Source organism: Clostridium sp. (assembly GCF_051656525.1).
GTDB lineage: Bacteria > Bacillota > Clostridia > Clostridiales > Clostridiaceae > Clostridium.
This window is the reverse complement of record NZ_JBOGCC010000047.1, coordinates 1-56,020: the sequence shown is the minus strand read 5'-3', so window position 1 is coordinate 56,020 and position 56,020 is coordinate 1. Positions and strand designations below refer to the sequence as shown.

The window sequence follows — 56,020 nt, the reverse complement described above, 5'->3', positions numbered from 1 at the left end:
CTATATCATCATATATAGGCATACTTGTATCTATATGAATCTTAGTAAATCCTGCCAAAACATAATCTTTTAATAATACCTTTGCTTTTTCCATTGCATCTTCTTGCTTTAAATTTACCCATGTAAGTGGCCCTAAATGGTCTCCTCCAAGTATTAATTTTCCCTTATTAAAGTTTACTCCCTCTGCTATTTTATATACATAATCAACAAAATCTTTTGGAATCATTCCTGTATATCCACCATCTTGATTTACTTGATTTGCTGTAGATTCTATAAGTAAACTCATTTCTGTATCTTTTATTTTTTCCATTGCACTTTCTATAACATATTTATTTGATGTGCATACAGAAAATATTCCTACATTTCTTCCGTTTTTATATTCTTTTACTAACTCCTTAATTGGATGCTCCTTTATCTTTAATAACATATTCCTCTTCCCCCCATTATCTCGCTTTTCTTTTATTTACTTTAAATTATATTAGAGAAATTTCTTAATTCAATGGAACTATTAAAATATACAAGCACTAGATTAAAAAGTATAAAAAAAAGCTTTAGAAAGTTAAATTTATCTTTCTAAAGCTTATATTTTTAATTCATTGTATTTGTTTTATGACCACATGTTGGACATTTATAATATTTTTTCCCATATTGATTATTATCATATGCATACTCATATTCTTTTAATGTATCTCCACATATAGGACATTTCTTTTCTTTATCCATACTTTTTTCTCCTAAGTTTTTATTTAATTATATAATTTTAATTTTTTATTGTAAACTTAGGCTTTTTTTATTTTATCTTTTCAAATTTATTTACTAAAATAAATTTACTATCTCCAACTGGAATATACTCTATTTTTACTTTATCCCCTTCTGTACTTAAGGCAACTTCTCTAGCTGTTTCTGTTGATACTGAGAATATTTCATTTTTCCCTTTTAATTTTATATCGTAGATACTTGTCCCTTCTTTAACAACTAATCCTATTCTCTCTATTTCTCCTTCTACAGTTTTTCCTGTATTACTTCCTTCTAAAGATATATTTGTATTTGTTAATGCTTCTAAATATCTATTTAATGTTGATTGAAGTGAGTCTCCAACTGCTACTGTATTATAGTTTTTAACATTTACCATAGCGTACTGTTTTACCAATCCATTTGCATCTTTTAGTGTTGTAAAGTAAGTTGGTTCATTTTGTATATTTATAAGATAAGGGAATGTTGCTATATAACTGAATTGTTGAACTTTTCCTTCTGCTGACTTCATTGCTGCTTCTTCAGTTGCACCTGCTGTTTTATACATAGTAGTTTTTCCTGTCTTTGTATTAGTTAACATAAATCCTACAAGCCCTTCATCATTACCAACTGATGTTATTCCTGTATAGTAGAAACATTCATCATTATTAAATATTAAATTCATTCCTGTAGTTGTTTTAAGTTTATCTTTATCACTAAAGTTTAAAACACCATGAACTAATTCTCCCCACTTATCATTATGCCTTTGTACAAATTTTGCTGGCTGAATTCTATCTACCCACTTTGGCATATCTTCTACTGTATATATTTCACTTTCACCAGTTTGTACATCTATAATCAATGCACCAATAGCTTTTTGCTCTGTAATTCCCACACCATTATCATATCTAGTTATTACATAGTATGGCTTTCCTTCATCATCTAACTCAAAAGTAAAATCTGTATGACCTGCTTTCATATCTCTTAAAAATGCAGCTCTATTTAAATCACTTAAAAGATATGATGATTCTAAATATTTTAACTTTAATGGCTTACCATTTAATTCTGTAACTAATTTAACATCATTTTGATTTGTAGCACTAACCATTACATATCCAGGTGTTCCTTCTCTGTTTGCAATCCACTTAAATAGTGATGAATGCTCAAGTGGTCCAACATAATAAAGTTTTCCACCAACACTTTGAAGAGTTAGATTTCCTATTTCTACTTGGCTTCCAAGACTAGGTATTTCTCCAAGTTTTTTATCTGCAAGCTTCATAGCTAACTCTTCATCTATAGTTGGTAATTGATTTAAATCAATATGCTTTATTTCACTTGTAAATTCAATATTATCAATTTCTCCTGCTAAGCGTCTATGTTTTTCATAGCTTACTAATGGACTAAAGAAAATATTTACTCCTATAAATATTGCTCCACTTATAACACCTATTGTTATAAACTTTTTTGACATATGGATTATACCATACATAAGACTTATAAATGCAAAAGGTATCATAATTTCTTCAAAGCTTAAAGATAGATCTAGTATTAATGAACTTTTAAGCAGTAAAGAAATAGCTACTATTAAATACCCAATAAATAGCCACTTTAAATATCCGTTTACTGTTCCTCCCTTTTTAATTTTATTTGTTTTTTGCTTCATTTTACTAGCAAAATCAAATATATTAGAAAAATCATTCTCTCCCATTTTATACACCTCTTAATAAATTATTCTTTTTTATTTAATAAATTGTTCATATTGTACCATAATGTGATATTAATTACTATATCTATTTTTTATTTTTTTTATAATTTAAAAGGAGTCTTGCAAACTTGCAAAAACTCCTCTCAAATTTAACTAAAATCTTCAATTCTTATAATATTATCTATCTTTTTAACTGATGACAATTCATATATTTCATCTATTGCTTCAATAATTTGAGATTCTTTAGTATAGTGAGTTACAAGAACTAATGTTACTGCTCCATCTTTATCTACATCTCTTTGTATAACTGATCTTAAACTTACACTACTATCTCCAAATATTGTAGTTATCTTTCCTAAGACTCCCGGTTCATCATATACTCTAGTTCTAATATAATATTTACTTTGAACCCCTCTCATATCTCTAAATTTTTTATCCCAAAGATTATTTTTAACTACCGGATTTATATTATCTAAATCAATATTATTTTTAAGGATTGTTATCATATCACTAACTACAGCACTACCTGTTGGTAAATCTCCTGCACCTCTTCCATAAAACATTAAATCTCCAACTGCATTTCCTTTAACTAATACTGCATTAAATGAATCATATACATTTGCAAGTGGATGATTTTTAGGAATCATTGTAGGATGAACTCTCATTTCTAGTTTTCCTTTTTTATCTTTTACTATTGCCAAAAGCTTTATAACCATACCAAATTCTTTAGCATATTGCATATCTATTGGTCTTATATTAGTTATTCCTTCTCTATAAACATTTTCTACATCAATCTTAGTTCCAAATGCAAGTGATGATAATATTGATAGTTTATATTGTGCATCATATCCTTCAATATCTGATGTTGGATCTTGTTCTGCATATCCCATATCCTGTGCTTCTTTTAGTGCAACATCAAAACTTAATCCTTCTACTTCCATCTTCGTTAAAATATAATTTGTTGTTCCATTTATAATTCCATACATTTCTTCAACTTTATTTGCTGTAAGACTCTCATTAATTCCTTGTATAATAGGAATTCCTCCTGCAACTGATGCTTCATATTGAAACATTGTTCCCATTTCATCTGCTTTTTCAAATATTTCATCGCCATTATTTGCAATAAGCATTTTATTAGCCGTTACTATATGTTTCTTTTTTTCAATACATTTAATTAAGTAATCTTTAGCAGGATCTATTCCACCCATTACCTCTATAACTATTTTTATAGAATCATCATTTAATATCTCATTAAAATCTGTAGTAAGAAGATTTCCCTCTATCTCTACACCTCTATTTTTACTCTTATCTCTTACAAGAACTTTAGCTACTTCAATTTCATATCCCGAACGCTTGACTATTTCATCTCTATTTGAATTTAAAATCATCCAAACACCACGTCCTACATTTCCAAGGCCTAATAATGCAATTTTAACTTTCTTCATTAATTCTCTCCCCCTTTTTTTTGCCCCTCTAATTTATAATCACATTATAAACCTTTAAAACCTCTTTTACCATATTATTCCTTAAATATTTTTTTAAACATACACTTTTATTTTTTTGTTTCCTTATAATCCTTATCCTCAAATTTTATACTCTTTACTAGTCTATCTTCTCCTATTATAGTATTTTCAAATTCAGTATTCTCTTTATATAAACTAGGTTCTCGCATTGATGGACTAAAGTGAGTTAATAAAAGTTCATGAACTTTTCCCTCTTTAGCTAATAAGCCTGCCTCCCTAAAAGTCATATGTTTATTTTTTATGGCTTTCTCTATATCTTCATCATCTCCATAAGTTCCTTCACAAATAAATAAATCACTTTCTTTTATAAAATCTATCATTGAAGGAAGTGGCCTTGTATCAGTTATTAATGATAATTTTATTCCTTTTCTATTGTCACCTAAAACCATACTACTTTCATACACCTTACCTTCATACTCTACATTTTCATTTTTCTGAAGCCTATTCCATAAAATCTTAGGCACATTATTTTCAGCTGCTTTTAAAACATTAAACATTCTTTCTCTCTTTATATAAAATGAATATCCTATACATTCTGCTGAATGGTCACATTCCATTGTATTTATTTTAATTTCTCTTTCCTCTTCTGAATATACAAGTCCCTTATCTTTATTATATTCAAAGTTTATTTCCTTTTCATTTTCAATAATATTTATTTCATACGGTAAATATTTAGCTATTACAAGTAAACTTTCTACTATATGTTTTATTCCTTTAGGTCCTATAATAGTTACTGGTTCTTCTCTTCCGCTATTACCCATAGTCCCTAAAAGTCCTGGTAACCCTACTATATGATCTCCATGAACATGAGTAATACAAATAATATCTAAAGTTTTAAATCCCCAAGAAATCATTCTCATTGATACCTGTGTACCTTCACCACAATCTATCAATATTTTTCTTCCTTTATAACTTAAAAGTGTTGCTGAAAGAAATCTATTTGGCATAGGCATTCCTCCACCACATCCAAGTAAACATAAATCTAACATAGCTTTTCTCCTTTAATATATATTTTTTATATAATATCATAGCCTTTTTAAAAAATTAAATTCATTTTTAATAAAGGAAAAACTAAGACTAGTTATATAATCTTAGTTTTATAATATTTATCATTTTTTAAGGTAATACTCTTCTTGCACATGCAATTTTATTCCATGGTACATTTTCAATTCTAACATAAGCGTGGGATTCTGGTGCTACAATCCATTTTCCATTACCTATATATAGCCCTACATGAACCGGTCCCTTAAAAAATAATAAATCTCCTGGTCTTACATTTTTTAATGATACTGCTCTTCCTGCATTTACTTGCTGATAAGTTGTTCTTCCTATATTGATTCCCATTTGACTAAATGCCCAATCTAAAAGCCCTGAACAATCAAATCCTCTATATCCATGATTTATATATTTAGCTGGAATATTATATCTTCCCTCCCTAGCTACTTCAGGGAATTCTTGTTTTAGTCTATTTAAACTTGCTGTTGTAATATACTGCCCCTCTGCTCCCCAAAGATATGGTGAACCTATTTGATTTTTTAATATAGAATATAATCTCTCAAAGCTTGCTCCTGACTGGGTAGAATTATTTTCTAAATGATCTACTAATTTAATATATGCTGAACTAACATAACCAGCTTGTCCATTAAAACTTATCTTATACCAATTTCCCGTCTTACCAAGAACTTTTACACCTTGTCCATTCAATAAATATCCTATAACTGATGAATCTAAAGATGCACTTCCTCTAACTCTTAATGATGAATCTATATTTATTACTTCACCAAACTTATTAGTATAATTAACTTGATTTCCACTTGGAGTATTATCATGAACATCATTAACAGTTCCATTTAAGGATATATATGCTGTATTCACATATCCTGTTTGCCCACCTATATTTATTCTATACCAATTTCCATCTTTTCCAGTTACTTTTACATTTTGCCCATTTAATAAATATCCAACTACTGATGAATTTAAACTTGGTGCCGTTCTAACTCTTAAGTTTGATGATATATTTATTACAGTTCCATTTGCACTTGTACTTTGAGTATTATTTGAAGTGTTATTGTTATTTAAACTATCTACTTTTTTCACATAGTTTGACGATACATAAGCACTTTGCCCATTATAATCTATTTTATACCAGTTACCACTTTGTCCTGTAATTTTAAACGTTTGTCCACTCTGTAATGATCCAATAACTCCACTACTTAATGATGGACTAGTTCTTACCCTTAATGTAGATGGAATATTTATAACTTCTCCATATCCATTTGTTTTACTTATATTGTTATTCTCATTATTATTTACTATATTGTTATTACCACTACCTAATATTTCAATATAATCAGCGCACACAAAGCCTGTCCCATTAGAAGTTTTTATTTTATACCAGTCTCCGTCTTTTCCAACTATATTTACTTTATCACCTTCATATAGTCTACCTATTATTGTACTATCTGTTGTTGCACCAGTTCTAATTCTTAAATTTGTTTCTACATGAACTACTCCACCTGTTGCACTCATGCTAACAGTATTGTTGTTCGCTTCATTAACTACTGCATTTTGATTTGAATTATTTTTTAAACCTACATAACTACTATCTACATATCCTACTTGACCTTCATAGCTAACTTTAGTCCATCCATTAGCTTGTCCGATTATCTTAACTTCTTGTCCATTAGTAAAATACCCTAAAACTGTTGAATCAGTTGTAGGTTCACTTCTAAATCTTAAATTACTTCTAACATTTACAATTGTACCTAGTGTACTATTATTCTCTTTTACGTTACTTCCATTTAATTTTTCTATATATTCATTATAAACATATCCTGTAACACCATTTATATTTATTTTATAAAATCCATTGTCTTCTCCTAGTATATTAACTACATCTCCATTTTGAAGATATCCAACTACAGGTGTATTACTCGAACTGCCTTGTCTTATTCTTAAATTTGAATTTATATTTATTACTTTACCTTTATTTTCACTTATATTTTCATTCTTTATGTTATTCTTTGAACCATTTAAAGTATCGGCATGTGCAATTATTGCATTTTTTGCAAGTACTACTGTAGCACTTGTAGAAGCTGCTAATACTAATGCAACTGCTTTCTTTTTTTTCATTCGTTTACATCTCCTAAAAACCTTTTTCTTATATTTTAGCGTATTTTAGCGAAATTTTAAAGATTTTTTTAACTTTTTTGTAATCTTTTCAAATAAAATAATAATTTCTTAATACTTTTCAGTGACAAATTGATTACATTTTAGTTACATTATTTTTTTAAACTCTTTATAAAATTTCTTTTATTTCACTTACTTCCCTGAAAATTTCTCCAATTACACCATGATGTCCCTTTCTTTCATTTATCCTATGAAAATCACTTCCTGCTGAATATTTAATTTTTTTCTCTCGTGCAAGCTTTTTAAACCACTCTATATCTTCTATACTATGCCTTGGATGGACAGCTTCTATACCATGTATTTTAAATTTTAATATTTCTATTAAATCTTCTTTTTTTATTTTTCCTGGATGTGCTACAAATACTACTGCACCAAACATTCTTAAAAATTTTACTCCACTTTGTACATCTAATCTTTTTTTTCCTTTAGGAATATTTAATTTTCCTTTAAATAAACTTTTTAACTTTCCTAAATTCTTTTTTCTTATTAGTTCTAATCCTTCTAAAAATAATTTATCCTCATAACCTTTTCCTCTGAAATATCCTAAAAGATGTACTTGTTTTCCTTTATATCTTGTTGAAAGTTCAATGCCCGGTATTACTTTTACACCTATCTTTTCACCTTCTCTTATCCCCTCCTTTAATCCTTTTACTGAATTATGATCTGTTATACTTATATATGATAATCCTTTTACTTTAGCCATTGATACTATTTGAGTTGGTGTAAATTTTCCATCTGAACCTGTTGAATGAATATGCAAATCAACTTTTTTCATCTTTTGCCTCCAAAATAATAATTTTATTGTATTTTATTCTGTTTATCTCCTATTTGACATATAAAATTAAAAAAGAGGCCTTATAAGACCTCTTTTTTATTGCATTTCTGCTTTTTCTTCAATTTTTTCATCAGCTTTTGGTGCTTCTACTTTTTTCTCTTCTTTTTTTGAATCTTTTTCATCTACTTTTGCAGAATTTTTATCTTCTACTTTTTCTTCTATCTTTTCTTCTCTTTTACATTTACCTTCTGATTTGCTTACATATATTTTTTTTGCTGTTGCTTGTGGTGGAATAGATTTAGTCATTTTACTATCTAATTCAATACAAACTGTATCTCCTTCTTTAATTTCTAAATCTTTGCCTTTTTTGTTGCAAGAATCTTTTACTTCAGTATCCTTATTACAAATAACCACCATTTGTGTTTTAGTTATTTCACATCCTTTTAAATAACCACATACTAATAATTTCATTTCCTTAGTATTTTCACACTTTTGAACCTTTACAACTTCTCCCATAAATCCAGCATGTTTTAATGGATTAGCAAAAGCTGTTACACCAAATACTCCTAAAAATAATAGTAGTGCAATAAAACTTTTTTTGATTTTTTTGTTCATTTCTTATTCCTCCTTAAGTATCATACAAAAGTTATTTTCTCTTAAACACTGTATTTTTATTCATTTATTCTAGGTGTAATTTATTCCAATTCTAACTTCTACTTAATTTATTTCATAATTATTAATTTTTTACAGAAAAAAAAGCACTCTAAATTTAGAGTGCTTTAATCTTAATTTTCTTCTTCTTTTTGAACTTTTATAGCTATTCCAAGCTCTTCTAATTGCTTTTCATCTGCAATATTTGGAGCTTCACTTAAATAACAATATGCATTTTGATTTTTAGGGAATGCAATTACGTCTTTAATATTGTCTGTTCCAGCTAAGAACATTATCATTCTATCAAGACCAAATGCTAATCCTCCATGTGGTGGTGGACCAAATTTAAATGCATCTATTAAGAATCCAAATCTTTCTTGTGCTGATTCTTCTGTGAATCCAAGTGCTTTAAACATTCTCTCTTGAAGTTTTGCATCATGTATTCTTATAGAACCTCCACCAAGCTCTTCTCCATTTAAAACTAAATCATATGCCTTAGATCTAACTTTACCTGGCTCTGTTTCTATCATATCTAAATCCTCATCCATTGGTGCTGTAAATGGATGGTGACATGCTGTATATCTTTCTTCTTCTTCTGAGTATTCAAATAATGGAAACTCTGTAATCCATGTAAAGTTAAACTCATTTTTGTCTTTTATTAAATCTAACTTTTTAGAAAGTTCTAATCTTAATGCTCCTAAACTTTGGAATACTACTGAGTCTTTATCTGCAACGATTAAAACTAAGTCTCCTTTTTTAGCATTACAAGAATTTAAAAGTCTTTCCATTTCTTCTTCTTTGAAGAATTTAGCTATTGGTGATTGAATTCCATCTTCTTTGTTTTTAATCCAAGCTAATCCTTTAGCTTTATAAGTTTTAACAAACTCACCTAATCTATCTATATCTTTTCTTCCCATATCTGAACCATTTTCAACAACTAAACATCTTACTGAACCACCATTCTCTATAGCATCATTAAATACTTTAAAGTCTATACCTTTAACAGCTTCTGTTAAGTCTTGAATTTTCATTCCAAATCTTAAATCTGGTTTGTCTGAACCATAGCTTTCCATAGCTTCTTTAAATGTCATTCTTTTAATAGGTAATTTTACATCGTGATTTAAAACAGTTTTAAATACATGTTTAATTAACCCTTCATTTAATTCCATTATGTCGTCTTGCTCAACAAAACTCATTTCTAAGTCTACTTGAGTAAATTCTGGTTGTCTATTAGCTCTTAAATCTTCATCTCTAAAACATTTTACTATTTGATAGTATCTATCAAATCCTGATACCATTAATAATTGTTTAAATATTTGTGGTGATTGAGGTAATGCATAAAACATTCCTGGATAGTTTCTTGATGGTACTAAGTAGTCTCTTGCTCCTTCTGGTGTGCTCTTTGTAAGCATTGGAGTTTCAACTTCTAGGAAACCATTATTATCTAAATAATCTCTTATTGCTTTAGATGCTCTATTTCTTATCATAAATATATTTTGCATATCTGGTCTTCTAAGATCTAAGTATCTATACTTAAGTCTTATATTCTCAGCTGCATCTAAGTTTTCTTTTATATATATTGGTGGTGTTTCTGACTCAGAAAGAATTTTTATGTCTTCACACTTTAATTCTACCATTCCTGTTTCTAAATCTTTATTTGGAGCTGATCTTAAAACTATTGTTCCTGTTACAGCTACACAATACTCAGGTCTAACCCCTTTTGCTTTTTCAAATATTTCTTCTTCTACATCATCACCAAATACAACTTGCATTATTCCAGTTCTATCTCTTAAATCAATAAACTGTAACCCTCCAAGTTTTCTATTTCTTTGAACCCATCCCATAAGTGTAACTTTTTCTCCTACATGAGATTCTCTAGGTTCGCCACACATCATAGTTCTTTTTAATCCATTTAATGCTTCTGCCATGTGAACTCTTCCTCCATATCTATATTAATTATATATTAAAATTTATTTTTGGCTTTTTATAATATTTTTAATTTCTTCAAGATTATCTAAGCTTATGTCAAACTCTTCTCTATCTTTCATTCTTTTTACTTTTGCTTTTTTAGATCCAAGTTCCTCTTCACCTATTACTAAGTTAAATAAAGCACCTATCTTATTTGCAAATTTCATTTCTGCTTTAAAGCTTCTTCCTGCATGATTAATTTCAGTATTAACTCCTATTTCTCTTAGCTTATGAGCTAATTCAAAAGCATACATTTTACCTTCATCGCCTCTAGCTGAAATATAAAGTTCTATATAATCTTCTCTTGGAATATCTATATTCTCATCATCTATTGTTGCAATAAGTCTTTCAATTCCCATACCAAAACCTACAGCTGGCATACTAGGTCCACCAATCTCTTCAATTAGCTTATCATATCTTCCTCCACCACAAACTGTATAATCATCATTTAAAATTTCAAATATAGTTTTTGTATAGTAATCTAACCCTCTAACTATTCCTGGATCAACTGCATATGGAATATTTAAAACTTCTAAATATTTCTTTACATTATCAAAGTGCTCATTACAGCTTTCACAAGTATAATCTAAAATTATAGGTGCATTCTTAGTTATTTCTTTACAAGACTTTTCTTTACAATCTAAAATTCTCATTGGATTTTTTTCAAATCTTGTTTTACAAGTATCACAAAGTGAATCATAGTTTTCTTCTAAGAATTTTTTTAACGCATCATTATATTTAGGTCTACATTCAGGACATCCTAAATTATTTATATTTAATTTTAAGCTTTTTAGCCCTACTTTTTTAAGCACTCCCATAGCTAGTGCCATAACTTCTGCATCCATTGAAGGTTCTTTTGAACCAAACATTTCAACACCAAATTGATGGAACTGTCTATATCTTCCTTTTTGTGCTTTTTCATATCTAAAACATGGAGTTATATAATAAAGTTTTGTTGGTTGTGCTTCATTAAATAATCTACTTTCAACAAAAGCTCTAACTGCTGGTGCTGTTCCTTCTGGCTTTAATGTTATGCTTCTATCACCCTTATCTTTAAAAGTATACATTTCTTTTTGAACTATATCAGTTGTTTCTCCAACACCTCTTAAAAATAACTCAGTATGTTCAAACACTGGTGTTCTTATTTCTTTTATACCAAAATTCTTTGATATTTCTCTAAATATATTCTCAACATAATGCCATTTATATGCATCTTGTGGAAGCATATCTTTGGTACCTTTTGGCGCTTGTATTTCCATCTTTTATTCCTCCTTATTTATAAATAACATCTAAAATCTCTTTCTTCTTTGCTATCATTTCATCAATTCTTTTTACATACTCTCTAACATCTTTAACATTTGCAAATCTAATAAGTTTATTTTTATTAGTATAATCAATAATTTTAGAAACTCCATCTGCTCCAAGTGCTAGAATTGTCTGTCTTTCTTCAATCATTTGGATATTGTATATGCATTCTGCACCCTTCTTAGAATAGCCTAAGTTCTCCATATTTCCAACCATATTTTTTTGTCTATACATATAATATGGTTCTAAATTTAATTTTTTAGCTAAATTCTCACTTTCTTTAAACATTTCTAAGATTTCTTCTTGTTCTTTAACTTCTATCCCTTTTTTAAGAAGAAACTTTTCATGCATAATAGATCCTCTCTTCAAAGATAATCCATGAATAGTTAAGTTATCAGGCTTTAACTTTTTAATTTCTTTTATTGTATATTGAACTTCTTTAACACCTTCTCCTGGAAGTCCTATTATCATATCCATATTTATATTATCAAATCCTAGACTTCTAGCTAAATTAAAAGTTTGAACTACTGATTTAGAATCATGTCCTCTTCCAATTAAGGATAATGTCTTATCATTCATTGTTTGAGGATTTATACTTATTCTATCAACCTTATATTTTTTCATAGACATTAACTTTTCTTTTGTAATAGAGTCAGGTCTTCCACATTCTACTGTAAACTCTTTTACACTTTCCTTATTTACAAATGAATTATATATTTCACTCATAACCTTTTCAAACTCTTCATTTGAAACTGATGTAGGTGTGCCTCCACCAAAGTATACAGTTTTAATTTTTAATCCCTTTTCTTCTATATATTTTCCAAGTTCTTTTATTTCTTTTATTAATGCCTCTAAATATGGACTTACTAACGACTTATTACTTTTAATTGGATTTGCAGAAAATGAACAATATACACATCTTGTAGGACAAAAAGCCATTCCTATATAAACAGATATTTCATTTTCTAAACTTTCTACAAATTCTTCTTCTCTCTTAGCTACATCTATACAAAGTTTTGCTTTATCTTCTCTTGCAAAATAATTTTCTTTAAATATTTCTATTATTTCATTTTCACTTTTTCCTTCTTTTAAAAGCTTTAATGCTATTTTAGAAGGTCTTATTCCTACTAATATTCCCCATGGATAATTTTTTTTAGTTTTTTCTTTTAAAATTTCAAATAAAAATTTCTTTAAAGACCATTTTAAATCTCCAATAATTTCTTTTTTAAATTTTAAATTTTCTTCTTTAACTATAATTTCAGAAGAAGAAATAGTAACAGTATACTCTGCTTTTTCTTCCTCTGATACAAATTCTAATATCTCTAAAGGAAAATAAATATTAAATATATTATATACATCAATTCTATATTTTAATTCATTTAATTTTATCTTCATTATATCTCCTTAAACTAAAAAAATGGATTATTATCTCTTTCATATCCTATTGATGTTTTTGGTCCATGTCCTGGATAAACTTCAATATTTGAATCTAAAACAAATAATTTTGATTTTATATTACTTAATAACTCTTCCATATTTCCACCTGGAAAATCTGCTCTTCCTACAGAACCATTAAATAAAGTATCTCCAGATATAAGTTTATTATCTGCTAAATAACAAACCCCACCTTGTGTGTGTCCTGGTGTATGAATAACTTCTATTTCTGTATTTCCTAAAATGATTTTATCTCCTTCATTTACAAACTTATTTGCCTCTTTTAAGTTTCCAAATACAGTATTATCATTTTTTACATACTCTTCTTCATTTTTGTGCATATAAAATGGAATATTATATTTATTCATTAATCCTTCTACAGCCCCAACATGATCAAAATGTGCATGAGTAAGTAAAATATATTTTGGTAATACTCCAAGTTCTTCAATTTTTTGAATTATTCTATTCTCTTCATCTCCTGGATCAACTATTGCACATTCCTTTGTTTCCTCATCAATTAAAATATATGTGTTTTCTTCATATAATCCTGTTACTATTTTTTCTACTCTCATTTCTAAATCCTCCTTAAAAATCTTTACTACTTTCTAATAAAAGAGTTACTGGCCCATCATTCTCTATAGACACCTTCATATCCGCTCCAAATTCACCTGATTGAACCTTTATCTCTCCTTTAATCATTTTTAAAAACTCCTCATATAACTTTTCTGCATCTAATGGTGTCATAGCTTTTGAAAAACTTGGTCTTCTTCCTTTTCTGCAATCTCCATATAAAGTAAACTGAGATATTATTAAAACTTCTCCACCTATATCTTTTACAGAATAATTCATCTTATCATTTTCATCTTCAAAAATTCTTAAGTTTAACATCTTATCTTTTATATATTTTAAATCTTCTAAAGTATCATCTTCTTTTATTCCTATTAATACATTTAGTCCCTTATTTATCTGTCCTATGATTGTACCATCAACACTAACACTTGATTTAGAGACTCTTTGAACTACAGCTCTCATTATAATACGCCTTCTTTCACTAACTATTCATTCTATAAACATCAATTACACCTGAAACATGTCTTATTTTCTTTATAAGTTCTTTTAGTTGATCTATTGATTTTATTTTTATTTTTAAGTTTATAAATGCTACACTCTCTTTTCCAGAATTTGCATTTAATGAGGTTAACATAAGACTAGATTCATTTATTATTACCATTAAATCTGATAAAATTCCAAGTCTATCTTCTGCTTTTATTTGAATTTCAGCTATATATGCTGATTTCTTATCTTCTCCAAAGCTTGCTTCTAATATTTTTTCTGGCTCTTCTTCTAATAAAGCTTTTATATTTGAACAATCTTTTCTATGAATAGAAACGCCTCTACCTTTTGTAATATATCCAAGAACTTCATCCCCCGGCACTGGATTACAACACTTTGCAAATCTAACCATTATATTACTAAGTCCTTTCACTGTAACTCCATAATCTTTAACATCAGACTTATTACTATTCTTAGATATTTGCTCCTCTATACTTTTATCAATAACTTCTTTATTTGGTTTTTCTTGTACGTTAACAAACTCTTCTTTCACTTTACTAGAGAATGAATTTGCATTCACTATGCCTATTCCAATTCCTCCATAAAGCTCCTCTATTGTATGAATATTATATTTTTTTTGAAGTTTTTCACTATTTACAGCTTTATTTATTAAAGTAAATGGCATATTTAATTTTCTAAATTCTTTTTCTAATGTTTCTCTTCCATTTGAAATATTTTCTTCTCTTTTTATTCGTTTAAACCATTGTCTTATTTTACTTTTAGCTTGATTACTTTTTGCAATACTTAACCAATCCATTTTAGGACCATGCATTGCTTTAGATGTTATTATTTCTACAATTTCACCTGTTTTAAGCTTATAATCAAGTGGTACTATTTTTCCGTTAACTTTTGCACCAATGCATCTGTTTCCTATATCTGTATGAATTCTATAGGCAAAATCAATTGGCGTTGAGCCACTTGGTAAATTTATAACTACACCTTTTGGTGTAAATACAAATACTTCATCTGAAAATAAGTCTATTTTAAATCCTTCCATAAACTCTTCTGCATCTGAAGTTTCTTTTTGCCACTCTAACATATCTCTAAGCCATGCAAGTTTTGTTTCAAAATTCATCTCTTTATTCTCTTCTGAACCTTCTTTATACTTCCAATGTGCTGCTATTCCGTACTCTGCTGTTTTGTGCATTTCAAAAGTTCTAATTTGTATTTCAAAAGTTTTTCCTTGTGGCCCTATTACTGTTGTATGTAAAGATTGATACATATTTGGTTTTGGCATTGCTATATAATCTTTAAATCTACCAGGAATAGGTTTATAAATAGTATGAACTATTCCAAGTACTCCATAACAATCTTTAACTGAATTTACTAGTACTCTAATTGCAGTTAAATCAAAAATTTGCTCTATATTTTTATTTTTCTTAACCATTTTTCTATATATTGAATAGAAATGTTTTGGTCTTCCATCAATGTCTGCATCAATTCCTGCATTTTCTAAATTTTCACCTAAATCTTCAACAATAGATGCTATATATTCTTCTCTCTCAACTCGCTTTTCTGCAATTTTTGATACTAAATCATAATACTCTTTCTCATGTAAATATCTAAAGGCAAGATCCTCAAGCTCCCATTTTATCTTTGACATTCCAAGTCTATGTGCAAGAGGTGCATAAATCTCTAAAGTTTCCTTAGCTTTTATTTTTCTTTTTTCTTTAGACATATACTTAAGTGTTCTCATATTATGAAGTCTGTCCGCTAATTTTATAATTATAACTCTAATATCTTTAGCCATAGCTAAAAGCATTTTTCTTACATTATCTGCTTGTTGCTCTTCTTTTGTTTTATATTTTATCTTTCCAAGCTTTGTTACTCCATCAACTAAGTTTGCTACTTCTTCCCCAAATCTATTTTTTATATCATCATATGTGCAATCTGTATCTTCAACGACATCATGAAGAAGTCCAGCTAAAATAGTATCTGTATCCATTCCTAATTTAGCCAATATTACTGCAACATCAATTGGGTGTGTTATGTAAGGTTCGCCTGAAACTCTTAGTTGCTTTTCATGGGCTTTTTCAGCTAACTTATAGCCTTCAATTATTCTATCAATATCAACATTATGACAATTTTTATTTATAGCTTTAATTAATTTATCTATCATGGTAGGATTCTCTCCCTTAAATATAGTTTTCCTTTAGAAAAATCTAAAATCAAAGGCTGGTTAATAAAACCAGCCATACTCTTACCTATCATTATATCTTATCTAATAAATATTTTCAACAAGCTAAATATCATATTTAACTAATGACATAACATCATATTTTTCTAATTTATCTTTTCCATGTAACTCTGTTAATTCAATTACAAAATCCATTGAAACAACTTCTCCACCTGCAAGTTCTACAAGTTTGGCAACTGCTTCTATTGTTCCACCAGTTGCTAAAAGATCATCAACTACTGCAACTCTTTGTCCTTTTTTTATTCCATCTTTATGAATTTGCAACGTGTCTGTTCCATACTCTAACGCATACTCTACACTTACAGTTTCCCCTGGTAATTTACCTGGCTTTCTTACAGGAACAAATCCAGCACCTAATGCATATGCAACTGGCACTCCAAATATAAATCCTCTTGCTTCTGGTCCCACTACTATATCTATATTTTTATCTTTTAAATGCTCTACTATTCTATCTACTGATACTCTTAAACCTTCACCATCTGCTATTAATGTAGTTATATCTTTAAAACTTATCCCATCTTTTGGAAAATTTTCTATTATTGCTATCTTATCTTTTAAATTCATTTTTATTCCTCCCCTAATTTTACTTATTGATGTTATGTAAATACTTCACTATTTGAGTTGCTCTATCCTCATCTCTCGTAGTTAGAAGTTCTAATATAATTCTTCCATTATTAATCTTTCCTACAGCACTTATAGTTGGTGTTATAAAACTTATAATTTCTTCAATTTGTGTAAACTCTTCTTTTGTTTCTGTACACTGTATGATAGATTTTAATCCAATATTATTTGTATTAACTAAAAATCTTTTTCCTTCCCTTAAAATGATACTGTATTCACTCGATAAATGTTCCATATCTTTATTATACCATCTTGTACCTATGAATATTAAATCAAGATACTTATTTATACTCTTCATATTATAATATATAGCAATTCCTTGCATAAGCTTAAATGTTAAAATAGATATAGAAATATCTTTATACCTATATTGACATATTCTCTGATTCGGATTTATATATGTATAATTTCGCTTCAAATCTGTTTCACAATTTTCTAATACTATTAAACTAATATTTAAACTTTCACATAAATTTGCTATTTCTAATGAACCTACATCTATTCCAAGTGTTATGAGTAGATCCGCACCAAGAAAATCCACTTTTTCTTTTATATCTTCTTTATCTATTTTATCATTCTTTCTCTCGCTATCATGAATGATATATTCTACATCTGCATTTAAGTATTTTAATACTAAGCTTAAGGAAGCAATTGCACAAATGCAGTCTACACTATTTATTCCATATACAACAATCTTTTTTCTACTATTGATAGCTTCTCTAAGTGTCTCTATGGCTTTATTCATATCTTTCAATATAAAAGGATTATATCCTGTTATATAGTTGCTACAATATATGCTCTCCCAAAACTTTCGCATATTAACTCTCTCCTCTACAAAATTAGAAAACAATAATATTATAAGTGAAAACATAAGATTTTACAAATATTAATTCAAAAAAAGAAAAAAAAAGTCTTAAAATTAAAATTTTAAGACTTTTTTTATTTAAGGTAAAATTTCTGTATCTACTTTTTTCTTAGGTTTTATTTTACCTTTTTTTATTGATCTATTTTTAAGCATTACCCATACTGGGGATGCTATAAATATTGATGAGTAGGCTCCTGATGCGATTCCAACTATTAATGGAAATGAGAAGTCACGTACACTTGGAACAAATATAGTTACTGCAACTATTGTTACAAGTGTTGTAAGTGTTGTATTTATTGATCTTGTCATTGTTTGTGTTACACTTTTATTCGCTACTTCACGTACTGAGCTTCTCTTAATATATTTAGAATTTTCTCTTATTCTATCAAATATAACGATAGTATCATTCATAGAGTATCCAACTACTGTAAGAATTGCCGCTATAAATGGTGAGTTTACTGTTATATTGAATATCGCATATATACTTACTGTTATAGCTATATCATGTATTAATGCAATCAATGCTGCAATACCAAATTTAAATTCAAATCTTATTGCTATATAAACTAGCATACATAAGAAAGCAATTAATAGTGCTGCTATTGATTTATAGGTCATCTCTTTTCCAATAGATGCTCCTATCTCACTTTGAGATACTAATGCATTATCGCCTACTTTGAATTCTTTTTTAAATTGCGCAAAAATTTCATTTACATCTGCTGATGTAAGTTTAGCTGATTTTATTTCATATTCATTATTATTAACAGTATTTGTACTTGCATCATTTACATATTCAGAAACTATTTTATCAGCTTGTGCTTTATTATATCCATCACCTAAATTAAATATAACCTGTGTTCCACCTTTAAAATCTATTCCAAAATTTAGACCCTTATGTGCAATACCAAATCCAATTCCTATTACTATTACTATTAGAGATAAAGAAAACCACAATTTCCATTTGTCGATTATCTTAAGCATTTTCTTTTACCTCCTTCTTTTTTACTCTAAAAGCACTTAATTTTCTTAAGATTCCCATATCGTATCCTAAATCTAAGAAGAATTTAGTTACTAATAATCCAGTAAATAAACTAATTACAATACCAATCATTAATGTTATTGCAAATCCTTTTACTGAACCTGATCCAAAGAAATAAAGAATTAGAGCTGCTAATATAGTAGTCATATTTGAGTCTACTATTGAAGACATAGCATTTTTATATCCTCTTTTAATTGCTGCACTTGGACTAATCCCTCTTGAAAGTTCTTCTTTCGTCCTTTCAAAAATCAAGACATTGGCATCTACTGCCATACCTATGGTTAAGAGTAGTCCTGCAATTCCTGGAAGTGTTAATGTTACTCCTATTTCAACGAAAGCTAATAATACTAAAGTAATATAGAAAGTTAATGCTATACATGCTATCACTCCCGGTACTCTATAGTAAATTATCATAAATAAAAATACTAATCCTACTCCAATAACTCCTGCTTTCACTGCTGAAGGTAGTGCTGAACCTCCAAGTTGTGCTCCTATTGTTTGTTGTGACACAGCTTTAATCGGAACTGGTAATGCTCCTGAATTTATAAGCCCTGCTAAGTTTTGTGCTTCTTGAATAGTTCCACTACCTGTTATTACTGCTTCCCCATCATTTATTTGACTTTGAACAGTTGGATCAGTTAGTGTGTCTCCATCCATTTTTATTGCTATTTTTTGACCAATAAGCTCTCCTGTTGCAGTTGCAAACGCTTTAGCACCCTCATTCGTAAACTTTAAAGATACTACTGGTTGGTTTGTTTGTTGATCAATTTGTGCTGTTGCTTTTTCAACATCTTTTCCTGTTAAAATTGTTTTTCCATCTGGACCAACAAAAGTTAAGTTTCCTGTTTGACTTAAAGTTTTTACAATTGACTGTGAGTCATACTTTCCTGGAATACTAACTAATATTCTGTTACTTCCTTCTGTTGTTACTACTGTTTCTGCAACTCCAAGCTTATTAACTCTAAGAGCTATTAAGTCTTTAGTTTTTTCTAAGTCTTGATGACTTACGTTTGGCTCTTCTATTTGAAGAAGCACTGATACTCCACCTTGTAAATCAAGACCTTTAGTTATACTTTGGTTAAAAGATTTAACCTGATACCCTGCTATTGTAACTCCTTTAAAGCATACAAACGCAAGAATAATAATTGCTAAAGTGCAAACTATAAATATAGCTGTACTTTTACCTTTGGACTTCATCTTCATCCCCCTTTGTTATTTTTTTATCAATTCATATTTTCTCCAACTAACTAATATATTATTCTATAAAGCTTATTTTACAAAATATATATTAAACAAATCAGTTGCCTTCATATTAATCCACTTTGTATTATATCATAACATCTTTAATTTACAAAGAAAATGACACTTTTATGAAGGTTTCATATATGTTAAAAAAACATAAAAAAAAATGTGCTTAAATTTAAGTTTTAAGCACATTTTGTATTTACATTTCTTTTTCAGTTCCCTTTTGTAACTTTTCTGCTATTGCATTTCTTACTATCTTAAGTCTTGTTTTTCCAGCTGTTTCTATTATGACATGTTCATCATCCATCTGAATTATCTTTCCGATAATTCCTCCTCTAGTCATAATATCATCATTTACACCTAGAGTACTCATCATATCTCCATACTTTTTCTTTCTCTTTTTTTCTGGTGCAAGTATCATGAACCAGAATAGTGCAAATATTACTACTATAGGTATTATATTTAAAAGTATTCCGTGCATTTAAAAATCCTCTCCATTCATATCTTTATATTTAGTCACTTTAAAGAATAGTCTACAATTTTTGTTTTTATTTGTCAAATTTATTTTTTATTCCAAGCTTTTATTTTAGCTTCCTTAAATTCTTTAAATGAATCATTATCTATTGCTTCTCTTATTTCTTCCATTAATTTATTATAAAAATAAAGATTATGAAGTACTGTAAGTCTCATTGCAAGCATTTCTTTCGCTTTAAATAAATGTCTTATATATGCTCTTGTATAATTTTTACATGCAGGACATTGACATCCTTCATCTATTGGTCTTTCATCAAATTCAAACTTAGCATTCATTAAATTAATCTTACCATCTTTAGTAAATACTTGACCATGTCTACCATTTCTTGCTGGTAATACACAATCAAAAAAGTCTACTCCACGCTCTACTGCTTCTAAAATATTTTCTGGTGTTCCTACTCCCATTAAATATATTGGCTTATCTTCTGGTAAATGTGGTACTACTGCATCAATAGTTTCATACATTTCTTCATGTGTTTCACCTACTGCAAGACCACCAATTGCGTATCCATCTAAATCTAATTTTGTTATTTCTTTTGCATGTGCTATTCTTATATCTTTAAAAGTTGCACCTTGATTTATTCCAAATAACATTTGCTCATTATTTATAGTACCTGGTAATGAATTTAATCTATCCATTTCTGTTTTACATCTTTTAAGCCATCTTGTTGTTCTTTCTACTGATTTTTCAACATACTCTCTTGGTGATGGTATTTCTATACACTCATCAAATGCCATAGCTATAGTTGATGCTAAATTACTTTGTATTTGCATACTTTCTTCTGGTCCCATAAAGATTTTTCTTCCATCTATATGTGAATTAAAGTACACTCCTTCTTCCTTTATTTTTCTCATGCTTGCAAGTGAAAATACTTGGAATCCACCTGAATCTGTAAGAATCGGTCTATCCCAGTTCATAAATTTGTGTAACCCACCTAATTTTGCTACTGTAGTATCACTTGGTCTTAAATGTAAGTGATATGTATTAGATAGCTCTACTTGACATCCTATTTCTTTTAAATCCATACTTGAAACTGCACCTTTTATAGCTGCAAGAGTTCCTACATTCATAAATACTGGTGTTTCTACAACTCCATGAGGTGTTTCAAATCTTCCTCTTCTTGCTTTTCCATCTTTTTTTAATAAAGTATACCTTTTGCTCAAATTTTTTCCACTCCTATTCTTTACTTTATAAACATTGCATCTCCAAATGAGAAGAATCTATATTTTTCTTTAACTGCTACATTATAAGCATTTAACACATTTTCTTGACCTGCAAGAGATGCAACTAACATTATTAATGTTGATTCTGGTAAATGGAAGTTTGTAATTAAGTTATCTACAACCTTAAACTTATACCCTGGATATATAAATATATCTGTCCATCCACTTGATTCTTTTATTTTTCCATTTTCATCTGCTACAGTTTCTAAAGTTCTAGTTGATGTAGTTCCAACTGAAATTACTCTTCCACCATTTTCTTTAGTCTTATTTATTAAATCAGCTGTTTCAGCACTTACTTGATAAAATTCTGAATGCATTACATGATTATTTATATCATCAACTTGAACTGGTCTAAACGTACCAAGTCCAACGTGTAGTGTTAAATATCCTATATTAATACCTTTTTCTTTTATCTTTTCTAATAATTCTTCAGTAAAATGTAGTCCTGCTGTTGGTGCAGCCGCTGACCCTTTTTCTTTTGAATAAACAGTTTGATATCTTTCTTTATCGTCTAATCTTTCATGAATATATGGAGGAAGTGGCATTTCTCCTAAAGAATCTAAAACCTCTTCAAATATTCCATCATAAGAAAACTCTATTACTCTATTTCCTGTTTCTAATACTTCTATTACTTCACATTTTAACTTTCCATCACCAAAAGTAAACTTTCTTCCTACTCTTGCTGTTTTTCCTGGCTTCGCTAGACATTCCCACTTATCCCCTTCTAATCTTTTTAATAATAGAAATTCTATTTTTCCACCAGTTTCTTCCTTTTGTCCTATAAGCCTTGCTGGCATTACTCTAGTATTATTTAATATTAAAGTATCTCCTTCATTTAAATAATCTATTATATCACTAAATCTCTTATGTTCTATTTCACCAGTTTTCTTATCTAATACCATTAATCTTGATGAGTCTCTTTCTTTTAATGGATGTTGTGCTATTAATTCTTCTGGTAAATTAAAATCAAAATCACTTACTTTCATCTTCTTACTCCTCACTCTTAAAAAAGCTTTTTTGTTCACCTACGCTTTTATTATTGCTTATTTTTCTTCCTAAATGTTTATATGCTTTTTCAGTTGCCATTCTTCCTCTTGGCGTTCTTACTATATATCCTTGTTGAAGTAAATAAGGTTCATATACATCTTCAATAGTTCCAAGCTCTTCACCTACAAAATAAGATAAAGTCTCTATTCCTACAGGACCACCTTTAAAATTATCTATAATAGCCTCTAGTATTTTATTATCTACCCTATCAAATCCTTTATCATCTACTTCAAGCAATGATAGTGCACCTCTAGCTTCTTTAAAGCTTATTATATTATCTCCCTCAACCTCCGAATAATCTCTAACCCTTTTTAATAACCTATTAGCAATTCTAGGTGTTCCTCTTGAACGCCTAGCAATTTCTCTTGCTCCTTCCTCTGTTATTTTAGAGTTAAATACCATTGCACTTCTAATAATTATATTAGTAAGTTGATCTTCTGTATAATACTCCATAGCACATAAAACACCAAATCTATCTCTAAGTGGCGATGTTAACATTCCCACTCTTGTTGTAGCACCAATTAATGTAAACTTTGCAAGGTCTAATCTTATAGATTTAGCTGCAGCGCCTTTTCCTATAACAATATCTAAAGCATAATCTTCCATTGCTGGATAAAGTATTTCTTCAACACTTCTATTTAATCTGTGAATTTCATCTATAAAAAGAACATCATTATCACTAAGTGTTGTAAGTATTGCTGCTAAATCTCCTGCTCTTTCTATTGCAGGCCCTGATGTTATTTTTAAATTTCCACCCATTTCCTTTGCTATAATATTAGCAAGAGTAGTTTTTCCAAGTCCTGGTGGACCATATAAAAGGACATGATCTAATGCTTCTCCTCTTTTCATAGCTGCTTTTATAAATATATTTAATCTTTCTTTAACTTTATCTTGTCCTATATATTCATTTATTTTTTCTGGTCTTAAACTAAGCTCTTTATTTCTATCCTCATTAAGTTCATCCGGTGTTATTATTCTCTCCATATTAAACCACCTATCCCATTAAAACTTTTAAAGCTTCCTTTATCATTTCCTCTATACTATTATCTATTTTAATTTTCTTAATAGCTAAATTTGCTTCTTTTTCCGAATACCCTAAAGCTAGTAATGCTCCAAGAACTTCTTGAATATTCTCATAGCTTTCTTCTGTTTTTTCTATAATCTCTAATCCTTCATCATTTAAAAACTCATCTGGTTTAAGTTTATCTTTTAATTCTAAAATTATTCTTCCAGCTGTTTTTTTCCCTATTCCAGGTGCCTTACATAAATGCTTATCATCACCTGTCATTATAGCATATTTTAAATTTGTTATTTTACTTATAGATAATAAAGATAATGCTGCTTTTGCACCTACTCCATTTATAGATAATAACATATTAAACATATTTAATTCATCTCTTGAAATAAATCCATATAATCCAATAAAGTCTTCTCTTACTATTTGTGTTAAATATAATATTACTTCTTCTGAAACCTTTGGCATTTCTGACATAGTTATTCCTGATGTAAATATTTTATATCCTATATTATTATTTTCTATTATTATGTAATCTTTAATAATTCCTATATATTTACCTTTTATATATTCATACATCTATTTCTTCCTCCCATTTTCTTTATATGAAAGTACGTTCTCATTTTAATCTACTTATTACTTTATCATTTTACTAAAAATCTTTCAATGAAATAATATAAAAAATAAGGCATAATATTCATTATACCTTATTAAAAGTTATCTTTAAGAATTTAATCCAGACATTTCCTCTTCTACTTCTGCTAAACTTTCTGATGAAAAATAAGTTTTATTTCTTATTCTTTCATATTCTTCTGGTCTTAATCTTATTAAATCTAAGGATGTTTCATACTGAGTTACTATATGCATATCTCCATTTTCATCTGATTTAAATATTGCTAAATATCCATCTTTTTCTCCAATATGATATTTATTCTTCTCCTTAGCTTTGTCTTTATCTTTTTTAAAACTAAATATTTTTTCCCCTTTATTATCTAAAGCATACCCTTCATTCTTTAAAGCTTCTTTTATTACTTCCTCCGTTATCATTTTTTCAACGCCATATTTCTCTTTAAACATATCTAAGCTTAAAGTTTTTTCTAACTTTTCTCCTGTATAAAGAGCTATCACTAAATCTTCACGAAGCTCTTTATTGTCATAATTTAATACTGGTGTTTCATTACCCTGTTTCTTTATTTTATTATTTAAAACTATATTGTATGTTGCTGCCATTAAAGATATTAATGCTACAATACTACATCCAAGTATTATTCCTGTCTTTTTCTTCATTATAATCACACTCCTTTTTTGTGATTATTGACATATCCCTTTGTTTCTATACATTTTATTCACTTTAAAGTTAACTTTCTTGATATGAATTATTCTAATTTGAACAAAACTTTAACTACTTTAATCAAATTAAATTAAATAGATAATTATTACTCTCTTAATGTTTTGTTTACAAAAAAGTCATAATATGATATGTTTTTTTTAGTACATAATTAAGGGGGATTTTTATGCGAAAAAAAAATTTTAAAATTTATTTACCACTACTTACAATCTTTTTATCTTTAAGTTTTATAGGCTGTTCTGCTCATGTACCTAAAGATGAAACTTCACAAAATAAACCAATCATAAATGAACAAACTAATGAATCTAATACAAATTCTAATAATACAGAGTCAAAAACTAATTCTACTACTCTTAAAAAAAATATAGATTCTACTGAACTTAAAATACATTTTATAAATACAGGGAATAGTGATGCAATATTAGTTCAAGGTGATAAAACTTTACTAATAGATGGTGGAGATAATGATGATGAAAAATTAGTTATTGACTACATAAAGAAACAAAATATTAATACAATTGATTATCTTATTGCAACTCACCCACATGCAGATCATATTGGTGGACTAGATAATGTTATAGACAATCTACAAGTTAATAATCTTTTTGTAGCAAACGGTGACTCTGATACAGCTACTTATAAAGATTTTATAACATCCGCCTCAAATAAAGGTTTATCTCCTAGTGTTCCTTTAGAAACGGCTACATTTGAATTAAGCAAAACTGCTAACTTTAACGTCTTTAATACTAATGGTGGCCCTAATTCTAATGATCAATCATTAATTGTTTTATTAGAAAATGGTGATGATACACTTTTATTCACAGGTGATGCTGAAAAAGATACTGAATTAGAAGTTTTAAATAAACTTCCTGATATAGATTTACTAAAGGTTTCACATCATGGTTCTAAAACAAGTACAAGCTCTGAGTTCTTAAATAAAGTAAAACCCGAATATGCTGTAATCACTGTAGGAAAAAATAACAAATACAATCATCCACATAAGAGCACTATGGATAAATTAAAAGAAAGAAATATTATAGTTCATAGAACTGATGAATGTAATAATATTATTTTTACATCTACAGGTAAAGGCTTAAAAACTGATTGTGCTAAAGCTTCCTATAATTTTAGAGATAAAGAAGAAAAGAAAGTAGAAATAGTACCTACTAAACCTTCTACTCCAGAGAAAAATACTACTAAAAAACCAGCTCCTTCAACTAATAAACCATCTACTAACAACAATAACAGTAATACTGCTCCTTCACCAAAATCACAAGGCAAAATGGTTTGGTTATCTGCAACTGGTTCAAAGTATCACTCTAAAAATAATTGTGGTAGAATGAATCCAGCTAATGCAACACAAGTTGACTTAAATACATTATCTGGATATGAAGCTTGTTCAAAATGCTTCTAATTTTAAAAATGCTCCATTAACTTGGAGCATTTTTTATTTATCCATGTATTCCCACCCCTTATCTGTTACTTTATAATACAATCTTTTAGGCATAATTTTTATTATAAAATATAAAAATTTATTAATCCTTCCTGGAATACATATTATATTTTTTCTTTTATAAAGTTCTTTTAATGATATAGATACAACCTCATTAACATTCATCCACCTTATAATTCCTCTATTTTTTAATAAATCCTCATCCATTTGAAGCCTTGAATGAAAGTCTGTTCTTACAAATCCAGGACAAAGACATTGAACCCTAATATTATAATTCTTTAACTCTAATGCTAAGCATTCTGAAAAAGTAATTAAGAAACTTTTAGTTGAACAATACATTGCTGAACATCTAAATGCATTAAATCCTGCCATTGAAGCAGTATTTATAATATATCCTTTCCTATTTCTTTTCATTATTTCACCAAAAATCTTAGAAAGTTTTAAACTTACATTTATATGAACATTTACCATTTCTAAAGAAAACTCTATTTTATCCTTTATAAAACTTTCTCCACCACCATAACCTGCATTATTTATAAGAAATTCTATAGAATTATCCTCCTTAAATTCTTGAATAAAAGAATCTAACTCCTTTTCATTTTCTAAATTAATAATTCTAATTTGCACATTAACCTTATATAACTTTTCAATATCTATCTTTACCTTTTTTAAAATTTCTTCCCTTCTACCCAATAATACTAAATCATACCCCTCTTCACTTAATCTATATGAAAACTCTCTTCCTATTCCACTTGTTGCTCCTGTTATTATTACTTTTCCCATATAACAATATCTCTCCATTTTCTGTTTTAATTTTAAATTTTACATTAATTAATATTTAATGACTACTATATAAATAAAAAAAGTCTGTTTTCAAATTATATATAAAATAATTTGAAAACAAACCTTATAGTCTATAGGATAATTAAAATCCTATCCTTCCCATCCTTCTGGGAATTCAGCATTGTGGTACACTTCTTGAACATCTTCATCATCTTCAAGTAAGTTAAGCATTTTTTGAAATTTTTTAGCATCTTCTTCTGTTATAGCAGTCATAGTATCTGGTACCATTTTAATATCTGCTTCTAAGAACTCTATTCCTTGCGCTTCTAAATTTTCTCTTACAACACCAAAAGTATCTGGTGTTGTATATACTACAAATACCTCATCCTCTGCTTGGAAATCATCTGCACCTGCATCTAATGCAGTCATCATAACTTCTTCTTCATCTAAGTCTTTTCTTTCTATAACAATTTCACCTTTTTCTTGGAACATGAATCCTACACATCCTTGTGTTCCCATGTTTCCGCCACCTTTAGTGAAAGCACTTCTAACATTTCCTGCTGATCTATTTTTATTATCTGTTAATGTATCAACTATTACAGCAATTCCTGATGGACCATATCCTTCATATACAATGTGGTCGTAGTTTACTGCTGCTAATTCTCCTGATGCTTTTTTAATAGCTCTTTGTATAGTATCATTTGGCATATTTGCTGCCTTTGCCTTCGCTATTACGTCTCTAAGCTTTGCATTAGCGTCAGGACTAGGACCACCTTCTTTTGTAGCCATTATTAACTCTTTACCTATTTTTGTGAATATTTTTCCTCTTTTTGCATCCGTTTTACCTTTTTTGGCTTGGATATTATGCCATTTTGAATGTCCTGACATTTTTATTCCTCCTGTCGTCTAATAAAGTTTTTACTTTAAAATTATATCACTCTAATTTATATACTTCAACTTTCCAATGTTTATATTTTATTTACATTTTTTATATTATATATTTTTATATAAATGATTATTTTCTTTAAAGTATATTTCTTTCTCAGTTTCTTTTATTATTGCTTTTCCATTTGTTATTTGTGTAAATTCTTCTATCATTTTTTCTAAATTTACTATTTCAGCATAAATATAAATTACAACTTTATCTGTATATTTCACATCTTCTATATGCCATTCTTGTTGTCCACATGTATGCTGTATCTTCCCAAGTAAATCATAAGGAACTTCAATAGATACCTTACATCCTTCTACCTTCTCTACAATCCCACCGGCTTTTAACGCAATACTTGCTCCCTTGGTATAGGCTCTTGTAAGTCCACCTGCTCCAAGAAGTATTCCCCCAAAGTATCTAGTAACTACAACTGCACAATCTGTTATATTACTTTTTTTCATTACTTCTAATATAGGAATTCCTGCTGTTCCTTGTGGTTCTCCATCATCTGAATATCTTTGAATGCCATAATTTTCTCCAATAACATAGGCAAAACAATTATGTCTTGCTTGTTTATGCATATTCTTAATTTCTGCTATAAACTCCTTTGCCTCTTCTTCATTTTGCACTCTTTTTGCATATCCAATAAATTCTGATTTTTTTTCTTCAAACCTATCTTCACCATAATTTCTAATTGTTATATAGGCCATCTAGTTCCTCCTTAATAATTTTTATTCCTGCTTTTATCTTTTCTTCATCAACTTGAGAAAATCCTAATCTAAAACATCTTTCTCCTTCTTTTTTTTCTTTGAAAAAGAATACACCAGGAGTTATAAAAACATTTTTTTCTCTTAATTTTAGAAACAACTCAATGGAAGATATTTTTTCTTCTTTAAATTGAATATAAAAGTTTAATCCACCTTTAGGTTTTCTATACGTAACATATTTATTTAAATTCTCATCTATCTCTTTATTCATAAGAATATATCTTTTCTTATACTCCTCTGATAGTTTTCTTATATTTTCTTTCCAATTCCACTTTCCAATATAATATTCTAAAGCCCTTTGCATTAAACTTGATGTTGCTATATCTGTATTAAATTTAGCTTTTAAAAAACTTTCTCTAAATTTAATTGGTGCTACAATATAACCAAGTCTTATTCCTGGTAAAAATATTTTTGAAAAACTTTTTATATAAATAACCCTATCACTTGTATCTAATTTCTTAAAAGGAATATATTCTATTGATTTTTCATAAATAAGTTCTGATAAATAATCATCTTCCATTATATAGAAATTATATTTATTTGCTAGCTTTAAAATTTCTCTCTTTTTTTCTAAGCTATACGAAATTCCCGTTGGATTTTGAAAGTAACTCATTACATATAAAAGCTTTATTTTATTCTTTTTAACCTTCATTTCTAGATCTTTTAAATTTAGTCCGTCATCCTCTATATTAATCTCTAAAATTCTAGATTTTTTCCATTTAAATACTGATAATGCCCCACCATAAGTTGGCTTTTCAACAATAACTGTATCATTAATATTAAGTATTGCTTTAGATGCAATATCTATTCCTTGTTGTGCACCTGATACAATAATTATATTTTCATTATCTAAAGTATTTTCAAAAAACACCTTATTTATAGTTTTTCTAAGTGGTTCATATCCTAATGGGTCTTGAGTTACTAATACCTCTTCTCCATCTCTATCTAATACTTTATTTATAATCTCTTTAAAATCTTTTATAGGAAATAATACTTCTTTATTAGTTTCACCAGTAAAATCTATAAAATCTGTTTTTTTCCTTTCTAGCATTTTAAATGTTTTAGAATATTCTTTCCTAAAATCAAAAATCACTTCTTTTTTTCTTGCAAATGTTCCACTACCTATTTTTTGAAATGCATAACTTTCTTGCTCTAATTTTTTGTACGCATTTATTACGGTTATTTTATTTATACCTAATGTTTCACTTAAATTTCTTATTGGGGGTAATTTTTCTCCATCCTCAATTTCATTATTGTCTATAGCTAATTTTATATTATTGTAAATTTCCATATATTTATTGTTATCTTTCGTAAAATTTATATTATCAATCCACATAATACTTACAGCCTATCCCCTCTATTTTATCTTTTTTAATTTAGTTCTTTTACTATATATGCCTGACATCTATTATATATTTCATCATCTACTTCTACTTGTAATCTAGTTCCGTTATCTACATAATCTTCCTCTAAAATCCTTGCATTTCTATGAAGTAATGATACTATGTCGCCTCTGTCATAAGGAATTACAACTTCTATATTTTTTAAACTATATGGAAGTTTTTCTTCTATTTTTTCTAATAATAAATCTAAATTCACTTCATCTTTAGCTGAGATTTCTATTATGTCATAATTTGAAAATCTTTCTTTTAATTTTTCTATATGCTCTTCTTTTGCTTTATCAATTTTATTTAAAACTAAAATTGTTTCTTTATCTAATGCATTTAATTCATTTAAAACTACTTCAACAGCTTCTATTTGGCCTTCTGCATCTTCACTTGAAGCATCTACTACATGACATAAAAGATCTGCATATATAACCTCTTCTAATGTTGATTTAAAAGCCTCTACTAAGTCATGTGGTAATTTTCTTACAAACCCTACTGTATCTGTAAGAGTTATAAGTCCTTTATTCTTAAGAACTATAGCTCTAGTTGTAATATCTAAAGTTGCAAATAACATATCTGCTTCAAATACTTCTTCTTTTACTTTATTTTCTTTTGAAGTTGCTACTTTACATAAAATATTTCTAAGTGTTGATTTTCCCGCATTTGTATATCCAACTAAAGAAACTTTTGGAATACTCTCTTTTGTTCTTTTTTCTCTTTGAATTTCTCTAATCTTTTTAATTTTTTTAAGTTCCATATTTAACTCATATATAGTATCATCTATATGTCTTCTATCTGTTTCTAATTTTTTCTCTCCAGGTCCTCTTGTTCCTATCCCTCCACCTGTTCTTGATAAAATTGTTCCAAGTCCCATAAGTCTACTCTTTCTATATTTAAGCTGTGCAAGCTCTACTTGAATTTTAGCTTCCTTAGTTTTTGCACGTCTTGCAAAAATTTCTAGTATAAGAGTTGTTCTGTCTATTACCTTTGCTCCTATTGCATTTTCTAAATTTCTAACTTGTGCACCTGATAATTCATCATCAAAAATTATAAGATTTGCTCTTTCTAATTGTCTTAAATGAGCAATTTCTAAAACCTTACCTCTTCCTATATAAAAAGCTGCATCTATTTTATTTCTTGCTTGGAATACCTTTTCTAAAACAGGTATTTCACATGCTTTTGTAAGTTCTTTTAATTCTTCTAAACTTTCCCTAGTATCTGAACCTACAAGTATAGCCTTTTCTTCTAAATTTTCTTCTACATCATTATCTTTTATTAAGCTTTCTGAATACCTTATTTTATCTAGAATATTTATAGCATATATCCCATCTTCTGAAATATTAGTTTTTTCATCACACATTAAATCAGTATTATAAACTGTTAATGTAGCTAATGAGTAATCTATTATTTTACCTTCATAGATACCTACAGCAACTATTGCATCTAATTTTAATTTTAGTAACGCCGTTAAATCTAATGCTGATAAATTACTATATCCATTTGGATGCGTGTGTATTACTCTCACTCCTGCAAGTCTTTTTTCATAAATATCTAATATAGGTAACTCTACTGATGTTGAATCTCCTATTGCAACTGATGTTACTTTTCCACGTCTATCAATGGCTACACTTACTTCTCTTTCAATTTGTGTAGATACACGCGTAATAATATCTATTATTTCCTTAGAACACACTTCTATTTTTTGAGTTTTTATATTATATACATCTTCTAATTCATTTAATATAGAATTTCTTATTCCTTCAATATTTCCATATATCATAAAATTCACCTCTTACTTCTCTCTATTTGAATTTGCTTTAATTCTACTCCATCTCTTCTTCATTGTAAACTATGCCTCTAAAAATTCTCCTTGATTTTTCCTTCATTATAAAGTATTTTATTTATTAAGGACAATCGATAAATAATTATTTTGGAGGGTTTTACATATGGAAAATAAAAAACGTAATATACTTTTTTCAGAAGAACAAATTAAAGTACGAAACAAGGAAGTTGGAGCTCAAATTGCTAAAGATTTTAAAGATAAAAATCTTTATGTTTTATCTTTATTAAGAGGTAGCTTTATATTTGCTGCTGATTTAGTTAGAGAAATTGATACTAAAGCCAAAATTGGTTTTATGACAACTTCAAGCTATGGTGATGGAGAAGAAAGTAGTGGAAATGTTAAAATAGTAAATGATATTCCTGATAACATTGAAGGTTATGATGTATTAATTGTTGATGATATAGTTGACAGTGGAATTACTATGAACTTTGTAGTAAATCATGTAAAAAAATTAGGTGCTAAATCAGTTAAAAGTTGTGTACTTTTAGATAAACCATCAAGACGACAAGTTGATATTAATCCTGATTATTGCTGTTTTTCAATTGATGACCTTTTCGTTGTTGGATATGGTTTAAATTATGGTGACCATTATAGAAATATTCCTTACGTTTTTAACTGGGAAGCTTAAATTTAAAAATATTTAAATCTAGATAAAATTTTATCTAGATTTTTTTAATCTCCACTTTCAAAATCATTTGAACCAAATTGACCAAAGTCTACTGCTGTATTTGGAATTTTTCCAACTACTATGGTTTCTGCTAATGGTACTTCTGCATTCACAACTACTTCTTCCATATATAAAGGAATTTGTACATTTACCCTTGCTTCAACTTGAAGATATATTGTATACCGTGTCTGATTTATTCCTGCACTTTCAAAACTGCTATTAAATTTTGTAGCTACATTTCCTATTGGATCTACATTTACTGTTATATCTGGTCCAAATTCATAATAAATACTACTATCTGTAACCCAACCTAACGGTACTTTCAATCCTTCTGTTCCCATCTCTTGTATAGCTTCATTTGCTCTTGTTGAAATTATTCCATTTAATTTATTCAATTTCATTGTATTTGCATTCATCATGTTTATATTTCCATCTTTATCCTTTTTTATATCTAAAACTTCATCATTCTTGAATAATTCATCATATGCTTCTATACTTATTTCATTTATTATACGTACTATTTTATTTTTCATAGTTGCTTTTGCAAGTTCTAATACTGTTGGCATTACTCTCTTATCAAAAAAAATTATGAACATATTTATTAAAAATAAAAAAAGTATTAAAAATATAAGCCAGGGTTTAATTTTTTTCTTTTTTTTCTTTTTTGTATAATATAGCATAAATAATCCTCTTTATTTATTCCTCCATTGTTTTCCTAATAATATAATTATGTTATAATTGTAAATAATATTATTTTATTTTTAATATTTGAAATCTAGGAGGGACAGATGGCAAAAGATAATATCTCAAAAAATAATAAACCTTCTAAAGGTTCTAATTCTAAAAAACATGGACTAGAACTTAATAAAAATAATGACGGTTTAAATGGGGGAAAAAAGAAAAAATCTAAAAATAGAACAAAAAAATCTAAAGGGAAAAAAATTCTTAAATACTCATTCTTATCATTACTGCTTTTATTTTTATCTCTATGTGTTGTAGGAATAGGATATGTTTTTGCAGTAATTAAAGCAACACCTGAATTAGATGATATGGCTGTAGAAAAAATTAAAACTGGAAATCAATCTGTAGTAATGACAAGTAAAAACGGTACAGAACTTGATGCTCCAGCTTTTTCAGAAACAGTTAGAACAAATCTTAATTCTAAAAATATGCCACAAAATTTAAAAGATGCAATCGTTTCTATAGAGGATGAAAGATTTTATGAACATAGTGGTATTGATATAAAAAGAATTGCAGGTGCACTTGTATATGATGTTAAGTATGTACTTACAGGAAAAGGTGGTGTCCAAGGTGCTTCTACTTTAACACAACAATTAATTAAAAATACCGTTCTTACAAATGAAAGAAGTATTGATAGAAAAATAAAAGAAATTTTCTTAGCACTTCAGCTTGAAAAGCAATTATCTAAAGATGAAATTTTAACATCTTATCTTAACAACTTCCCTGTAGGTGGAACTTCTTACGGTGCTGAGGCTGGTGCTAAATATTACTTTAATAAAAAAGCTAAAGATCTTTCTTTAATAGAATGTGCTTATTTAGCTGGTGTAACACAAGCAACTCATACTTATAATGCTTTTAATACTGACAATCAAAAAGATCCTACAAAATATATCAACAGAACAAAAACTGTTTTATCTAAAATGAAAGAGCATAATTATATTACTGAAAAAGAATATAATGACTCTATTAAAGCTTTAGATTCTGGAAAACTTAAGTTTAAAAGAGGCTCTACTAATTACAATATTAAACATGAATCATTTTTAACTGCTTCTTTAGATCAAGTAAAGAAAGATTTAAAAGCTAAATTTAAATCTACTGATGAAGAAATTAACAATATGTTAGCTACTGGTGGATTACAAATTCAAACTACTTTAGATGAAAAACTACAAACTGAAGTACAAAAAATAATTGATGACCCTAGTAATTATAATATTTATAATGCTAGTAAAAAAGATAAAAATGGAGTTTATGAGCTTCAAGGTGCTACTGCAATAATTGATTATAAAACTAATGAAGCTGTTGCTATGGTTGGCGGGCGTGGAAAACAACCTGCAAGATCAAACAATAGAGCTTATTCTGATTTAAGGTCTGTAGGTTCTACTATAAAACCATTAACTTCATATGGTCCTGCTATAGATCAAAAAGTAATGACTGCAGGCTCAGTTATTGATGATGCTCAAACACCAAAAACTCAAAAAGTTTACAAAGGTGCTAATTCACCTAATTCATATAAAGGACTACTTACTTTAAGAGAGTCTTTAAAGTATTCTAGTAATATTGGTTCATCTTTAACGGCAAATGAAGTTGGTGCTAAAACTGGAGTTAACTATGGAGAACAACTTGGATTAGTTTTTAATGAACACTCTCAAGATTTAAGTGCTGTTGCCTTAGGTCAATTTGATAATAGAAATGGTTCTGATGGAGGAAATGTTTTCAAAGTTGCTTCTGCTTATGGCGTTTTTGGAAATGGTGGTGTTTACTCTGATCCTAAGTTATATACTAAAGTTTTAGATAGAAATGGAAATATTATTTTAGAATCTAACTCAACTAAAACTAATGTTTTTTCACCACAAACTGCATATATTCTTTATGATATGTTAAAAGAACCATTAAACTATAATGGTGGATCTGCAAGATTTAGTGCTATGCCTGTTTCAGGGAAAACTGGAACTACTAGCAATAATAAAGATTATTGGTTTGCAGGATTAACCCCTCATTATAGTGCTGCTGTATGGGTTGGATATGACGATCAAAGACCTATTCAAGGTGGTGGTTCTGGTAGAACTGCTGCAAACCTTTGGGGAAAAATTATGGCTGTTGCCCATAAAGGTCTTAGTACTACTGATATAAAAAAACCAAATGGAATAGTAACTACTTCCATCTGTATGGATTCTGGTAAATTACCAACTGCATTATGTAGACGTGATCCTAGAGGAAATAGAATACGAAGTGAACTTTTTATCTCTGGTACTCAACCTACTGGTTATTGCGAAACTCATGTTGAAGCAGAAGTTAACAAAAATAATAATTTTTTAGCTAATGGAAATACACCAGCTCACCTAAGAGTAAGCAAAGTATTTATCAAAAAAGATTATCCAAATTCTAATGCTGCTGATAGTAAATATGCACTTCCAACAAAATATGATAATTCCAAGTATGTTGAACCTGAAACTGAGGATGAAGCTGAAGATTTAGAAGAGCAAGATTCAAATGAAGACAATACTGGTGGAGCTACAACTCCACCAACAAAACCAATAGTTCCACCAACAAAACCTGTTGATCCACCAAAGCCCCCAAATCCTGTGACACCAATACCAACTCCACCACCTACTGAAGGCGGCGGTGATACTACTCCTTTAACCAAAAAAAATAAATTTACAATTGCAGCATAAAAATATACTTTTTAAAAGACGAAGGTTATAAATTATAGCCTTCGTTTTTTTCATTTTAAAATACTAGCATTTTTTTATTTCAATTAAATTTCTTGTGAAAACCCTATTTTTTCATATCTCATTTTTGAATTTTAAAATTTAAAAAATTTCATTTTAAAATACTTTAATACTCATTTTATACTATTTTAAAGTTTAAAATGATTTTTTTTATTTTTTTCTTGCATTTTAAAAAATATTCATATAAACTTAATATAAATTATATTATTAGGGGGATATTTTATGGATACTTTAAATTCTTTAATTGTTAATTTTAACGATTTTATATGGACTTATATTCTTATTGCTTTACTTCTTATTTTAGGTTTATATTTTTCTATTAAAACTAATTTTGTTCAATTCAGATTTCTTAAGGAAATGTTCAGACTTCTATCTGATGGCTTTAGTTCAAATAAAGCTAAAGGAACTATTTCATCTTTCCAAGCTTTTTGTATTAGTACAGCTTCTAGAGTTGGTACTGGAAATTTAGCCGGAATCGCAATTGCTATATCAGTAGGTGGTCCTGGTGCTATTTTTTGGATGTGGCTTATTGCACTTCTTGGTTCTGCATCAAGTTTTGTTGAATCAACACTTGCTCAAATCTATAAAGAAAAAAATGGTGATGGTGCTTTCAAAGGTGGCCCTGCTTATTATATAGAAAAAGGTTTAAAGAAAAGATGGCTTGGGGTATTTTTCTCAATTCTTATAACAATCTCATTTGGATTAGTATTTAATGCTGTTCAAGCTAATACAATTACAGCATCTTTTAATGAAGCTTTTAATTTAAATCCTATTCTAATAGCTAGTGTTTTATCTATATTAACTCTTTTCGTTATCTTTGGTGGTGTACAAAGAATTGCTAAAGTTTCTGAAGTTTTAGTTCCTATTATGGCAGTTGCTTATATTTTAGTAGCATTATTTGTTATTTTTATAAATTTTGATAAACTTCCATCAACTATATCACTTATATTCCAAAGCGCTTTTGGAATAAAACAATTTGCAGGTGGAACACTTGGAGGAATCATTTTAGTTGGAGTTAAACGTGGTTTATTCTCTAATGAAGCTGGTATGGGAAGTGCCCCAAATGCTGCTGCTACTGCTACTGTTTCTCATCCTGTTAAGCAAGGTCTTATACAGACTTTAGGTGTATTCACAGACACTATAATAATTTGTAGCTGTACAGCTTTCATTATTCTTTTATCTGGTGTAGATTATACAGCTCCTGGTGTAGAAGGAATTCAACTTACGCAAAAAGCCTTAAGCTCACAAATTGGTTCATTTGGTAATATATTTATAGCAATTTGTATTTTACTTTTTGCATTCAGCTCAATTATAGGTAACTATTATTATGGAGAATCTAATATTGAATTTTTAACTTCAAAAAAAATATATCTTTTCCTATATAGAGTACTAGTAATCTTTATGGTTTTCTCAGGATCACTTGCTAAAGTATCTGTTGTTTGGAACTTAGCCGACGTATTTATGGGACTTATGGCAATTGTTAACCTTATAGCTATATTCTTATTAAGTAAATTTGCCTTTGCAGCCCTTAAAGATTATTCAAATCAAAAGAAGGCTGGTATTAAAGAACCTATATTTAAAAAATCTTCAATAGATGGATTAGAAAATGTTTCTGAATGGGATTAAATTCAAAAAAGCTCAGTAGTAAAAATTCTACTGAGTTCTTTTTTGTAATTTTCCAGAAATAAAAGATAGACACCCCCTAGTTTGTCTATCTTATTCCAACTTCTTTATATAATTTTTCTTCTATCTCTCTTCCACAAACTTTCTTTATTAAACTCAAACATAATTCTAGAGTTCCCATAATATTTTTGCTTAACATTATCTTCCCATTGTCTGTATAGTTTTTATTTATTATTCTTAAACTGTCTCTTTCTTCATTTGAAAGTTTTTCTAAAAACTTTCCTTGTGGAACAACTATTCCATTTAACTCTTTACATTTAACTAAATAATTTATTCCATCTTCTAATGCACATATATAATCACACTCATTATAATTTTGTAGTAGATAGTCTATTACTTTTTTGGATCTTTCTAAAGAATCAAATCCACCTGGAATAATTATTATGTTAGGATTTTGATTTATTTCTATTTCTTTTTTTATCTTTAATTTTGCATTAGACTTCATTTTCACTTCATCTACAAATGAAATTCCATATACATTAAATATTTCATCCTTCGCTATTTCATTTGCTTTACTTAATAATTCAAATGGCATTGCGTAATCTAATACGCTCATCTCTTCTAGTATTAGTATTCCTACATGTTTTTTTGCACCTTTATTAGATGTGAAAAAATTTTCTTTTGTTATTCTAAAAGTAAATCCATCTCTAGCTTTTCCCATTTGCTCAAAATTAAATTTCTTTGCAAGTTCTATTCCCTTTTCATTTTTTATAGTGTCCATCATTATATTTCCACCAAATTCTTGGAAATAATACTCAAGCATTAAATTTATGGCTTCTCTACCATAACCCATTTCTCTATACTTACTATGAACCTTTATATTAAACCTTGCTGTTTTAGTAACTAAATCATATCCATGAAAACTAACTTCTCCAACTGGAATATCTTTATTGTTATAAATAAGGCAATAAAAATTTTTTCCATCAGAAGGACTTACCATTTTTCTATAGAAGGGCTCCCATTTATTTCTAGAAAAATCAAATACTCCACCAATACCTTCCATAGTTTCTCTATCACTCCACAATTCTGATACATATTCCATTTCATTGAACTCTGGTTGCTTTATATAAACCTTTTTTCCATTCCTTCTATAAAGACCTTGCATTTTTTTCACCACATATCCCCTTCTTTTTATTTAATTTTATTATAGCAAAAATATATGCACTTTTTCCACTATTTTGATTTTATTTATTTTTTAATTTTTCTCAAACTATAAAAATTTTATTTTCTATATTTCACTTTCACTTTTTTAATTAGTATTTGTAAACTTTAAGTAACATCTTTTTAAACATTTTTATTTCATCCTCCATTCTAAGCCATTTATTCGAAGTCATTTTTCAACAATTTTTTAATTTTTTTTGAATAAACGTATTGATTTTTCTCCTCAAAAATTTTATAATTATTTTGTTTGTTTAGTAAAAATAAACTTTTTATTTAGTAAAGCTTATTTTTATAGATAATTTTTTATGAAAGAAGGTGTTTTTTTGGAAATAGGTGATAAAATTCGTAGTCTTCGTATTGCAAAAGGATTAACTCAAGAGGAGCTTGCCAATAGATGTGAATTATCTAAAGGTTTTATTTCACAAGTTGAAAATGACTTGACATCTCCTTCAATTGCTACTTTAGTTGATATCTTAGAAATTTTAGGCACAAGTTTAACTGAATTTTTTAGTGATAAAAAAGAAGAACGTGTAACATTTACTTCTAATCATATGTTTGAAACTGAGGATAATGATTTAAAATACAATTTAAAATGGCTGGTTCCAAATGCGCAGAAAAATAGTATGGAACCTATTATGTTAACTCTTTTCCCTAACGGACGTTATATTGAGGAGGAACCTCATGAAGGTGAAGAATTTGGACTTGTTTTAAGTGGTAGTGTAACTCTTCATTTAGGTGATTCTACATATAAGATAAAAAAAGGTGAAACATTTTATTTTAAACCTAAATGTAATCACTTTATATCTAATAATGGAAAAACCATAGCAAAAATAGTTTGGGTGGTTACTCCTCCATCATTTTAAAAAATTAATTAGAATTTATATAGAGAGGTGTTTTTTATGAGTAATAATATTTTAGAAATTAAAGGTATTAATAAAAAATATGATGATAATGTAGTTTTAAATAACTTAAATTTAAATATAAAGAAAAACGAGTTTCTAACATTACTTGGTCCAAGTGGTTGTGGAAAAACTACTACATTGAAAATAATAGCAGGGTTTGAGACAGCAGATAGTGGTGTTGTTATGTTTGGAAATGAAAACTTAGCTTCTATTCCCCCTCACAAAAGACCTGTAAATACAGTATTTCAAAAATATGCTTTATTTCCACATATGAATGTATTTGAAAATATTGCTTTTGGTCTTAAAATTAAAAAAGTTCCAAAAGATATAATAAAAGAAAAAGTAACTGAAATACTTAAATTAGTCGCACTTCCTGGCTTTGAAAAAAGAAATATTGATTCTTTAAGTGGTGGTCAACAACAAAGAGTCGCTATAGCTCGTGCCCTTGTAAATGAACCAAAAGTTTTACTTCTTGATGAACCTTTTGGTGCCCTAGATTTAAAACTTAGAAAAGAAATGCAAATAGAGCTTAAGAAAATTCAACAAAGACTTGGAATAACTTTTATCTTTGTAACTCATGACCAAGAAGAGGCTTTAACTATGTCTGATACTATAGTCGTTATGAATAAAGGAATTATTCAACAAATGGGGACTCCTCAGGATATTTATAATGAGCCTAGTAATGCATTTGTTGCTGATTTCATTGGTGAAAGTAATATAGTAGATGGAATAATGCATGATGATTTTAAAACAGAATTTTGTAATAAAGTTTTTACTACCTTAGATAAAGATTTTGAAAAAAATGAACCTGTTGATGTTGTTATTAGACCTGAGGATATCCAAATGGTTAAACCTTCATCTGATACTTTAAATGGAATTGTTAAATCTGTTATTTTTAAAGGTGTTCATTATGAAATTGAAGTCCAAATTGAAAAAACTAACTATAACTGGATTATACATAATACTAAAATGGCGGAAGTTGGAAGTAAAATAGGTTTACTTCTTCAACCTGAAGATATCCATGTAATGAGAAAGGTAAGATAATTATGAAAAAAAGTACTAAATTCAGCTTTCTCTCTGCACCCTATGTTTTATGGAGTGCTATCTTTATAGTAGTGCCACTACTTATTATTGTATTTTTCAGTTTAACTGTAGAAACCTCTACCGGTTATAAATTTTCACTTGAAAATTTCTCAAGAATGTTCCAAGAGCAATATTTTACTATTTTTATTAAATCAATTGTTCTTGCTGCTATTTCTACAGTTCTTTGCCTAATTCTAGGTTTTCCTATCGCATATATTGTTTCTAAAATGGATATTAAAAAACGCAACTTAATTATTATGTTATTTATTCTTCCAATGTGGATGAATTTTCTATTAAGAACTTATGCTTGGATTCCTATCTTAGGGAAATACGGAATTGTAAATAATTTTCTTGGACTTTTTGGTATTGAACCAATTCAACTTCTATATAGAGATGGAACTATCCTTTTAGGTATGGTTTATAATTTCCTACCTTTTATGATTCTTCCTATATATACTGTTTTATCTAAATTAGATATAAATTTAATAAATGCTGCTAAAGATTTAGGTGCAAATAATAAAACAATTTTCAAAAAAATAATCTTTCCTTTAAGTTTACCTGGTGTAGTTTCTGGTATAACTATGGTATTTATGCCTGCTGTTTCTACCTTTGTAATTTCTAAACTTTTAGGTGGTGGAAAAACTATGCTTATAGGAAATGTTATAGAGCAACAATTTACAGCAACTAATAATTGGAACTTTGGTTCATCTATTGCAATTATATTAATGATTTTAATTCTTATATCAATGGCTTTTATGTCAAAGTTTAGTGGAGATAATATGAAAGGTGGTGGGAAGTTATGGTAAACAAATTTACATCCTTTATAAAAAGATTTTATCTTTTTATAATTTTTGTATTCTTATATGCACCTATTATTACACTTATTGTTTTCTCATTTAACAAATCTAAGAGTATGGCGAAATGGACAGGCTTTACTTTTGATTGGTACAAGTCGTTACTTCAAAATGACACCTTACTTGAAGCACTTTACTATACAGTTTTAATAGCAGTTATAGCTTCTGTTATAGCTACTATAATTGGTACTATTACTGCTGTTGGTATTTACTATATGCGTGGAAAAAAGAAATCATTATTATTAAATATAAATAACTTACCTATTTTAAATCCTGATATAGTTACAGGAATATCTTTAATGAGTCTATTTATATTTTTTAAATTTACTTTTGGATTTAAAACAATGCTTATAGCTCATATTGTTTTTGATATTCCTTATGTTATTCTTTGTGTTCTTCCTAAACTAAGCCAGTTACCTGATAATACTATTGAGGCTGCTATGGACTTAGGTGCAACACACTCTTACGCTCTTAGAAAAGTTATTTTGCCACAAATAAAGCCTGGAATTGTTGCAGGACTTCTTATGGCATTTACTATGTCTATAGATGATTTTGTTATCTCCTTCTTTACAACTGGACCTGGAGTTACAAATCTTTCAATTGAAATTTATTCTATGGCTAGAAAAGGAATTAATCCACAAATTAATGCTCTTTCAACATTAATGTTTGTAACTGTACTTGCATTACTTCTAATTGTAAATAGAAAAACTAATTCAACAGGAGGTTCAAATGGAAAAGCTAAAGAATATTAAAATTATTATCACAATCATAGTATCTTCTTTAATATGCATAGCTCTTATTTTTGGTTATATAAAAACAGAAAGAAAAGATAATTCCACTGGTAAAGTTCTTAATATATATAACTGGGGAGATTATATTGATCCTTCTTTAATAACAAAATTTGAAAAAGAAACAGGTATTAAAGTAAATTACAATACTTATGATACTAATGAGACTATGTATGCAAAAGTTAAAAATGGAAGTAGTAATTATGATATCGTAGTTCCTTCTGACTATATGATTGAAAAAATGATAAAAGAAAATTTACTAGAAAAAATTGATTTTAGTAAAATTCCAAATTATAAATATATAGGTTCACAATTTAAGCATTTATCTTATGATCCAAAGAATAAATATTCTGTTCCTTACATGTGGGGTACTATTGGTATTGCCTATAACTCTAAATATATTAAAGAACCTATTACAAGTTGGAAAGATTTATGGAACCCTAAATATAAAGACCAAATAGTTATGTTTGATTCTGTTCGTGATTCTATGGCTATTGCCTTAAAATCTTTAGGTTATTCTATGAATACTACTAATCCAGAAGAAATTAAACAAGCTAGTACTCTTCTTAAAGAACAAAAGCCTCTTGTTTTAGCTTATTTTGTAGATGAAGTAAAAGATGCTCTTTTATCAGGAGAAGCTACAATTGCTCCTGTTTGGTCTGGTGATGCCTCTTATCTTATGAGTGAAGATCCTGACATTAAATATGTTATTCCTAAAGAAGGTTCAAACGAATGGTTTGATGCTTTAGCAATTCCTAAAAATGCACCTCATAAAGAAGTTGCAGAAGAGTTTATTAATTTTTTATGTAATCCAGAAAATGCTTTAACAAATGTTGAATATATAGGTTATCAAACTCCTATTCCAAAAACATTTGATATGCTTCCTGAGGATATTCAAGCTGAATATCCTACAAAAGAACAGCTTAAAAATTGTGAAATTTATACTGATTTAAATCAACAAGCTTTAGATCTTTATGATGAAGAATGGATTAAATTAAAATCTTAAAAATACGCTGCTATTAAATGCAGCGTACTTTTTTTATAAATTAAACCAAATTTCTACTTCTCTTTTAGAGCTTTCCATAGAATCTGAACTGTGAACACAGTTCTCACCAATACTACTACCATATAAATTTCTAATAGTACCTTCTTTTGCCTTTAATGGATTTGTATCTCCATTTAGTTCCCTAACTCTTCTTATAGCATCCCTACCTTCAATTATAAGTGCACAAATAGGACCTCTAGTTATAAAACTAATTAATTCATTAAAAAATGGTCTTTCTTTATGTTCTGCATAATGTTTTTTAGCTGTTTCTTCACTTGCCGTTAAAAGTTTTAATTCTTTAACTTCTAAGTTCTCACTTTCATACATACTTATAATTTTTCCAATTACCTTTTTCTCTACCCCATCTGGTTTTATTAAAACTAAGCTTCTTTCCATTTTATACCTCCTTTTACTTATATAGTATATTATAAATTTGAAACTGTTTTCATGCAAGTATTTATGCTATAATTATATAAAATTTATTTTTGGAGGTTTTTTATGGAAAGATTATTAATAAATGTTAGTGGAAAAGTTCAAGGAGTTGGATTTAGATATTTTTGTCAACGATTAGCTTTAAAATACTCTCTAGTTGGAACAGTTAAAAATTTAGATAATGGACATGTTGAAATTATTATTCAAGGTAGTACTAATAGCACTAAATCTTTTATCTCTACTATGCTTGAAGGAAATAAATTTATTCATATATCAAATCATAAAATTGTTGACCTAGACTTTGATTCTACCTTAAAAAAGTTTTCTATTTCTTATTAATTCTATTGTTGTAAATATTTACAAGTGATATAATTTCATTATGTTTTACAAATTTTATGGAGGTTTTTTTTATGGGCGATCCATTAATTCTTAGAAAATTAGCTTTAGATATGATTAAACGGAATAATCTATCTAAAGCAAAACTTGCGCTTTCAAAATCTCTTTTGTTAGACCCAAGTACTCATGATACTTATACTTTACTTGGAGATATTTGTTTTTTAGAAAATAAACATTCTTTAGCTAAATCTTATTACTTATCAGCCATGCATCTTTTAGTTTTATCTTCAATTAAAGAGTTAAATGATGATGAAATAAATTCAAATTTCTTTTCTCTTCCTAATGAAATACAAGATTCACTCCCTTCAAAATATGCCTACTATATTTTGAAAGAATATACAATCTCCTATCATATAGGACAAATTATTTTAAATGAAGAGTCTAAGGAATATAATAAAGTTTATAAAGAAGCTTTAATTACTAAACTTACTTTAAACTCTATTTTATCAAGACATGGTTTATCTTATGAAGATTATCTTGAATATAGAAATTTCAAACTTATCCCTACAGGAAGAGATTTTTTAATAAATAATCTTAAATGGAATTCTATTTTTTCAACTGATGTAAAAACTTTATACTTATAGTCTAAAAAGCAGATACTACTCTATTTGTAGTACCTGCTTTCTTCTATTTTTTCAATTTATCTAAATATATTTTTGTTTCCTCAAATATAACTTTTCTAAGTCCAATTAATGCAATTAAATTTGGAACTGCCATTAAGCCATTAACAATATCTGCTGATATGAAAATAACATCTATTGTTAAAAATGATCCTATAAGAACAAGTCCTATATATAATATTTTATAAGGAAGTATTAATTTCTTTCCAAATAAATATTCAATACACTTTTCCCCATAATAATTCCATCCAAGTATTGTTGTAAAAGCAAAGAAAATTAATCCTATATTTACTATATACTTTCCTATTATTGCAATGGGGAATCCTGCTTCAAATGCAGCTGTAGTTAAGCTTGCTCCATCAAGAGGTGAATTATACATTCCTGTAAGGACTATTACAATCCCTGTCATAGAGCAAATTATTATAGTGTCAAAAAATGTTCCTGTCATAGATATTAATCCTTGCTTTGCAGGCTCTTTTGTTTTTGCTGCTGCCGCTGCTATAGGTGCACTTCCAAGACCTGATTCATTTGAAAATACTCCTCTACTAATTCCTCTTTGCATTGCAATCATAAATGTTATACCAAAAGCTCCTCCAAGAACGGCTTCTGGATTAAATGCACTTCTAACAATTAAACTAATAGCCTCCGGAACTTGTCCAAAGTTAAAAATTATAACTATTAAAACTCCTATTATATATAAAGCTGCCATAAATGGCACTATTTTTTCTGATACACTTGATATTCTTTTTATTCCACCTAGTGTTACTAAAGCTACTAATATAGTTACTACAACTGCAGTCACTACAATTGGAATATTAAAACTATTTTTCATTCCCTCTGACATAGAGTTAACTTGTGCAAAAGTTCCTATTCCAAATAAAGCAACTAGTACTCCAAAAAAGGCAAATATCTTTGCAAGCCATTTATTATTTAGACCGTTTTGAATATAATACATTGGTCCACCTTTAACCTCACCTTTACTGTTAAACTCTCTATACTTTATAGCTAAAAGCCCTTCTGCATATTTAGTTGCCATTCCAAAAAATGCTGCAATCCACATCCAAAATAAAGCTCCTGGACCTCCGGCTTTAATAGCTGTTGCAACTCCTACTATATTTCCTGTTCCAATAGTTGCTGAAAGTGCTGTGCAAAGTGCTCCAAAACTTGATACATCACCCTTTTCATCACTTTCTGTATCTTTACTAAACACTAATTTTAATGCATGTCCTAATTTTGTAACTTGTAAAACTCTTAGCTTTACTGTTAAATACACGCCTGTTCCTACTAACATGATTAATAATGGTGGCCCCCATACAAAATTGTCCACCGCTGTTAAAAATTCTTTCATAAAAAAATCCTCCTAAAATTTAAATTTTGGGAGGAGATTGTATAACAAAATAGAGATTTTGTTATAAATCCCCTGTCCTTTTACCTGAGAGTTTCGATATAGAGTTTCCTATATCTTGCTCCTTCGGTGCTCTTTAATAGAGTCTCTCCAGAGGCTCGTCCAGTAGCAGTCCTTTTACCTGAAAGATTACCATCTTCGGTGGGGATATATTCTCCCTCTCTCCTACTACCTTCATCCGAACATATTTAATTTATTAATATTATAATAATTTTTTATACTTTTTGCAACTTTTTATTCTTTATTAAGCGCATTTACATAGGCTAGTATACTAGCTTCTATTACATCTGTACTGACTCCTCTTCCTATTACCTTACTATTTTCTGATTCTAATTTTACTGATACTTCTCCTAAAGCATCAGCACCACTTGTTATTGCATTTATACTATAATCTTTTACTATCCTCTTTTTATCTAGAACTCTTTCAATTGCATTATAAAGTGCATTAACTGGCCCATCTCCACAAGCTGCTTCTTCTTTTACTTCTCCATCAATTTCAAGCATTACTGTAGCTGTTGATGTTATATTATTTCCTGTACTCACATTAAAAGATTTTAATTTATACTTCTCTTTTATATTTATTCTTCCATGATTTAATATAGCTTCAATATCTTTATCTGATATTTCCTTCTTCTTATCTGCTACTTCTTTAAATTTTATAAATGCTTCATTTATTGATACTTTATCTATATCATAGCCAAGTTCTTTTACTCTATCTTCAAACGCATGTCTTCCAGAGTGTTTTCCTAGTACCAGATTATTAGTTTTAAATCCTACAGATTCTGGTGTCATAATCTCATATGTTTCTCTATTACTTAATATCCCATGTTGATGTATTCCTGATTCATGTGCAAAAGCGTTTTTTCCAACTATCGCTTTATTAGGTTGTACATTAACTCCTGTATAATGTGATACTAGACTAGATACTCTATAAATTTTTTCTGTATTTACATCTAAATTAAAATCATAAATGTCTTTTCGTGTTTTTATAGCCATAATAATTTCTTCTAATGCTGCATTCCCTGCTCTCTCTCCAAGTCCATTTACTGCGCATTCTACTTGCTCTGCTCCATTTTTTACTGCTTCTAATGAATTTGCAACTGCAAGTCCTAAATCGTTGTGACAATGAACACTTATTATAGCCTTTTCAATCCCTCTTACATTTTCTTTTATTCCTTTGATTAATTCTCCAAACTCAGTTGGTATAGTATATCCAACTGTATCTGGAATATTTAATATAGTTGCCCCTCCCTCAATTGCTCTCTCTAATACTTTATACAAAAATTCTTTTTCTGTTCTTGATGCATCTTCTGGTGAAAATTCAACTTCTTCAACTAAAGATTTTGCATATGATACCATTTCAAAAATTTTCTCTAAAACCTCTTCTCGAGACATCTTTAATTTGTATTTCATATGAATATCTGATGTCGCTAAAAAAATATGAATTCTTCGTTTATTTGCTCCTTTAATGGCTTCATAGGCTACATCAATATCTTTTTTATTTGCTCTTGCTAAAGCATTTACAGTAGAATTTTTTATATTTTCTGAAATTAGTTTAACTCCCTCAAAATCGCCTTTTGATGTTACTGGAAATCCTGCCTCTATTACATCTACACCCAAGCTTTCTAAAGCTTTTGCTATTTCTAATTTTTCTCTTGGATTTAAACTTACCCCTGGAGTTTGTTCTCCATCTCTTAGTGTTGTATCAAAGATATAAATTTTCTTTTTCATATTTCTGCCCCCTTTTAATATAAAAAAACCACGTATTCTTCCCCATAATTTGGAGCGAATTTACGCGGTACCATCCAATTTTTTCTTAAGATAAGAATATCTTATTTTCCTTTTATTGTCAATTATTTATTTTTAGCAAATTTTTAGCTTTTATGATAATATATTCTTAATAAGAGAAAGGGTGATATTATGATAAAACTTATAGCTACAGATATGGATGGAACACTTCTAAATGAAAAAGGTGAACTTCCTAAAGATTTTTTCAAACTTTTTTATGAGTTAAAAGAAAAACATATAAAGTTTATAGTTGCTAGTGGAAGACCTTATTATACATTATATGAAAACTTCTCCCCCATTAGCGATGAACTAACTTATATATGTGATAATGGTGCAATGGTCGTTGATAAAGGCAATATAATTTCTATTTCTAAAATGAATTCTAATTATATAAATGAAATTATTTCAGAATGTGAGAAACTTCAAAATGTACATATAATTTTATGTGGGATAAAAAATTGCTATCATAAACCATGTTCTAAGGAAGCTTTAACTGAGATAAACAAATATTATATAAAGAAAGATGTTATAGAAGATTTTTCTAACATAGATGATATAATTTTTAAGGTTACAGTTTTAGACTTAGGTCTTGCTCTTAAAAATTCTTATCCTATTTTAAATAGTATTTTTGGAGAAAGATTAAATTGTGTTGTTTCTGGTGATGTTTGGGTTGACTTCACAAATAAAGGAACTAACAAGGGTACTGCCTTAAAAGAAATACAACATCAATATTCTATAACTTTTGAAGAAACTATGGCCTTTGGTGACTTTTTTAATGATGTTGAATTATTAGAAAATGCTTACTATAGCTTTGTTATGGACAATGCTTGTGATGATATGAAAAAACATGGCCGATTTATAGCCAAAAAGAATACAGAAGAAGGTGTTCTTTTAGCTATAAAAGAACATATTTAAAACAAAAACTCCCTTTAAAATGTACTTCTACATTTTAAGGGAGTTTTTTTAATATAGTATAATTGGCATACTACCATCTATATTATTATATATAGTTTGTGCTACATTATAAGGTAAGTTTACACATCCATGTGATCCACCATTTTTATATATACTGCCACCAAATTCATTTCTCCAAGTTGCATCATGTAGTCCTATTCCACCATTAAAAGGCATCCAGAATTTCACTGGTGTTGCATAATCTTCTCCTCTTAGAACTGTATCTAATTGCTTATAAGTAAGCTTGTACACTCCAGGAGGTGTTCCCCAACCTCTATTTATATTTCCAGTTACTATTTTACTCTCTGTTAAAAGTTTTCCATCTTTATAATACCAAATATGTTGATTATCTAAACTTATTTCAACGTAGCTATTTCCTATATCATTTATATTGCCTGCATTACCTTTTTGTTTAAATATCGGCTCTTTATTTATATTCTGTATATTTTTTATTGCATTTGCAACTTCTTTTTGTGTTTCTTTTCTATCAACTACATATCCAAAGTTTCCTCCGCCTATAGTTATTTGATTCCCATAAGAATTTTTAAAGCTTCTATTTCTACCTACTGTCTCAAAGATATTTTCAAGTTCTTTTGCATACTCTAAAATAGCCTCTTCTTCTACAGTTGGTTTCATATTTTTATCTACAGTTAATAAATTCCCTAAATCTTTTTTATCTAGTGCTAAGCTTTTCCCATTATAACTATAATTTATTTCAACTGCTAACATTTTTTCTAATACTTCTTTTGCTTCAATAACTTCTTTTGATTCTTTTGTAAATTTAGGCTTTTTATAAATATCTAAATTTTCTAAATCAATTTCATTTTCACCATTTTGTATTGCTCTTTTTATTTCTGCTTTTAACTTTTTCTTATCTATCTCATTTCCATTAACTTCTTCAACAATCTCAAAGCTTCCATTATTATATTTAAATGTTGCATCTTTTGACTTTATTATGTTTTCCTTTTCGAATAGTTTTAAATCATCTATTTTTTTATCAAGCTTTCCTTCTTCATATGTAACAGAATTATTTAAAACTTTTTCTATTGGATTTAAAAATCCTCCTACCCAAAATAAAGGATTTTGCTTTTCCATTATCTCTTCTAATTCTTTTTGACCATTAAATTTTATATTTATATCTTTTCCTACTAATATTTCAGCTTTATCTTTTCCTTTTATAGTTAATGCATATTCCTCTACTGATTCTCTTAACTTTTCTTCTGCTTCATCTACAGTATGTGCAGCTACACTAATATTATTAACTTCAAATCCAACTAAAAATCTATCTTTATAATAAAGAGTTCCACCTAAATATATTCCAAGTGCTAATGCTCCTGTAATTCCCATCCCAACATAAAGTTTTTTCTTTGATTTGATCTCTTTCTCTTTTTCCTTTTTTCTCTCTTCGCTATCTTTCCCTATCTCTTTTTCTTCATCACTAACGACTATCTCTTCTAATGCTTCAATTCCCTCTTTTTCTTCTACTTTTAGCTTGTCCATAACTTTTCCTCCCAAAATTAAATATTCCCTCTTCTATACCTATGCAACTTAGCTCAGTTTCAGAATTAAAAAGACATATTTAAATTTTATTTTTAAATATGTCTAATCTTTTATATCTTCAATACCATCTTTAAATCATTTCTATTCTCTAGTTTATACCCAAATTTTTTATAAAACTCAACTAATTTATGATTATTTGCCCTTAGTGATAACTTATTGTACTTCCTACATATTGCTTCATTTAAAACAGCTTCTAATAAAATATAACTATACCCAAACCCTCTATACTCTTCTTCTATATATATATTAGATAAGTAATATTCATTTAAAGTACATTCTTTGTAAAATAAGTATTTTAGTACTTCTATTAAAAATTTTATCCTATGTTTTTTTCCCTTTTTATAAAAATACATAATCATATCTGATTTAATAGTTTTTACCTTTAATTCTTTTCCACCAAAAGCTAAAAAGAATCCTATAATTTTTTCATTTCTTTTTAAGACTTTAAAGTTTTTATAAAAAAATCTATTTCCTTTATAAATCATTAGACGCCTTAAGATAGTCAATCTTTCTTCCTCTGTTCCTTCTCCCCATTCATATTCAGGATCCTCTTCTGTTTTATATAACATATGACTGAGCCCTTCAATGTCTTTTTGTTCTGCAGTTTCTATACTATAATTCTCGCTTGAATCCAAATTCTGTACTCCTTTTATCTACCATATTAAATATATTTATTATATATATGCTAAAGCTTCATTTACTTGCATTAATTTTATAATTCAATTCTATTTCTTATTTCTCCATTATAAAATGCTTTTATATTTAAAACAACATCACTAAATAATCTTTCTCTAGCTTCCACACTTGCCCATGCTATATGAGGTGTTAATATTAATTTTTCTTTATTTTTAACCTTTAATAATGGACTTTCTATTGGCAATGGTTCTACATTAAATACATCTAAGCATGCACCCTTTATTAAGTCCTCATCTAATGCCTTTTTTAAATCCTCTTCCACTACTATAGGACCTCTTCCCATATTTATAAGAATAGCATCTTTTTTCATCTTTTTTAGATTTTCATAATTTATTAGATTTTCTGTATTTTCATTTAATGGTGCATGTATTGAAATTATATCTGAAGTTTTAAGTAGTGTATCTAAATCTACACTTTCATATTCATTATTATTATTTTTTCCTGATGTTGAATAGTAAATAACATTTGCTCCAAACGCCATGCAAACTTTTGCTACACCTTTTCCTATAGCTCCAAGTCCTATTATTCCCCAAGTCTTATTTTCAATATCTACAAAAGGTCTTTCTAGATTTGTGAAAAACCCTGATTTTGAATATTCACCTGATTTTACATAATTATCATAATATGATATTTGATTATTTAATGAAAGTAGTGTTGCAAATGTATGTTGTACTACAGTCGGAGTTGAATATCCCGCTACATTTGTAACTGCTATATTCTTTTCTTTAGCATACCCTATATCTATATTATTAAATCCTGTTGCTGTTTCGCATATTATCTCTAAATTTTTGCAAGAGTCTATTACTTCTTTGTCTATTATAACTTTATTAGTTAAAATTATATGTGCATCACGCACTCTCTCTATTCTTTCATCATTACTAGTTGTTCTATATACTGTAACTTTTCCAAACTCTTCTAAAAGTTCTACTTTAAAATCTCCTATTGCTTTTCCATCTAAAATAACTATATTTTTCATATTTTTTCACTCCTTTAATTTATAGCTACATTATATATATTATTATCTTAAAAATACACCTAAAATAAAACATATATATATAACTATTGGATATATATAATAAAAAATCTTTTTAATTTTTAAACCTTCTTCTTCATTATATAATAAAATGAAGATTATTCCAAAAAACATCATCCATTGTGGAAACCTTAATAGTTCAGCTATATTAAATCCTGGAACAAATAACCCACTAATTACAAATAATCCTATAGTAAGCATTCTCTTATTCTTTCTAAATACATAAACTATTAAAGCAAATGCTGGACCTATTATAGCAGTTTCAGTTAATATACATATTGAAAAAATTATTAATACCTTTATTAATGATTTTTTATCAACATTCCTTTTAGATTCTTCTAAAGAGTTTATTAATAATAAAACTCCAGCTAAAGCAAGGAACATATTACTTCTTAATATATCTATACTATCATTTACTTTGCCAAGTAAAAGAAGTGTTCCAAGTGATAGTACAAATACTATTATAATTCCCCATTTATCATTTAAACATTTATCTTTTAAATTTAAAATAAAAAATACAATACTAATAGCTATTAAAATTAATCCATATATAATTATTCCACTACTTATATGTCTAAAATGACTCTCTCCACTTATACTCACTCGTAAACATAAAGAGATAATAACATTTAAACATACCATTATCTCTCCAAACATTAACATCCTTTTTAAATAATTTTTAAAAGAGCTTGTTTTATAATACCCATCTACAGTTAAAAATATAGCAACTGGCATAACTATCCTTCCAGGATAATTAAGCCAAAATGGTACATTAGATAAAAACATAGGAATCGTTCCTAAAATAAAACAAACTACCATAATAACTTTAATCTTAAATCTATCCATCTTTTTCCCCTTTCATCTTCTGTTTATATTAAAATTATACAATGGTTACCTTTACTTTAAAAGTTTTTTATACTAATATACCTTTATGACAATATTTTTAGAAAGAAGGTTTAATATGTTTATATTATCTTATGAATTTTTATCTAATGAAGTAGATGAAAAAGTTGAATTACTACAAATTAATGATATTTTTGATGTTTTTTATGAAAACCCATTAGAAATAACAACTGATGAATTTGGTTATGGTTATTTAGAAAAAGAGAATGTTCCACTTACATTAAAAGTAGCTTTTAATGATGAAGAATCTAAACTGGACAATTTCAAAACTAATGTTTCTTCTATATTAAAAAAAGAACCCTTTAATATAGAAGAAATAAACTATGATTACACTGATTTTAAAATGCCTCCTATAGAACTTAAAAATGACTGGGTGCTAATAGACCCATCATACAATGATGATTATAAAGATAAAAAAATCATAAACTTCATCTCTCAAGGAGCTTTTGGAACTGGTCTTCATGAAACTACTCATGATATTTTAAATTACATATTAGAAGAGGATTTTACTAATAAAAGAGTTTTAGATATTGGAACTGGTTCTGGAATACTTTCTTTAGCAACTGGAATAAAAAATGCAAAAGAAGTATTAGCTTTAGATATACGTGATGTTTCTGATGAAGTAACGTTAAATAGAGATTTAAATAATTTAAATAATATTACTCCTATAATTGGGGATGCTTTAAGTGAAAATTTAATCTCATCTACATTTGATTGTATCTATATTAATATAGGTGGAGAGGAAACTAAGCTTTTTATGAATTTTATAAAAGAACATTTAAGTTCTGACGGTCTTCTTTTAGTTTCTGGTCTTGTTACTTGGAGCTATGATTCTATAAAAGATTTTATTTTAAATGAAGGTTTTATTTTTGAAAAAGAATTTATTACTAATGAATGGTGTACTTGTATATTTAAAAGAAAAAACTAAGGTGCTTTTGCATCTTAGTTTTTTAACTATATAAAACTTATCTAGTGCTTTTCTTCTTAGAATTTCTTTTTTCCATAAGCCTTCTTGCATTTTTACGCTTCTCTCTTCTTTCTTCTTCACTATCTTTAGCTTCTATAATTATTTGTTTTCTAAATGTCTTATGTAATCTATTAATTATAATATACCAAATTAATGAAAATGAAATAGTCATTGCAATAAAAATAACTATAGCAACATCAAATACTATCCCTGAAAAGAGATTAACTAAAAAAAATACTAATCCTATAATCCCCCCAGCTATTATAGATGTTTTCCAATGAAACCCTTTATTTTTCAAACATTTCTCTAAATATTCCTCTATAAATTTCATATACCCCTCCAAAGTTTTGATACTATATATATTCTATAAATGATTAAAAAAACCTTTAAATCATAGAAATTTTCTTTTTTTATACCTTTTATTTTGTAAACATTAAGTTAATAAATTTTCTTTTTAGAAATAATTTTTAAATAAAAATACTTTTTTGTTATTATTAGTAAAATGTAACCATTTTGTTTCTTTATTTATTACTGTATATTTTTTCCTTAATACTTCAAACTAATATTTATAGTGCTTTTGGGCTATGGAAAAATTTTTTTCTTCTTTATTTTTCTGAATTTTAAGAATTTTGTAACTATTAAATCATTTTTAAAATATGTATTTTTATTGTATAATATTAATATATAATGAACCATAATACAAATTATGGAATTACATTTTTTATAATCCTATGCTATAATACATAAATATCAACGATTTATATTAGGAGGTTGTTAAGTATGATGAAAAAAGCATTAGTCTCTTTTTTCACTATAGTTACAGTTACATGTAGCTTAAGCGTTACTTCTTTTGCTGACACACCAAATAACAAGTCCTTAAACGATGATAAAGTACAATATAATCAAATTAGTGGTGAA

General features: G+C 28.1%; 52 protein-coding genes and 2 riboswitches. Of the genes, 13 read left to right on the top strand and 39 right to left on the bottom strand.

The features are described 5' to 3' along the window. The 24 genes from ACRDDY_RS01690 to ACRDDY_RS01575 form a co-directional block, all read right to left on the bottom strand. Positions 1–427 (bottom strand): class II D-tagatose-bisphosphate aldolase non-catalytic subunit (locus ACRDDY_RS01690; protein ID WP_438563236.1); only part of this gene is annotated, 427 nt, incomplete at its 3' end. A 161-nt stretch (positions 428–588) separates the two neighbouring features. Further along, positions 589–723: a hypothetical protein gene (locus tag ACRDDY_RS01685; RefSeq protein ID WP_438563235.1), complete on the bottom strand. Its 135-nt coding sequence runs from the start codon at positions 721–723 to the stop codon at positions 589–591. A gap of 67 nt (positions 724–790) precedes the next feature. After that, on the bottom strand, positions 791–2,395 hold the full coding sequence (locus tag ACRDDY_RS01680) for a cell shape-determining protein (protein ID WP_438563238.1): 1,605 nt from the start codon (positions 2,393–2,395) through the stop codon (positions 791–793). A 191-nt stretch (positions 2,396–2,586) separates the two neighbouring features. After that, positions 2,587–3,882, bottom strand: coding sequence for a homoserine dehydrogenase (locus tag ACRDDY_RS01675; protein WP_438563234.1), 1,296 nt, complete (start codon positions 3,880–3,882; stop codon positions 2,587–2,589). A 107-nt stretch (positions 3,883–3,989) separates the two neighbouring features. Then, the gene (locus ACRDDY_RS01670; protein ID WP_438563233.1) at positions 3,990–4,949 is read right to left on the bottom strand and encodes a ribonuclease Z; all 960 of its coding nucleotides are present in this window, start codon (positions 4,947–4,949) and stop codon (positions 3,990–3,992) included. Between the two features lie 127 nt (positions 4,950–5,076). Beyond that, positions 5,077–7,092: an SH3 domain-containing protein gene (locus ACRDDY_RS01665; protein WP_438563232.1), complete on the bottom strand. Its 2,016-nt coding sequence runs from the start codon at positions 7,090–7,092 to the stop codon at positions 5,077–5,079. Between the two features lie 166 nt (positions 7,093–7,258). Continuing rightward, positions 7,259–7,924 (bottom strand): PHP domain-containing protein, encoded by a 666-nt coding sequence (locus ACRDDY_RS01660; protein WP_438563231.1) that lies wholly within the window; start codon positions 7,922–7,924, stop codon positions 7,259–7,261. A 96-nt stretch (positions 7,925–8,020) separates the two neighbouring features. Further along, a complete protein-coding gene (locus tag ACRDDY_RS01655; protein WP_438563230.1) occupies positions 8,021–8,539 on the bottom strand; it encodes a hypothetical protein in 519 nt (172 codons plus the stop codon). Between the two features lie 170 nt (positions 8,540–8,709). Beyond that, positions 8,710–10,503, bottom strand: coding sequence for an aspartate--tRNA ligase (aspS, locus tag ACRDDY_RS01650; protein ID WP_438563229.1), 1,794 nt, complete (start codon positions 10,501–10,503; stop codon positions 8,710–8,712). A gap of 42 nt (positions 10,504–10,545) precedes the next feature. After that, on the bottom strand, positions 10,546–11,802 hold the full coding sequence (gene hisS / locus ACRDDY_RS01645) for a histidine--tRNA ligase (RefSeq protein WP_438563228.1): 1,257 nt from the start codon (positions 11,800–11,802) through the stop codon (positions 10,546–10,548). 13 nt (positions 11,803–11,815) lie between these two features. Further along, positions 11,816–13,243 carry a coproporphyrinogen III oxidase gene (locus ACRDDY_RS01640; RefSeq protein WP_438563227.1) on the bottom strand — a complete coding sequence of 476 codons (1,428 nt, stop codon included), beginning with the start codon at positions 13,241–13,243 and terminating at the stop codon, positions 11,816–11,818. A 14-nt stretch (positions 13,244–13,257) separates the two neighbouring features. Next, positions 13,258–13,854 (bottom strand): MBL fold metallo-hydrolase, encoded by a 597-nt coding sequence (locus ACRDDY_RS01635; RefSeq protein WP_438563226.1) that lies wholly within the window; start codon positions 13,852–13,854, stop codon positions 13,258–13,260. A gap of 13 nt (positions 13,855–13,867) precedes the next feature. Beyond that, complete coding sequence (gene dtd / locus ACRDDY_RS01630) at positions 13,868–14,314, bottom strand: D-aminoacyl-tRNA deacylase (RefSeq protein ID WP_438563225.1); 447 nt, start codon at positions 14,312–14,314, stop codon at positions 13,868–13,870. Positions 14,315–14,333: 19 nt separating this feature from the next. Beyond that, positions 14,334–16,514, bottom strand: a complete 2,181-nt coding sequence (locus tag ACRDDY_RS01625) for a RelA/SpoT family protein (protein WP_438563224.1) — start codon at positions 16,512–16,514, stop codon at positions 14,334–14,336. Positions 16,515–16,637: 123 nt separating this feature from the next. Then, positions 16,638–17,156 carry an adenine phosphoribosyltransferase gene (locus ACRDDY_RS01620; RefSeq protein WP_438563223.1) on the bottom strand — a complete coding sequence of 173 codons (519 nt, stop codon included), beginning with the start codon at positions 17,154–17,156 and terminating at the stop codon, positions 16,638–16,640. A gap of 19 nt (positions 17,157–17,175) precedes the next feature. Further along, positions 17,176–18,030 carry a DHH family phosphoesterase gene (locus ACRDDY_RS01615; protein WP_438563222.1) on the bottom strand — a complete coding sequence of 285 codons (855 nt, stop codon included), beginning with the start codon at positions 18,028–18,030 and terminating at the stop codon, positions 17,176–17,178. 126 nt (positions 18,031–18,156) lie between these two features. Beyond that, positions 18,157–19,059 carry a protein translocase subunit SecF gene (secF, locus tag ACRDDY_RS01610; RefSeq protein WP_438563221.1) on the bottom strand — a complete coding sequence of 301 codons (903 nt, stop codon included), beginning with the start codon at positions 19,057–19,059 and terminating at the stop codon, positions 18,157–18,159. After that, entirely contained in the window at positions 19,052–20,314 is a 1,263-nt protein-coding gene (secD, locus tag ACRDDY_RS01605) for a protein translocase subunit SecD (protein ID WP_438563220.1), read from the bottom strand. The genes secF and secD overlap by 8 nt, the downstream gene beginning before the upstream one ends. A 247-nt stretch (positions 20,315–20,561) precedes the next feature. After that, on the bottom strand, positions 20,562–20,843 hold the full coding sequence (yajC, locus tag ACRDDY_RS01600; RefSeq protein WP_438563219.1) for a preprotein translocase subunit YajC: 282 nt from the start codon (positions 20,841–20,843) through the stop codon (positions 20,562–20,564). 80 nt (positions 20,844–20,923) lie between these two features. Then, positions 20,924–22,060 (bottom strand): tRNA guanosine(34) transglycosylase Tgt, encoded by a 1,137-nt coding sequence (gene tgt / locus ACRDDY_RS01595; RefSeq protein ID WP_438563218.1) that lies wholly within the window; start codon positions 22,058–22,060, stop codon positions 20,924–20,926. Between the two features lie 20 nt (positions 22,061–22,080). Continuing rightward, a complete protein-coding gene (queA, locus tag ACRDDY_RS01590; RefSeq protein ID WP_438563217.1) occupies positions 22,081–23,106 on the bottom strand; it encodes a tRNA preQ1(34) S-adenosylmethionine ribosyltransferase-isomerase QueA in 1,026 nt (341 codons plus the stop codon). A gap of 4 nt (positions 23,107–23,110) precedes the next feature. Beyond that, positions 23,111–24,151 (bottom strand): Holliday junction branch migration DNA helicase RuvB, encoded by a 1,041-nt coding sequence (ruvB, locus tag ACRDDY_RS01585; RefSeq protein WP_438563216.1) that lies wholly within the window; start codon positions 24,149–24,151, stop codon positions 23,111–23,113. Between the two features lie 10 nt (positions 24,152–24,161). Then, entirely contained in the window at positions 24,162–24,761 is a 600-nt protein-coding gene (ruvA, locus tag ACRDDY_RS01580) for a Holliday junction branch migration protein RuvA (protein WP_438563215.1), read from the bottom strand. A gap of 144 nt (positions 24,762–24,905) precedes the next feature. After that, positions 24,906–25,469, bottom strand: a complete 564-nt coding sequence (locus tag ACRDDY_RS01575; RefSeq protein WP_438563214.1) for a hypothetical protein — start codon at positions 25,467–25,469, stop codon at positions 24,906–24,908. A 227-nt stretch (positions 25,470–25,696) separates the two neighbouring features. Between ACRDDY_RS01575 and ACRDDY_RS01570 the strand changes: the two genes are divergently transcribed. Beyond that, positions 25,697–26,944: a ComEC/Rec2 family competence protein gene (locus ACRDDY_RS01570; RefSeq protein ID WP_438563213.1), complete on the top strand. Its 1,248-nt coding sequence runs from the start codon at positions 25,697–25,699 to the stop codon at positions 26,942–26,944. A gap of 33 nt (positions 26,945–26,977) precedes the next feature. Here ACRDDY_RS01570 and ACRDDY_RS01565 read toward each other — a convergent pair whose 3' ends face one another. The 5 genes from ACRDDY_RS01565 to hflX all read right to left on the bottom strand — a co-directional run bounded on the left by ACRDDY_RS01565 (position 26,978) and on the right by hflX (position 32,632). Further along, a complete protein-coding gene (locus tag ACRDDY_RS01565) occupies positions 26,978–27,766 on the bottom strand; it encodes an SDR family NAD(P)-dependent oxidoreductase (protein ID WP_438563212.1) in 789 nt (262 codons plus the stop codon). A 150-nt stretch (positions 27,767–27,916) separates the two neighbouring features. Then, positions 27,917–28,654, bottom strand: a complete 738-nt coding sequence (locus ACRDDY_RS01560; RefSeq protein WP_438563211.1) for a YebC/PmpR family DNA-binding transcriptional regulator — start codon at positions 28,652–28,654, stop codon at positions 27,917–27,919. Positions 28,655–28,759: 105 nt separating this feature from the next. Further along, positions 28,760–29,407, bottom strand: a complete 648-nt coding sequence (locus tag ACRDDY_RS01555) for a YigZ family protein (protein WP_438563210.1) — start codon at positions 29,405–29,407, stop codon at positions 28,760–28,762. Then, positions 29,388–30,800, bottom strand: a complete 1,413-nt coding sequence (locus ACRDDY_RS01550) for a PLP-dependent aminotransferase family protein (protein WP_438563209.1) — start codon at positions 30,798–30,800, stop codon at positions 29,388–29,390. Before ACRDDY_RS01550 ends, ACRDDY_RS01555 begins: the two co-directional genes overlap by 20 nt. A 35-nt stretch (positions 30,801–30,835) precedes the next feature. Further along, on the bottom strand, positions 30,836–32,632 hold the full coding sequence (gene hflX, locus ACRDDY_RS01545; protein ID WP_438563208.1) for a GTPase HflX: 1,797 nt from the start codon (positions 32,630–32,632) through the stop codon (positions 30,836–30,838). A 166-nt stretch (positions 32,633–32,798) separates the two neighbouring features. Between hflX and hpt the strand changes: the two genes are divergently transcribed. Further along, the gene (gene hpt, locus ACRDDY_RS01540) at positions 32,799–33,323 is read left to right on the top strand and encodes a hypoxanthine phosphoribosyltransferase (protein ID WP_438563207.1); all 525 of its coding nucleotides are present in this window, start codon (positions 32,799–32,801) and stop codon (positions 33,321–33,323) included. A gap of 44 nt (positions 33,324–33,367) precedes the next feature. Here hpt and yunB read toward each other — a convergent pair whose 3' ends face one another. Further along, on the bottom strand, positions 33,368–34,042 hold the full coding sequence (gene yunB, locus ACRDDY_RS01535) for a sporulation protein YunB (RefSeq protein ID WP_438563206.1): 675 nt from the start codon (positions 34,040–34,042) through the stop codon (positions 33,368–33,370). 108 nt (positions 34,043–34,150) lie between these two features. Here yunB and ACRDDY_RS01530 point away from each other — a divergent pair, with 108 nt between their 5' ends. Beyond that, positions 34,151–36,775, top strand: a complete 2,625-nt coding sequence (locus ACRDDY_RS01530; RefSeq protein WP_438563205.1) for a transglycosylase domain-containing protein — start codon at positions 34,151–34,153, stop codon at positions 36,773–36,775. Positions 36,776–37,054: 279 nt separating this feature from the next. Next, on the top strand, positions 37,055–38,458 hold the full coding sequence (locus tag ACRDDY_RS01525) for an alanine/glycine:cation symporter family protein (protein WP_438563204.1): 1,404 nt from the start codon (positions 37,055–37,057) through the stop codon (positions 38,456–38,458). A gap of 85 nt (positions 38,459–38,543) precedes the next feature. Here the strand turns inward: ACRDDY_RS01525 and ACRDDY_RS01520 are convergent, their stop codons facing one another. After that, positions 38,544–39,620: a GNAT family N-acetyltransferase gene (locus ACRDDY_RS01520; RefSeq protein ID WP_438563237.1), complete on the bottom strand. Its 1,077-nt coding sequence runs from the start codon at positions 39,618–39,620 to the stop codon at positions 38,544–38,546. Positions 39,621–39,999: 379 nt separating this feature from the next. On the opposite strand from ACRDDY_RS01520, the gene ACRDDY_RS01515 reads away from it, so the two are divergent. Genes ACRDDY_RS01515 through ACRDDY_RS01495 form a run of 5 tightly spaced genes read left to right on the top strand, consistent with a single transcriptional unit; the run spans position 40,000 to position 44,309 of the window. Continuing rightward, a complete protein-coding gene (locus ACRDDY_RS01515; RefSeq protein ID WP_438563203.1) occupies positions 40,000–40,539 on the top strand; it encodes a helix-turn-helix domain-containing protein in 540 nt (179 codons plus the stop codon). Positions 40,540–40,575: 36 nt separating this feature from the next. Next, positions 40,576–41,622, top strand: a complete 1,047-nt coding sequence (gene potA / locus ACRDDY_RS01510) for a spermidine/putrescine ABC transporter ATP-binding protein (RefSeq protein WP_438563202.1) — start codon at positions 40,576–40,578, stop codon at positions 41,620–41,622. A 2-nt stretch (positions 41,623–41,624) separates the two neighbouring features. Continuing rightward, entirely contained in the window at positions 41,625–42,467 is an 843-nt protein-coding gene (locus tag ACRDDY_RS01505) for an ABC transporter permease (protein WP_438563201.1), read from the top strand. Further along, on the top strand, positions 42,461–43,267 hold the full coding sequence (locus tag ACRDDY_RS01500) for an ABC transporter permease (RefSeq protein WP_438563200.1): 807 nt from the start codon (positions 42,461–42,463) through the stop codon (positions 43,265–43,267). The genes ACRDDY_RS01505 and ACRDDY_RS01500 overlap by 7 nt, the downstream gene beginning before the upstream one ends. After that, entirely contained in the window at positions 43,245–44,309 is a 1,065-nt protein-coding gene (locus ACRDDY_RS01495) for an ABC transporter substrate-binding protein (RefSeq protein ID WP_438563199.1), read from the top strand. The genes ACRDDY_RS01500 and ACRDDY_RS01495 overlap by 23 nt, the downstream gene beginning before the upstream one ends. A gap of 33 nt (positions 44,310–44,342) precedes the next feature. Here ACRDDY_RS01495 and ndk read toward each other — a convergent pair whose 3' ends face one another. Continuing rightward, positions 44,343–44,744 carry a nucleoside-diphosphate kinase gene (gene ndk / locus ACRDDY_RS01490; RefSeq protein ID WP_438563198.1) on the bottom strand — a complete coding sequence of 134 codons (402 nt, stop codon included), beginning with the start codon at positions 44,742–44,744 and terminating at the stop codon, positions 44,343–44,345. A gap of 102 nt (positions 44,745–44,846) precedes the next feature. On the opposite strand from ndk, the gene ACRDDY_RS01485 reads away from it, so the two are divergent. Both ACRDDY_RS01485 and ACRDDY_RS01480 read left to right on the top strand, forming a co-directional pair. After that, on the top strand, positions 44,847–45,119 hold the full coding sequence (locus ACRDDY_RS01485; protein WP_438563197.1) for an acylphosphatase: 273 nt from the start codon (positions 44,847–44,849) through the stop codon (positions 45,117–45,119). Positions 45,120–45,190: 71 nt separating this feature from the next. Next, on the top strand, positions 45,191–45,760 hold the full coding sequence (locus ACRDDY_RS01480) for a hypothetical protein (RefSeq protein WP_438563196.1): 570 nt from the start codon (positions 45,191–45,193) through the stop codon (positions 45,758–45,760). A 43-nt stretch (positions 45,761–45,803) separates the two neighbouring features. On the opposite strand, the gene ACRDDY_RS01475 is transcribed toward ACRDDY_RS01480, so the two are convergent. Next, positions 45,804–47,144: an alanine/glycine:cation symporter family protein gene (locus ACRDDY_RS01475; RefSeq protein ID WP_438563195.1), complete on the bottom strand. Its 1,341-nt coding sequence runs from the start codon at positions 47,142–47,144 to the stop codon at positions 45,804–45,806. A gap of 69 nt (positions 47,145–47,213) precedes the next feature. Continuing rightward, a riboswitch (glycine riboswitch) is annotated at positions 47,214–47,298 on the bottom strand. A gap of 2 nt (positions 47,299–47,300) precedes the next feature. Further along, a riboswitch (glycine riboswitch) is annotated at positions 47,301–47,379 on the bottom strand. A 56-nt stretch (positions 47,380–47,435) separates the two neighbouring features. After that, positions 47,436–48,932 (bottom strand): 2-isopropylmalate synthase, encoded by a 1,497-nt coding sequence (locus tag ACRDDY_RS01470; RefSeq protein ID WP_438563194.1) that lies wholly within the window; start codon positions 48,930–48,932, stop codon positions 47,436–47,438. Between the two features lie 189 nt (positions 48,933–49,121). Here ACRDDY_RS01470 and ACRDDY_RS01465 point away from each other — a divergent pair, with 189 nt between their 5' ends. After that, positions 49,122–49,904 (top strand): Cof-type HAD-IIB family hydrolase, encoded by a 783-nt coding sequence (locus ACRDDY_RS01465; RefSeq protein WP_438563193.1) that lies wholly within the window; start codon positions 49,122–49,124, stop codon positions 49,902–49,904. Positions 49,905–49,952: 48 nt separating this feature from the next. On the opposite strand, the gene ACRDDY_RS01460 is transcribed toward ACRDDY_RS01465, so the two are convergent. The 4 genes from ACRDDY_RS01460 to ACRDDY_RS01445 all read right to left on the bottom strand — a co-directional run bounded on the left by ACRDDY_RS01460 (position 49,953) and on the right by ACRDDY_RS01445 (position 54,078). Next, the gene (locus ACRDDY_RS01460) at positions 49,953–51,443 is read right to left on the bottom strand and encodes a L,D-transpeptidase family protein (RefSeq protein WP_438563192.1); all 1,491 of its coding nucleotides are present in this window, start codon (positions 51,441–51,443) and stop codon (positions 49,953–49,955) included. A 110-nt stretch (positions 51,444–51,553) separates the two neighbouring features. Next, a complete protein-coding gene (locus ACRDDY_RS01455) occupies positions 51,554–52,138 on the bottom strand; it encodes a GNAT family N-acetyltransferase (RefSeq protein WP_438563191.1) in 585 nt (194 codons plus the stop codon). Positions 52,139–52,215: 77 nt separating this feature from the next. After that, positions 52,216–53,175 carry a D-2-hydroxyacid dehydrogenase gene (locus ACRDDY_RS01450; RefSeq protein ID WP_438563190.1) on the bottom strand — a complete coding sequence of 320 codons (960 nt, stop codon included), beginning with the start codon at positions 53,173–53,175 and terminating at the stop codon, positions 52,216–52,218. Between the two features lie 42 nt (positions 53,176–53,217). After that, on the bottom strand, positions 53,218–54,078 hold the full coding sequence (locus ACRDDY_RS01445) for a TraX family protein (RefSeq protein WP_438563189.1): 861 nt from the start codon (positions 54,076–54,078) through the stop codon (positions 53,218–53,220). Between the two features lie 115 nt (positions 54,079–54,193). On the opposite strand from ACRDDY_RS01445, the gene ACRDDY_RS01440 reads away from it, so the two are divergent. Beyond that, positions 54,194–55,063 (top strand): 50S ribosomal protein L11 methyltransferase, encoded by an 870-nt coding sequence (locus ACRDDY_RS01440; protein ID WP_438563188.1) that lies wholly within the window; start codon positions 54,194–54,196, stop codon positions 55,061–55,063. A gap of 37 nt (positions 55,064–55,100) precedes the next feature. Here the strand turns inward: ACRDDY_RS01440 and ACRDDY_RS01435 are convergent, their stop codons facing one another. Further along, entirely contained in the window at positions 55,101–55,433 is a 333-nt protein-coding gene (locus ACRDDY_RS01435; RefSeq protein ID WP_438563187.1) for a hypothetical protein, read from the bottom strand. Positions 55,434–56,020: the final 587 nt, after the last annotated feature.

Coding starts and splice junctions, on each gene's coding strand:
- ACRDDY_RS01685 (WP_438563235.1), bottom strand. CDS start 723: ATGGATAAAGAAAAGAAATGTCCTATATGTGGAGATACATTAAAAGAA.
- ACRDDY_RS01680 (WP_438563238.1), bottom strand. CDS start 2,395: ATGAAGCAAAAAACAAATAAAATTAAAAAGGGAGGAACAGTAAACGGA.
- ACRDDY_RS01675 (WP_438563234.1), bottom strand. CDS start 3,882: ATGAAGAAAGTTAAAATTGCATTATTAGGCCTTGGAAATGTAGGACGT.
- ACRDDY_RS01670 (WP_438563233.1), bottom strand. CDS start 4,949: ATGTTAGATTTATGTTTACTTGGATGTGGTGGAGGAATGCCTATGCCA.
- ACRDDY_RS01665 (WP_438563232.1), bottom strand. CDS start 7,092: ATGAAAAAAAAGAAAGCAGTTGCATTAGTATTAGCAGCTTCTACAAGT.
- ACRDDY_RS01660 (WP_438563231.1), bottom strand. CDS start 7,924: ATGAAAAAAGTTGATTTGCATATTCATTCAACAGGTTCAGATGGAAAA.
- ACRDDY_RS01655 (WP_438563230.1), bottom strand. CDS start 8,539: ATGAACAAAAAAATCAAAAAAAGTTTTATTGCACTACTATTATTTTTA.
- aspS (WP_438563229.1), bottom strand. CDS start 10,503: ATGGCAGAAGCATTAAATGGATTAAAAAGAACTATGATGTGTGGCGAA.
- hisS (WP_438563228.1), bottom strand. CDS start 11,802: ATGGAAATACAAGCGCCAAAAGGTACCAAAGATATGCTTCCACAAGAT.
- ACRDDY_RS01640 (WP_438563227.1), bottom strand. CDS start 13,243: ATGAAGATAAAATTAAATGAATTAAAATATAGAATTGATGTATATAAT.
- ACRDDY_RS01635 (WP_438563226.1), bottom strand. CDS start 13,854: ATGAGAGTAGAAAAAATAGTAACAGGATTATATGAAGAAAACACATAT.
- dtd (WP_438563225.1), bottom strand. CDS start 14,314: ATGAGAGCTGTAGTTCAAAGAGTCTCTAAATCAAGTGTTAGTGTTGAT.
- ACRDDY_RS01625 (WP_438563224.1), bottom strand. CDS start 16,514: ATGATAGATAAATTAATTAAAGCTATAAATAAAAATTGTCATAATGTT.
- ACRDDY_RS01620 (WP_438563223.1), bottom strand. CDS start 17,156: ATGAATTTAAAAGATAAGATAGCAATAATAGAAAATTTTCCAAAAGAT.
- ACRDDY_RS01615 (WP_438563222.1), bottom strand. CDS start 18,030: ATGCGAAAGTTTTGGGAGAGCATATATTGTAGCAACTATATAACAGGA.
- secF (WP_438563221.1), bottom strand. CDS start 19,059: ATGCTTAAGATAATCGACAAATGGAAATTGTGGTTTTCTTTATCTCTA.
- secD (WP_438563220.1), bottom strand. CDS start 20,314: ATGAAGTCCAAAGGTAAAAGTACAGCTATATTTATAGTTTGCACTTTA.
- yajC (WP_438563219.1), bottom strand. CDS start 20,843: ATGCACGGAATACTTTTAAATATAATACCTATAGTAGTAATATTTGCA.
- queA (WP_438563217.1), bottom strand. CDS start 23,106: ATGAAAGTAAGTGATTTTGATTTTAATTTACCAGAAGAATTAATAGCA.
- ruvB (WP_438563216.1), bottom strand. CDS start 24,151: ATGGAGAGAATAATAACACCGGATGAACTTAATGAGGATAGAAATAAA.
- ruvA (WP_438563215.1), bottom strand. CDS start 24,761: ATGTATGAATATATAAAAGGTAAATATATAGGAATTATTAAAGATTAC.
- ACRDDY_RS01575 (WP_438563214.1), bottom strand. CDS start 25,469: ATGAAGAAAAAGACAGGAATAATACTTGGATGTAGTATTGTAGCATTA.
- ACRDDY_RS01570 (WP_438563213.1), top strand. CDS start 25,697: ATGCGAAAAAAAAATTTTAAAATTTATTTACCACTACTTACAATCTTT.
- ACRDDY_RS01565 (WP_438563212.1), bottom strand. CDS start 27,766: ATGGGAAAAGTAATAATAACAGGAGCAACAAGTGGAATAGGAAGAGAG.
- ACRDDY_RS01560 (WP_438563211.1), bottom strand. CDS start 28,654: ATGTCAGGACATTCAAAATGGCATAATATCCAAGCCAAAAAAGGTAAA.
- ACRDDY_RS01555 (WP_438563210.1), bottom strand. CDS start 29,407: ATGGCCTATATAACAATTAGAAATTATGGTGAAGATAGGTTTGAAGAA.
- ACRDDY_RS01550 (WP_438563209.1), bottom strand. CDS start 30,800: ATGTGGATTGATAATATAAATTTTACGAAAGATAACAATAAATATATG.
- hflX (WP_438563208.1), bottom strand. CDS start 32,632: ATGATATATGGAAATATTGAAGGAATAAGAAATTCTATATTAAATGAA.
- hpt (WP_438563207.1), top strand. CDS start 32,799: ATGGAAAATAAAAAACGTAATATACTTTTTTCAGAAGAACAAATTAAA.
- yunB (WP_438563206.1), bottom strand. CDS start 34,042: ATGCTATATTATACAAAAAAGAAAAAAAAGAAAAAAATTAAACCCTGG.
- ACRDDY_RS01530 (WP_438563205.1), top strand. CDS start 34,151: ATGGCAAAAGATAATATCTCAAAAAATAATAAACCTTCTAAAGGTTCT.
- ACRDDY_RS01525 (WP_438563204.1), top strand. CDS start 37,055: ATGGATACTTTAAATTCTTTAATTGTTAATTTTAACGATTTTATATGG.
- ACRDDY_RS01520 (WP_438563237.1), bottom strand. CDS start 39,620: ATGCAAGGTCTTTATAGAAGGAATGGAAAAAAGGTTTATATAAAGCAA.
- potA (WP_438563202.1), top strand. CDS start 40,576: ATGAGTAATAATATTTTAGAAATTAAAGGTATTAATAAAAAATATGAT.
- ACRDDY_RS01505 (WP_438563201.1), top strand. CDS start 41,625: ATGAAAAAAAGTACTAAATTCAGCTTTCTCTCTGCACCCTATGTTTTA.
- ACRDDY_RS01500 (WP_438563200.1), top strand. CDS start 42,461: ATGGTAAACAAATTTACATCCTTTATAAAAAGATTTTATCTTTTTATA.
- ACRDDY_RS01495 (WP_438563199.1), top strand. CDS start 43,245: ATGGAAAAGCTAAAGAATATTAAAATTATTATCACAATCATAGTATCT.
- ndk (WP_438563198.1), bottom strand. CDS start 44,744: ATGGAAAGAAGCTTAGTTTTAATAAAACCAGATGGGGTAGAGAAAAAG.
- ACRDDY_RS01485 (WP_438563197.1), top strand. CDS start 44,847: ATGGAAAGATTATTAATAAATGTTAGTGGAAAAGTTCAAGGAGTTGGA.
- ACRDDY_RS01480 (WP_438563196.1), top strand. CDS start 45,191: ATGGGCGATCCATTAATTCTTAGAAAATTAGCTTTAGATATGATTAAA.
- ACRDDY_RS01475 (WP_438563195.1), bottom strand. CDS start 47,144: ATGAAAGAATTTTTAACAGCGGTGGACAATTTTGTATGGGGGCCACCA.
- ACRDDY_RS01470 (WP_438563194.1), bottom strand. CDS start 48,932: ATGAAAAAGAAAATTTATATCTTTGATACAACACTAAGAGATGGAGAA.
- ACRDDY_RS01465 (WP_438563193.1), top strand. CDS start 49,122: ATGATAAAACTTATAGCTACAGATATGGATGGAACACTTCTAAATGAA.
- ACRDDY_RS01460 (WP_438563192.1), bottom strand. CDS start 51,443: ATGGACAAGCTAAAAGTAGAAGAAAAAGAGGGAATTGAAGCATTAGAA.
- ACRDDY_RS01450 (WP_438563190.1), bottom strand. CDS start 53,175: ATGAAAAATATAGTTATTTTAGATGGAAAAGCAATAGGAGATTTTAAA.
- ACRDDY_RS01445 (WP_438563189.1), bottom strand. CDS start 54,078: ATGGATAGATTTAAGATTAAAGTTATTATGGTAGTTTGTTTTATTTTA.
- ACRDDY_RS01440 (WP_438563188.1), top strand. CDS start 54,194: ATGTTTATATTATCTTATGAATTTTTATCTAATGAAGTAGATGAAAAA.
- ACRDDY_RS01435 (WP_438563187.1), bottom strand. CDS start 55,433: ATGAAATTTATAGAGGAATATTTAGAGAAATGTTTGAAAAATAAAGGG.